Genomic DNA, 54,491 nt, shown 5'->3' with positions numbered 1-54,491 from the left:
CGTACGACAGCGTCGACTCGAAGAACGTGCTCGCACCCGGCGTGATCGCTGTTCCGAGGTAGATGATCGAAACCCCAAGCCCGATGAGGACGCCGCCGATGGCGTACTGGCCGATCCCGCGGGGGAACAGCCCCGCGAGCGACGCCTGTCCGATGACCGTCAGGACGTCGAACTGTTCGATCATCGATCAGTCGCTCGTCAGCACGTCCTGGCTCGCCGCACAGTTGTTCGGGCCCAGTTCGAGCGCGAACGCCTCCTCGTCGGTCGGCTCGCGTTCGCCGAGGTTGGTCGCGACGATTGCCTCGTAGTTGCTCGGTCGTGGCGGCATATCCGACTGGACGAGATCGACGAACGCCGCACGATCCATTCCGAGTGCGTCCATCCGGGATTCGAGGTCGCCGAGTCGAGCCGTGTACGTGCCGTCGTCGGCCTCGGCGTTCCCGCTGAAGTGGCCTGGAGCGACGATGGTCTCGTCGGGAAGCTCCAGCACACGCTCGTGCAACGTCTCGTGGAGCTGTTCTGCGGCGTCGGCTGTGCCTTCGGCTCCCGCTTCGAGATCGGGACGAGCGACGCTTTCGATGAACAGACCGTCGCCGGCGAACAGGGCGTTCCCGACCCGGTAGGCGGTCATTCCCGACGTGTGCCCGGGCGTGTGAAACGCCTCGATATCGGTCTCGCCGACGGCGATCGTCTCGCCGTCCTCGATCGTCGAATAGGCAGTGTCGTCGTCGACACCACGCTCGGCGGCGGATGCAGGAAGGAACGCCTCCGCGTCGGTTCCTGCGGCGACGCGTCGGGCTCCACTGATGTGGTCGGCGTGGATGTGGGTGTCGAGCGCGGCCGTGATCTCCGCACCCAGCGTGCGCGCGTCCTGGTGATAGGTGTCGGCGAACGGTCGGAGTGGATCGACGACCGCGGCCTCGTCGCCGCTAACGACGAGATACGAGAGGCAGCCGCTGGAGGCGCGCTGGTACTGGACGATTGTGGCGTCGGCATCGATGGCGAGTTCATGGGATTCGTAGAGCTCCGCCCAGCCGTTCATGCCGCGTGCGAGATGACGCACCTCGTAGCCGCGTTCGGCCAGCAGACCGGCGACGTACTCGCTCGAATCACCCTTCGCGCAGAGAACCGTCACGTCCCGGTCGTCAGGGATCGCATCAAAGACCTCCTCGTCGACATCGCCGAGCAGGAATTCGAAGTACGGCACGTTCCGGACGGTAACGTTCGGTTCGTCGATGTGCCACTCCTCGAACGCCTCACTCGAACACGTGTCGAGCAGGAACACGCCCTCGCTGTCGTCGATGCGCTCTTTCAGTTCGTTCGGCTCGATCGATTCGACATCGACAGCCGGGTCGGGAAACGCTTCGTCACTCATCGTACCCCAACTACCCGTTCGGCCCAAATAAGCCTTCGTATAGAATAGTGAATTCTATACAATATAGGCTGGTCGAAGATGGGTCGTACGGACTCCAAAGACGCTTCGATGCAGTATCCGGAGGTCTTCGAGAGAGGGGTGTTCGGTAGATTCACAAGACTTTTGCAATACCCGGGTTGTATTGTTCGATAGAGGCAAGACAAAACATGAGCGACGAACACGATACTGCCGAGACGCTCGACGTCAAAGGTGAGAACTGCCCCATGCCGGTCATCGAGACCAAGCAGGCGGTCGACGAGTTGGAGAGCGAGGAGGTGCTCGAAGTGCTCGCGACCGATGCTGGGAGCACGAGCGACATCAAGGGATGGGCCGGCTCGACCACGGGCGTCGAACTGGTCGATCAGACCGACGACGGGGACGTGTACAAACACTACGTCCGGAAGACCGCATGATGACCACCGACGAGATCGGGGCACGCGCGTCGGCCAATCGATCGGCCGAGAGGCGACGATGAGCACGGAGACCCGATCCACCGCTGGCGAGTCGATCGAGGACGTTGCAAGCCTCGAAGCTCGCATCGAGGAGCTCGAAGCCGAACTTGCCGAGATGCGCGCCGACGAGAACGACCAGCAGATGGTCATCATCGCCACGAAAGGCACTCTCGACATGGCGTACCCACCGTTGATCCTCGCCTCGACGGCCGCGGCCTTCGGCTGGGACGTGACGGTTTTTCACACGTTCTGGGGCCTCGAAATCCTCCACGAGGAGCATTCCGGGGAGCTTCAGTTGAGCTCGGTCGGCAATCCGAACATGCCGATCCCGAACGTGATCGGTGCGCTGCCCGGCATGGATCGTGCGATTTCGAAGATGATGGAGCGACGCATCGCCGACAACGACGTCGCGACCGTCGAGGAACTCGTCGAGACTGCCCTCGACAGCGGCGTCGAGTTGCAGGCCTGCCAGATGACGATCGATCTGCTGGACTACGATGAAGCCGACTTCTACGACGGCATCGAGACGGGTGTTGGCGCGGCGAGCGCCTTCCAGCGTATGACCGACGCCGACATCCAACTTCTCGTCTGAGTCGGTCCGCCCCTACACACCGGATCTCACGAACCGAAAACGATTTTCACGACAGACACAATACTCTACACGATGACGCTCCCCATCGACCCGACCCAGCTGGACGAAGACGATATCGGTGTGAAACGAACGACCCTAGAGATGAGCCACGAGGAGGCGATCGAGCACGTCAGAGCGGTGTTCACCGACGCTGGGTTCGGCATCCCCGTCGAGTTCTCGCCGTCGGATCTCCTCAACGAGAAGGTCGACGCCGACCGTGATCCCTACTACGTGCTGGGTGCGTGCAACCCCGCGATCGCCGACCGCGCGCTCGATGCCACCGATAAGCGAATGGGTGGCCTCTTCCCCTGCAACGTCGTCGTCTGGGAGGAGGAACCCGGCGTGCAGACCGTCTACCACGTTTCGATCATGCGGATCGCCCGACTCGTCGGAGTAGCACCGGACGACGACGCGATGGCCGACATCATCGAGGACACCGGCGAGCTCGCCGACGAGGCGTTCGAGGCGCTCTGATGGGGTACCACACCTTCGACGCCGCACGAGCCGACAAGCTGGAGGAGACGGCGTGGCGCTACCGGTTTCTCTCGGCCGAGGAGCTGCTGTGGGCGCTTTCGCCGTCGCCGGAGCATGCTGTCGCCGACCTCGGCAGCGGGACGGGGTTTTACACAGACGACGTCGCGCCGCATGCAAGCGAGGTCTACGCGGTCGATGTCCAGGAGGCGATGCACGAGTACTACCGCGAGAAGGGCGTGCCGGCGAACGTCGAACTCGTGACGACGGACATCGAGGAGCTCCCGTTCGAGAACGGGAGTCTCGACGCCGCGTTCTCGACGATGACCTATCACGAGTTCGCGAGCGACGACGCGTTCGCGGCAATTCACCGGGTGCTCGGGCCCACAGGACGACTCGCCATCGTCGATTGGACTGCCACAGGCACCGGCGAGAACGGCCCACCGCTCGACGAACGGTACACCGTCGGTGCAGCCGCGGATTCGCTCCGTGACCACGGGTTCGCGATCGAGCACGAGATCAGTCGTCCGGAGACGTTTCTGCTGGTCGCGACGATCGAGTAGCCACCCGTCGGCGTTCACCCGCCGCCATGCTCGGGTCGTCCAGTTGATTCCACTCAGCACGATGGGCACGATCGCTCCGAGCCGGATCGGGCCGATACGCCCCCGAGAGACCACCGGAAAACAACGTTACGTAGCGAACACCGAACCCGAATCGCAGCCTGTGCCGTCTGTCGGATGATTCGTGGGTCCAGCGGCTGTGTGCAAGAATGTTTATCTGTCCCAATACCGTACAGACAAGTAGGACGATGTTCGAGACGATCACTGCCAGAGAACTCGCTGACACACAGGATGCAGGTGTGGACGATTTCACACTCATCGACACGCGTCCGGCGGACAGCTACGAGTCGTGGCGTGTGCCGGGTGCGGTGAACGTCCCGTTCGGGCCGACGGAGACGCTGGGGGTGGACCAGCGCGAGACGATCGCGTCGTTGGCGGACGGTAAGCGGATCGTCACGATCTGCGGGAAGGGTGCGACGTCGACGATCCTTGCCGCCGAACTCGACGCCAACGAGTTCGACGACGTTGCGGTCGTGACAGGGGGAATGCGCGAGTGGAACTCGCTGTACGAGACCGTCCGCGTGGACACCACGAGCGACGATCTCGTGATCGTGCAGTTCCAGCGTCGGGCGAAGGGCTGTCTCTCCTATCTCGTCGGCTCGAAACGCGCGGGCGAGGCGGTCGTCGTCGACCCCACGCGACACACCGACCAGTACGTGACCACCGCCGCCGAGCACGGGATGGCGATCACCCACGTTCTCGATACCCACGTCCACGCCGACCATCTCTCCGGCGGGCGGACGCTCGCGACACGACTCGGTGTCCCCTATCGTCTCGGCGAACGCGCGGCCGAGCGCGACCTCGATTACGAGTTCGAACCGCTGGCCGACGGTGCGACGATCACGGTCGGCGATACTGGGATCGAGACCCTCGGCGCGCCCGGTCACACCACCGAGATGGTCGCGTATCGTGTCGGCGACGACGCCGTGCTCACCGGGGATAGCCTGTTTCTCGATTCGATCGGTCGCACGGAGCTCGAGTTCGGCGACGAGGGGGCCGAGGACGGTGCGGAGATGCAGTACGAGACGCTTCACGACACGCTGCTCGAACTCCCCACAGAACTCACCGTCCTACCGGGCCACGTCACCGTGAACAGCGACGGTACCTACGAGAACGGAACCCCAGGGAAACTCGTCGGACGTTCCCTCGACGAGGTGCGGGATCGACTCGACCTCGTCGACCTCGACCGGGCGGCGTTCGTCGAACAGATGGTCGAGAACGTCCCCGAGAAGCCCGACAACTACGAGACGGTGATCGCGATCAATCGTGGTGTCGAGAGCGTCGAGAGTGCGCGTGCGGCGACGATGCTCGAAACGGGCGCGAACAACTGCGCGGCCTGAAGGGGACGTCTCATGTCGCCCGCCGGCGTCTGTACGCGACGTAGGAGTAGATGGTGACGTACACGACGGCGGCCACGATCGGGATGAGGAAGAACACGAAACCGGCTTCGGGAAAGACGAGTCCGCCGAGCGCGAGCACGCCCGCGATTTTTAGCGCGAGCGCGGCGCGGTGGTTGGTCTGTTCCCACACCTCGTCATCGTCGAGCGTCCACGGGGTGCGGACGCCAGCGATCCAGTTCGGTTCGGCACGCTCGACGAGGAGTCCGCTCGCGTAGAGCACCGCGGCAAGACCCGGCGCGAGCGCCGCACCGATGGGTGGCTGGACGCCGAGGTTCCAAAGCAGCGTGAGCCCGTGGACGTAACCAAGAAACCACATCATGCCGGCGGCGAACCACTCGTACGCGCCCCGGAACGACTCGATGTTCTGGTCGTCAGGATCGAGACGCGGCGCGACCAGCAAGACCGCGTAGACGCCGATGCTGAACACCGGGAGGAAGAACGCACCCACAAGCCGCGACATCGTGCCGTCGACCTCGCCGCTCGCGCCCCAGTGGGTCGCCATCCTGGCCGGGAGCTCCGGGTAGACGGCGGCGCTCGCGAGGCCAGCGAGCACGATCGCCGCGACACCGACGGCCCGAGGGCGGCGGTATCTCATATCCGGATGTACGAATCACGCTGGCATAAGTTTTCAGTCGGCCACGATCGCCGATTCGATGGTGACGCCGACGGGCGTGAGTCGTCGAGAGTCCCATGTGCCGAGCGGGCGATCACCCGTCGAACATCCCGGTCGAGAGGTAGCGCTCGCCGCTGTCGGGGAAGACGGTGACGACCAGCGGGCAGTCGTCGTACTCGGTACCGACTGCCTCGCCGCTTCCGTCGGCCCGGAGCTCCGTCGGGGCGGGCGGACAGTCGAGTTCGGGTTCGGCGAGTCGCTTGGCGACCCGACGGGCGGCGAGGTTCGCCGCGCCGCTCGACTGGCCGACCATGATTCCTTCCTCGCGCGCGAGCCGGCGACACTCGGCTTCCGCGGCCTCGATCCCGACGGTCTCGACGGTGTCGATGGAATCGATATCGAGGATGTCGCTCACGAACCCGGGGCCCATCCCCTCGAACTCGTCCGCGCCCGCCTCGCCGGTCGAGAGCACGGCGTTCGTCTCGGGTTCGACCGCGACGACGTTCATCTCGGGGTACTCCTCGCCGAGCCGGCCGGCGATCCCGGTGAGCGTCCCACCGGTACCGACCGCGGCGACGAGCGCATCGACGGTTCGATCGCCGACCTGATCAAGAATCTCCGTGGCGGTGGTCTCGTAGTGCATGCGGACGTTCGCCGGGTTTTCGAACTGGCGGAGTTGGACCATCCCTTCGCTTTCGAGGTCGTCGGCCCGCTCCTTCGCGCGCTCGATCTCGCCGTCGACGAGTTCGAGGTTCGCACCGTACGCCGCCATGACCTGGCGGCGTTCTGCCGATTTCGAGGCGGGCATCACGACCGTGAGATCGTACCCCTTCGCCGCCGCGACCACCGCGAGACCGATGCCGGTGTTGCCGCTCGTCGGCTCGACGATGCGATCGCCCGGCTTCAGCATGCCCTCGCGTTCGGCGGCCTCGACCATCGCCTTCGCGGGGCGGTCCTTCGCCGACCCGCCGGGGTTCTTCGACTCGATCTTCGCGGCCACGGTCGCGCCCTCTGGCGAACCGACCTGCACGAGGGGCGATCCGATGGCGTCGAGGATGCTGTCGTCCATTGTGCGTCAGTACGGAACGCGGCCCTAAACCGATGACGGGATTGGTGATTCGTGCGCGAGGTGATTCATCGACATCGTGTGGAGGATGCGGGAAGCCTAAGCACGCCGGTAACGAACACCGTCCATGAGCCTCGAAACGATGTCGCCGAACCCGGTCTGGAACCCCGCGGGCTACGAGGATGCGATCGACGCCGTCGCCGAACACGCAGACGAACTCACCGTCCGAGTCTGGGCCGGTGACTGGTGCAAAGACTGTCGGGCCGTTCTCCCGGACTTCGCGGCGGCGCTCGACGAAGCCGACGTCCCCGAGGAACGGATCGAGGAGTACGCGCTCGATCAGGACAAGCAAGGCGAACTGGTCGCCGAATACGACATCGAATACATCCCCACGATCGTCATCGAGCGCGACGGCGAGGAGGTCGCACGGTTCGTCGAGGACGAACCCGAACCCCCGATCGTCCACCTCGCCGAGCAGCTCGACGCGCCCGAGCCGACGAACTAACGCGAACGGTCGTCCGCTGGAGTCGATTCTGGATCCGCATCCGTGTCGGACGCGAGTCGCTCCACCCACGACAGCGCGTCCTCGATGTCAGTCTGCGGCGGCGAGCAGGTGAACGATCGACAGACGTACGCCGTGGGCTCACCATCGCGCTGGTCTCGATCGGCCCAGATCGCCGGCGGCTCGTCGAGTCCGAGCCGGTCACACCACGTGGCGAGTTCCTCGTCGGAAGGTGGTCGCCGCGCGAGCAGCCGGCGGGGCAGATAGCTTCGACCGATCCGCTCGCGCCACGCGTCGGGGAGCGCGTCGGCTACGACTGTGCATTCGAGGGACCCGGTAGCGTGGCGATCGGCCGCGAGCGCGAGCGACGCACGCCGGAGCGGGCTCGATTCGACGGTTTCGGCGTGGGTTTCGAGAGTCGCCGTGGCGATCGACTCGAAGCGATCGTCATCGGCGAAGTGATCCAGCGCGAGCAGCACGTCGACCGCCACCCCGGTGCTGGAGGGCGTCGACTGGTCGTCGAGCTCCTGGGGTCGCGCGACGAGCGTCTCCCCTGTCTGTGGGGTGAAATAGAGCGTCTCCTCCTCTGAGTCCCAGAACTCCGCCTCGATCTCGCGCGCGAGATCGAGCGCGAACGCGAGGTGGTCGACATCGCCGGTGGCCTCGTAGCAGTTGAGCGCGCCGCGCGCAAGGAACGCGTAGTCTTCGAGGTAGCCCTCGATCTTCACCTCTCCGTCCTTGTATCGCCGGGAAAGCCGCTTTTCCTCGTCGTCCCATAGGTGTTCGCGAACGAAGTCGAGCGCCGCGACGGCGGTGTCGGCGAAGCGCGCATCGAGCGTGAGCCCGGCTTCGGCGAACGCCGAAATCGTTAGGCCGTTCCATCCAGCCAGAATTTTCTCGTCGCGTGCCGGGCGTGCGCGCTCGGATCGTGCCGCGAAGACCGCCTCGCGGGCGCGTTCGAGCTCCGCCTCGACCTCTTCGACGGTGGTGTCGTGCTCGTCGGCCAAGCCTTCGATTTCGGCGCTCTCCGTCAGCACCGTCCTCCCGTCCTCGAAGTTCCCCGCCTCGGTGACGCCGTAGCGCTCGCAGAACAGATCGGCAGCGAACTCGTCGCCGACCGCGTTGTGAACCTCATCGGGCGTCCAGACGTAGAACGCCCCTTCCTCGCGTTTGCCGGACTCGTCCTCGCTCTGAGCGTCGAGCGTGCTGAAGAAGCCGCCGTCGGGGTGACGGAGTTCGCGTTCGACGAATCCTAACGTTTCGCGCGCGACCTCGGCGTAGCGCTCAGCGCCCGTCCGGCGATAGCCCGCGAGATACGCCCGCGTGAGCTCGGCGTTGTCGTAGAGCATCTTCTCGAAGTGGGGCACCGTCCACTCGCGGTCGGTGGTGTAGCGGTGGAAGCCGCCGCCGACGTGATCCCGGAGCCCACCATCGGCCATCGCGTCGAGCGCCTCGCGGGCGACCTCGTCGAAGACCTCTCTCCCGGTTCGCTCGGCGGCGCGCATGAGAAGATGGAGCCGACCCGTCTGCGGGAACTTCTGGCCGCGACCGAACCCCCCATACTCGCGATCGGCGCTCTCGACCGCCTGCTGGGCGGCGGTTTCGAGCAAGTCGGTTCCTGGTGGGTCGCCTGGCTGCTCGGGCGTCGCCTCCAACTCGCCGGCCATCGCGCCCGCCCACTGGTCGGCGCGACCCTCGATGTCCTCGCGGTCGTTCTCCCACGACTCCGCGATGGAGTCGAGCAGGTCGAGAAAGCCAGGCTGGCCCCGCTTCGCCTCGCGGGGGAAGTACGTCCCGACGTAGAACGGGCGGCCGTCGGGCGTGAGCCACACCGACAGCGGCCACCCACCCTGGCCCGAGACCATCCCGCAGATCGTCTGATAGAGCCGGTCGAGGTCCGGGCGCTCCTCGCGGTCGACCTTGATCGGGACGAACTCGTCGTTGAGCCGCTCGGCCACCGCTTCGTCCTCGAAGCTCTCCTCTTCCATGACGTGACACCAGTGACACGCCGAGTAGCCGATCGAGAGGAAGATCGGGACGTCGCGCTCACGGGCTGCCGCCAGCGCGTCGTCGTCCCACGGCTGCCAGTTCACGGGGTTGTCGGCGTGCTGGCGGAGATACGGACTCCCTTCTTCGTCGAGCCGATTTCGTTCGATGGCGCTCATGGCTCGGTGTACGCTCCCGTCACGGGTAAACGCTGGCTCGTCGTTCGCGGCGGCGTCAGCCGGCAGCAGCTTCTTTGCGGGTGCGGCCCGAGGATCGAGGATGGTCGACCACATCAGTCGCGAGCAGGCGGAGGCGTGGCTCGACGAGAAGGTCGTTCAGGGGATCGAGCACGAGACCACAGACGGGACCGAGTTCAACCTCCGACTCCAGCTCTCGCGACTCCCGCTCCACGTCATCAAGGAGGAGACGTGGGGCCCGCTGCGAGTCGTCGGGGAGTGTACGTTCGACACCGAGCGCGTCGCGGCGCTGGTCGAGGACGACGAGGACCGCCAGAAACTACTCACCCGACTGGGCCCCATCCTCGCGACCGCACCGGGGTTTTACACCTTCCTCGACGCGGACGGCGACCCGTGTGAGTTCCCCGCGGTCCACTCGATCTTGCTCGAACACCGGATCTACCCGGACGGCGCGAGCCAGCAGGCGGTGATGGACTCGGTGATGGCGACCGCGGCCACGATGCGGTCGATCCAGAACACCGCCGCCGCGCTGCAGAACCAGGCCGTCTGGAACACGGGTACCGAGGAGACCGAGCAGTAGCGGACCGACTCGGCGGTATCGGTGGCGTCCAGCGGTGCTCGGCGCATTCGGTTCGCGAGCGGTCGGCCGACGACGGGAGCGTGGTGCCTCAGACGCCGAGTTCGAGGGAGAGCGTCTCGATGTGGACGATCTCGTCGTCCTGAAGCATCTCGACGATCGTCTGGTGGCCGGTCGGTTCCGATTCGAGCCCGACGATCGTGACGCGGTAGCCGGCGTCGAGCGCGCCCTCGAAGAACGCGAACGCGGTCGGCGCATCCAGGTTGTGGAGGTCGACCGTCACCGTCCCGTCGTCGAGGTCGTCGCGGGCGGCGGTCAGCTCGTCGGCGGCGTCTTCGAGCTCCCGGTCGTCCATATCGATGGTCACATCTGCCATATCGAGGTTGTCTCGGCGGGTGATTATAAACGACGGGGGAACGGTTCAGTTGATCTCGTTGTGCATCGCGTCGATGACGTCGTCGAGGTCGGGTTCGCCGCCGCCCGGCTGCCGGCCGTAGGAGAACTCGCCCTCGCCGTCGATGGATTCGCCCTGCGTCCAGCGCTGTTCGGGGTCCGGCCGTTCGTCCCTGTAGGTGGACATGAACTCGTAGTTGTGGTCCTGGTTTTCCTTTTCCTGTGGGAAGCTGTTGGGCACCGGGACGTGCTCGTCCATGGTTTCGAGCGCGGCGTGCCACTGGTTCTGGTGCATCGTGTCCCGGGCGATCAGATACGAGAGCATGTCCTCCATCCCGGGATCGTCGGTGATCTCGTAGAGGCGGGTGGCGAGCAACCTGCCTGTCGACTCGGCCATCACGTTCGCGTACATGTCGGCAGCGAGGTTGCCGGAAGCGACGACGCAGCCACCGTTGAACGGCGTCCCGTTCGAATCGACCGGCATCGCGTGGAGACCGGCCGAGAGCGCCTGACGCGGCTGGCCGCTGTCCAGCATCTCCGCGATGACGGCGTCCTCGCGCGCGGCCTCACGCTGCTCGTCGGAGGCTCCCTGGAGGTTCTTCGCGACCGCGGTCGCGAGCATCTCGATGTGGCCGAGTTCCTCGGTCGCGGTCTCCATCAGCAGCCGGCGGTACTCGCTCTTCTCGGCGGGCACCGCGAACGCCTGGAACATGTACTGGAGCGCGACGCGCATCTCGCCCTCGGCCCCGCCGATGGCCTGCTGGAGCAGCTTGGCGAAGCGTGGATCCGGGCTCTCGACCTCGACTTCGTACTGGAGTTCGTCGTCGTGGTAGAACATTCGTTTCTCCACTACAACCGATACAGGACGAGTGATTAGCCGTACTGCCTGCCAGTGACTGGTGTTGATTCGAAGAGCGTGTGGTCGAGTCCGCGAAGGATCGTTGCACCGACGACGTGGCAGTAGCGACGCCAGCGATGGAGGTCGTGAACGACATCCCGAGAGAACGATCGCCGAGAGGAAGAACCCGGATCGTGGGTATCGCTCCTGTCTACGAGCGCGAACCGACCCATGCGCCGAGCGCGAGACCATAGACGACGTGGCCGGCGTGAAAGACCGCCCTCTCGTCGGTACTGAGGTCCATGTCGAGCAGGCAATCGAGAACGACGCGCTCACCGAACACCGAGAGGAGTATCGCATAGATCACTCCGGCGACGAGTCCGACGGTTTCGGGTTCGTCGGTGTCGTCGACGATCGACTCGAACGCGAGGCCGAAACCGACCCCGCCACCGATCCCGTACAGAACGTGGAGTGCCAACGACGTCACGGGGTACTCCTCGGGGTCGCCCCCACGATACCGGCTCACGAACACGGCAGTCGGCGGAAGGGCCCGGGCGGTCGGTTCGCGGAAAGCAGTCATCACGAAGGTCGCGAAGACGCCACCCACAGCCCCGGTACGGAGTGGATGACGCTTCCCTTCGGCGTCTTGGGTACCGAGGAGTCCGTCTCGCCAGTTCGTCGGAACGATCCCACAGTTCATGCCAGGAGGACACAGCCAGCGTACATAGGACTGCTGCCGGCGATACACCGGTGTCGACGCAGCGCGGCCCACCGAGCACCCGTAGTCGCTGCCGTTTCGTGCTGACGAAGTGACCATCCGGTTCGCAACCCGGGAACGAAACGAGCAGTCGAGTGCCGGCTAAGCACCTTCATCGCTGTCGCACGTGTTCCACCGTATGCGTCTCGTCAGGCTACTCGTCACCGAGGAGAATCGCGACGACGTTCTCGACGTGCTTCGGGGGAAGGAGATCGATTTCGTCGTCACGGCGGGAAGCGAGGAATCGCCCGGATCGTCGCTGGTCGAGTTTCCGGTGCCGACCGACGGGCTCGGCGATGTCCTCGATGCCACCCGGGGGGTCGGGCTCGACGACGACTACCTCGTCGTTCTCACTGCCGAAAATGCGTCCACACCACACACCGAGAAGCTACAGGATCGGTACGCCACCGACTACGACCCGCTCCGGCTGCCGGAGCTGCGTTCGAAGGCGCGCGGTCTCAGTCTGGACTGGCTGTCGTATGCCGCCATGATCTTCCTGAGCGCGATCATCGCCGCCGCCGGCTTGCTGATCGATTCGCCCGCGATCGTGGTCGGCGCGATGGTGATCGCCCCGCTCGTGGGTCCCGTCCTCACCACGACCGTCGGAGCCGTCACGGGCGATCGGGCGATGCTCGTGGATAGCGTCCGGATCCAGGCGCTCGGGCTCGTGGCCGGAGTCGTCGGTGCAGTGGTGTTCAGCTTCAGCGTCAAGATCGCCGGTCTCGTCCCCTCGATGCTCGATATCGCCACGATCGAGTTGATCGCGCTCCGGATGGCACCGAGCGCGTTCGCGGTGATCGTCGGGTTCGCTGCCGGCGCGGCCGCCGCGTTCGGGCTGACGACGAAGGGAACGGGATCGTTGATCGGCGTGATGATTGCTGCGGCGTTGATTCCTGCCGCGGCCACCGTCGGCATCGCCCTTGCGTGGGGTGAGTATCTGATCGCGCTCGGGAGTGCACTGTTGTTGGTGAGTACGATGGCCGCGATCAACCTCGCGATGTACGGCGTGCTCTGGGGGCTCTACCGCAACACCGACTCCAGTCCAGCCTTGCTCACCGACCGCACACCGACACGGGCCGCGTTCGCGACGGCGGCCCTCATCGTCATCGCCGTCGGCATCGCCGGGGTCGCGGCCGCACAGCAGGCCACGTTCCAGCGGGCGGTTACCGAAGACGTGGAGGACGTTCTCGACGAGCCGGCCTACGCGGAACTCGGTGTCGTTTCGATACGGACCCAGCACGGTGGCACTGCCCCGCTTTCGACGCCCGAAGCGGTCACCGTCATCCTCAGTGCGCCGAACTCGTCGTATCCTGGCCTCTCGGGACGACTCGAACGGCGAATCGAAGCGACGACCGGCAACGACGTTCGCGTCGACGTTCGATTCGTGACGTTCCAGCGGTCGAACGCCTCACAAATGCCATCACCGAGTCCCACCGCAGTCGACGGCGAACACTCGTCCCCTCGATCGACGAACCGGTGATCGCTCACGATTCGATCGTCTCCACGATCCCCCTCGCTTGCTCCTTTGCTTTGTCCTCACCGACGTGTTCTTCGATCAACACTGCCTCTACCTGCCAGTCGTCGCTTTCTTCCACTCGTCCGGTACGTACCTCGGCCCCATCCGATACCGACTGGGCTGCGTTCGCCGCCCAGTCCGGCGTCCGGATCTCGTCGAACCGGTCCGGGTCCCTGAACCGGACGTGGATGTAGTCGTCCGCGGTCTCGACGGCTCGATCCCAGGTATCTCAGTCATGATCGGATCACTCGCCGTTCGAAAGCGCGCTTTCGTGTGAGACCAAAACAGCGATGGTCGTTGCGGGCGTAACGACACGTCATCCCTCGCTAAACGTGCTGCCTGCGCTCGCCAGTGCGTTACTTCGATCCGAATGCCGTTCGACGACGCTCCGCTCGAAACGGTCCAACGACCGTTCGACGCCGAGGACGGGCGAGCGGTTGGAGCGATAGCAACCAGAAGGACAACGCTTAGGTCGCCCGGGTCGGCGTATCGCGCATGAGCGAGACGGTTCTCGTCGTCGGTGGCGGCGGGCGCGAGCACGCCATCGCGCGCGCACTCGCCGACACCGAGGCGACGCTGTACGCCTGTGCAACGAACCGAAATCCGGGCATCGCGGGCCTCGCCGCGGGGTTCGCAACGCTCGACACCACCACCCCGCAGGCTGTCGTCGCCTACGCCGAGGAGGTCGGGGCGACGCTCGCAGTCGTCGGGCCCGAAACGCCGCTCGAAGCCGGTGTCGCCGACGCACTCGCCGACGCCGGCGTCTTCCCGTTCGGGCCGCACGCCGATGCGGCGCGGATCGAGACCGACAAGGCCTACCAGCGGCGGTTCATGCGCGAGCACGACGTTCCCGGCTGTCCCACGTTCGAGACGTTCGACGACATGGAGCGTGCGTGTGCGTACATCGACGACCACGACGGCGATCTCGTGGTGAAGCCCGCCGGACTCACCGGCGGGAAGGGCGTCCGCGTCATCGGTGACCAGGTAACCCCCGAGGAAGCCAAGGAGTACCTCCGCGATTCGGCGTACGACCGGGTGGTGCTCGAAGAGCGCCTCGTCGGCGAGGAATTCACCGTGCAGGCGCTGGTGGCGAACGGCGACGTGCGCACGACTCCGGCGGTCCAGGACCACAAGCGCGCCTACGAGGGCGACGAAGGCCCCAATACAGGAGGAATGGGGAGTTACTCCGACAGCGGGCTTGAGCTTCCGTTCATGATCGACGAGGACTACCGCGCGGCCGTCGGGATCGTCGAGGAGACGGTCGCGGCGCTCGACGACTATACGGGAGTGCTCTACGGCCAGTTCATGCTGACCGCCGATGGCCCGAAGGTCGTCGAGTTCAACGCGCGCTTCGGCGATCCCGAGGCGATGAACACGCTGCCGGTGCTCGACACCGACCTGCTCTCGGTTCTCACCGCGGCGCGGGACGGCGACTCGCTGCCGGATCTCGATTTCGCGCCGCGGGCCACGGTCTGTAAGTACGCGGTTCCCGAGGGCTATCCCACCGATCCGGACGCAGGGGCGAAGATCCAGGTCGACGAGGGCGTCGTCGAGACGATCAACCAGCGGTTCGCGGCCGGTGCCGACGCCGGCGGCTCGGCGGCCGCGGACGGTGGGACCTCGCCGCGGGTCGAACTCTACTACGCAAGCGTCGACGAGCGCGACGACGGGATCTACACCACCACGTCGCGGGCGTTCGCGGTGGTCGGGGTCGCCGACACCATCGAAACCGCCGAGGCGATCGTCGACGAGACGCTGACCGAGGCCGGCACCGAGGGACTCCGGGTCCGCCACGACATCGGCACGGCGGCGCTCGTCGAGTCTCGCGTCGAGCACATGGACGAACTGCGAGCCGAGTAGGTTCGTCCCATCGAGTGCGTGGCGGTCTGCGGATTCAAGTCATCAGGGGGCGAACGGTTCGTCGTGACCGACGACACCGACTCCCGCCGGGATCGCACCACTGTGCATCCGACGCCCGGTCCCCGAAACTCCCTCCAGCACTGGCCCGAGGCGCACTCGACGTGGCGGATCGTCGTGAACTACCTGTTCGTTCTCGTCGCGCGGCTCGCGCCGTTCCTCCGGGTGAAAAACTGGGCGCTCCGGCGGATCGGCGTCACGGTCGGCGAGGGGGTCTCGTGGGCGCTCGAAGCCACGCCCGACGTGTTCTGGCCCGAACTCATCACGATCGAGGATCACGCCATCGTGGGCTACGACGCCACCCTGCTCTGTCACGAGTACCTCCAGGACGAGTACCGCACCGGCGAGGTGGTCGTCGGCGAGCGCGCGATGATCGGCGCTGGCGCGATCGTTCTGCCCGGCGTCGAGATCGGTGCCGAGGCACGGGTGGCTGCGAACTCGCTCGTCGCCGAGGACGTCCCACCGGAGGCGACGGTCGCTGGCGTGCCGGCGACGGAGGTGTGAGGGCGGCTGCAGTGGCGGTGTGGGGCGGTGCGGAGCGGCAGCGGGCCTGGTGGATGAAGGGCGAGGTGCGCGAGCGACCGAAGGGAGCGAGCAGCGAACGCCGGAGCACGCTTCACGCGCTCCGAACTCCCGTTCGCTTCGCTCACGGGAGCGAAGTGAGCGCGCGCCGAGGGCTTCGGCGGTGCGGTGGCGGTCCTCGGTGGATCAAGGGCGAGCGACCGGAGGGAGCGAGGGCTTCGGCGGTCACGGTGCAGATGGCAGTATCGTCCGCGCGAGCGCAGCGAGCGCGGTTTACCGCGAACGAGCGCCCGCAGGGCGCGAGTGAGTGGGTGTTTTTAGTCCAGGTTTTTACGAGGAGAGGTCCCCACAGCGAGTCGGCGAAGCCGACGAGCGAGGAGATCCGACGAAGTAAAAAAGTGGTTTAGCGTACTCGGACGACGCCCGCCCGGAAGACACGGTGATTCGGGATGATGAACTCCTCGCCGTCGCTCTCGACGCGGGTGACGAACAGTTCGACCTCCTGGACCACACCGTGCATGCCGTCGACGCGGACCTCGTCGCCGATGGCGTACGGTTGAGTGAAGAGAAGGTAGGTTCCTGCCGCACCCGCCGCGAGGAGGTCCTTACCGGCGAGCCCCCCGAGGAAGACGACGCCGAAGACGTACGCCGCGAGCAGCACGATCAGCGCGTCATCGGCGACACCGATCTGGCCGAGCGCGATCAGCCCCGCGATGTAGATCACGCTGTACTTCACGAGGCCGGGCACCACGCCGAGCGCGCCCGTCGAGGTGAACTTGTAGCCGCTCAGGCGCTCGGCGACCCGGAGTTCCGCCCGGTCGGCGAGGACCAGTCCGACGATCACGATGAGCGTGGCGATGAACAGGTCCGGCAGGAAGTCGATGAAGTCGATCAGGTAGCTCTGGATGTCGAACAGCGCGGCGACGCCGAGGGCGATCACCGCGGCGAGGACGAACACGAAGAGACCGAGGAGCCACGAGAGCAGGGCGACGGTCGAGGTGCCGAGCCGCCTCGCGGCACGCTCGAAGGCGGTCCCTTCCACCACGTCCGCGACACCGGCGGCGACGAGCAGCCGGTTCGTCGATCGGGCGACGAGGTAAGCCACGAGACCGCCGACCACGAGGATGACCGCGAGGAGCACCACATCGAGATTGCGGGTGAGGAGGTCCTGCACCACGGACTGGGCCAGCAGCGCCATCAGTACTCCTCCGGATCGAGCTCGAGGATCAGCTCGCCGCCCTTGAACGCGCGCACCAGGCGATCGCTCTCGCTCAACACGACCGCGGTCGCATTGGTGTCCCGCGTGATCGATCCTGCCGCCATGTGGCGGGTCCCGAGCCCCTTCGGGATGTCGACGCCCTCGGCGCTCGGTTCGAGATAGCGGTACGCCGAGACGATCTTCCCGCCGTCGCTGATGACGAACGCGCCGTCGAGCCGCGAGAACTCCTTCAGCATCACGTTCACGATCGGATCACCGACGTGGACGTGGCTCTTCTCGAAGGGGTTGTACGACAGCGGCCGGGACTTGTTCATCACCTTGCCGGCGTCGCCGATGACGAACAGCGCCCCGACCGGTTTGCCCTTCTGACCCTTCTGCCCGAGTTCGACTGCAACATCCAGCACATCCCGGATGACTTCGGGATCGCCGCGGGAGTTGGTGAACAGATCGTAGACGCCCGACTGGTCGAGATCGCCCGCCCGCGCTCGACTCACGCTGTCGATCACGTCGTCGAACAGCTTGGTCGCACACGCCACCTCGTCGCCCTCGTCGATGTGGCCCTCGTCGAGCGCGCCCTCGATCCCGAACCGGATGCGCTCGGAGAGATCGGCGAACTCCAAGGGAAGTTCGACGTACCGCTCCGCGCCGACCCCGTTGTCCGGCGCGACCACGACCGTCGAGACGTTCTCGACCGCCTGACACCGCTCGTAGTACGAGGCACTCGGCGAGAACAGGAGCACAGTTTCGACCTCGTCGACGATCTCGCCGAGGAGGTCGCGTACAGTCGGCATTACCCGATACGGGCTTCCGGGGCCGCAAAAAGGTTTGTGACACGGCTATCCCGGCAGTGTCGGTCAAAGTAGTGGACAATCACCGTCCAGCGAACGGCGTCCTGCATAGCCGGCACGCTGATGCTTCGCCTCCACATAGCAACGTGGAGGGGTGTGGAAGGGCTGCCATCCTTATATGACTGTACCCCGAAAAGCAGGTATGGCACAGGCCGTCGCCCGTATCGTGGAAACGCCAGACGTGCTCGGCGGAAAGCCACGAATCGACGGCACACGGATCGGCGTGTACTTCGTCCACGAGCAGATCGACGGTCGCGGCGTCGACCCGAAGACACTCGCCGCCGAACACGATCTCGATGTTGCCGACGTGTATCGGGCGCTGACGTACTACTACGACCACCCCGAACGCATGGCGGCCATCCAGTCACGCCGCGAGCAACGGCTGAAGGCGGGCGAAGCGGACCCACGGGCCGCAACCGGACCGGACGACCTCGGTGACACGGACTCGGGGTAGACACAGTTGCGATTCCTTCTCGACGAAGACACGGAATCGGCACTCGCACGCCATCTCTCGAAGAGCACCCATGACGTCAAGCGCGTCGTCGACGTTCTTGGATCCGGCACCTCTGATCACAAGGTGATGGCCCACGCACGCTCGACGGATCGAATCATCGTTACGCACGACGACGATTTCGCCGATACCGCTCGAAGCGACGAGCACCGAGGCGTTTTCTACTGTCCGAATCAACGCCTGCCGCCGTTCGAGATCTACCGAATCATCACCGCAGTGATCGAGGCGTACCCGGACCGAGAGGCCCTTCCGCCAGTCGTCTTTCTCACTCAGGAGTGGTTGTGAGCCGTGTGTGTCGAGAATCCACGTAGGAGCGCGATTCGAACCACGGTCGGACGTGCTTGGCTCGCTGCGCTCGCCTGCGCGCGACCTCCCTGCCTCGAATCACGCTCCTGCTCGTTCGTTCCGTTCGCTCGCTGCGCTCGCTTACTCCACTCACTGCGCGGGACCGGATTCGAACCGGCGGACCTCTACAGGACAGCGTCCTAAGCGCTGCGCCGTTGGCCTGGCTTGGCTACCCGCGCGCAGTACCGCCTTCCCGGGAGCGCAAAAAGAACCTGTCGTTTACTCGCCCGTCAGCCGGTTCTTGATCGCGTCGGCCACGCCATCGCCGTGTTCGGCGTCGTCGAGGACGGCGAGTTCGTCGCCAGTGTGGATCGTCCCGTCCTCGACGACGCTCGCACAGATCCCGCCGCGCTTGTTCTTGAGCGCGCGCGAGACACCTTCCTCGTCGGCGACCTGCTCGACGTGGGCGCACGGCGGGCGCGGGCGCGTCCCTTCGAACGTCACGTCGCCGACGGTGAACTGGCGGTTGAGGAGGTCGTGGACCGAGACCCCGCTGGTGACGACGTTCCGGCGGTGTCGCCCGTCGGTGAGGTCGATGTCGAACTCGTCCTTGATCTCTCGAATGGCCTCGCTCTCGATGAAGGTGACCTCGCACTCGTCCATCCCCGAGTAGTAGCCTGTGCCCTTCATATACCGATCGCCGCGCAGCCCCTGGCGCGCGACGGCCTCAATCTCCGTGATTTCCTGCATCGGCTCCGATCCCTCGGGCGTGGTGTAGATCGTCTCGACGGTCGCTTGCATGGCGGACGAAGGAGAGCGGTCCGGATAGACCTTCGCTTCACGAACGTTTAGGGTCCGTCGGCCCCGACGCCTGGCATGTACCGGGCGCGCGATCGGGTCGAAAACGAGGGGTGGCTCGACGACCTCGACGCCGCTGCCGACGCGCTCGACCTCGGCGCGGCCGCCCGCGAGCGCGCGACCGACCTGTTCCTCTCGACGGTCCCCGACGGCGAGCGCTCGAAACCGGCGGCGCTCGCGGCCAGCCTCTACGCCGGCGGGCTGATCGCGGGCGACCGACGATCCCAGCGCGTGGTCGCGGAGGCGGTCGGCGTCTCCCGGCTCACGATCCAGGGACGCTGGCGACCGCTGCTCGACGAGGCGGGCCTCGATCCGCCCACGTGGTAGCTCCGGCGACCCGCCGGCTCACTCGGGTCGCGGACGCCCCTCGTGCTCGGGCGTGAGGTTTCCGTACTGATCGATCTCGCCGCGGACGATCCGCGTGCTCGAGATGATGTCGCCGTCCTCGGCGCGGGCGTGATCGACCACCTCGATGTCGAGCGGGTCGAGCCCGTTCTCGCGGCGGATCTCGTTCACCCGCTCGCCGCCCGCCTCGGTTTCGGGCGAAACCACCAGCACGTCGAACCCCTCCTCGACCGCGATACCGGTCGGTTCGTCGAGACGGCGGATCTCGTATTCACGGTCGTGGCGCTCGGCGATTTCGGCGAGTTCGTCGTCGAGGTCCGCCTGGCGCTCCGCGAACGAGCGGACGTACCGCTCCTCGTGTCTGGTCTCGGCGGCGAGATCGTCGCTGGTCAGCCCGACGGTGACGTCGCCGCGCTCGAACGCGTGCTCGAACAGCCGGCGGTGGCCGTCGTGGACCGGGTCGAACGTCCCGCCGAGCGCGACATCCATACCCGGCGGAGGCGTGCCCACGATTTAGTGGCTTCGACTCCACGATCGATCGGGCAGGACGCTGCTCGCCGGCTGTCTGCGTGCAAACTGACGTCAACGAGCGTCGTCCCCACCGAGGGCCGGCCGCAACCGCCGTCGACCGACGTTCGTCACTCCCCGGAGCCGTCGGCCATCCCGTCGCTGTCCGACGATTCGTCGTCCGTCGTCCCGTCACTCTCGCTGGCGTCCTCGACGGTGATCGTCACGGGATCGCTCCGGGGGGTTCGGCGGGTCGGCTCGGAGCGCTCGTCCGGGAGCCGATCGAGGCCGAGCCTGGCGTCGAACTCGTCGCGGACGCGATCGACCATCACGCGGACGAGCTCGCTCGGCGGGATCGCGGTGTACTCGAACTCGTCGTCCTCGTGGTCCGTGGTGCGAGTGTGTCTGTCGACGACACCTTCGTCGCGAAGCTCGGCGAGCATCTCGCGGACCGAATCGGGGTACAGTCCGGTCCCCGCTGCGACCTCCTCGGCGGTCGCTGACCGGCGACGCCGGACCGCGACGTACACCCGCGCGGCCCGGTCGGTGTCGAGCGCCGCCGAGAGCAGCTCCACGATCCCCTCGTCGAACTCCTCGGTGCCCTCGCTGCGCGAGTCGCTCGCCGGGCTCGCCCCGTCAGTCACGGCAGTGCCCGACCGCTGGCGGTCGAGCTCCGCGCGCACGTCGGCGGGTTCGATCTCGTCGTCCGCCGTCTCGTTCTCGCCGCCCGTGTCTTCGTCGATGGGCGTGTCGTCGGCGGTCATAACTGTGGTAACCAGCCGCTCACGGGATAAAAAGTCTTCCTCGCCTACAGCAGGAGCGACGCACACAGGGCGTCGAGCCCGCCCTCGCGGCGGTGGCGTCGCTGCGCCGTCGCACCGCTCTCGGCGCGGAGGAGACGCTGGAGGCCCTCGACGCCGAGCCGGTCGATCTCGCGCTCGACGAGGGCTTCGAGACCGATCGTGTCCGTGCCGTCGCGGTCGACGAACGTCGCGTCGTGGCCGTCCCGCAGCGCGCGCCACTTGTTCTCGTCGAGGAGTTCGCGACGGAGCCCGCCGTTCCCGACTGCGTTTGCGCCTTCTCCACTCGATCGGTACGTTGCCCACGGGTCCGGATCGTCCTCGTAGCGTTCGGCGAGATCGAGCACGAGCGCGTGGGCGTACTTCACGAACGCCATCACGCGCTCGGAGTTCGACTGTGCGTCGGGCGCGCGAAGTTCGACGGTGCCGTGACCGGTGTGCGGTCGGACGTCGTACCAGAGCTCGCCGCGGTCGGCGATCGAACCCTTCTCGACCATCAGCCGCTCGAAGCGCGCGTACTCCTCGAAGCTCGCGAACGCGGTCGGCATCCCGGTGTTGGGAAGTCCCTCGAAGATCTTCGCACGCGCCGACGCGAGGCCGGTGTCGTACCCCTCCCAGTACGGGGAGTTGGCCGACAGCGCGAGCATGATCGGCATGAACCATCGAAGCTCGTTCGCGATCCACGTCGCCTTCTCGGCGTCGTCGACCCCGATGTGGACGTGGACTCCGGCGGTGGTGTTGCGGTGCTGTGGGTATCGGATCCGATCGAGCTGCGAGCGATAGCGTGGTTTCTCGGCGTGTTCGAGCTCGCGCCACCGCGCGGCGGGATGGAGCCCCGCCGCCGCGATGGCGTAGCCGTGTTGCCTGGCGTGCTCGACGAGCGCCTCCCGAACGGCGACGACCTGCTCGCGCGCCTCGTCGAGCCCCTCGCAGATCGGTGTCTGGGTCTCGATGATGAACTTGAACAGCTCGTGATCCAGTCGGTCGTCGAGGATCGCGGGCGGCTCGCTCCCGTAGACGAGTTCGTCGGTGCCCGACGTGGGGCGGCCCGCGTCGTCGACGACGTAAAACTCCTCCTCGACGCCAAGCGTCCCCATCCGAGTGAAGTTCTCGGCCGAACCCACGTCCATCTCGCGCGAGATACCGGGCCGCCGGATTAAAACTGCAGGATTTCGGCGTGTTTTCCCGTCACTGGTGTCGGATGCGTGTCTCGTAACTACGCTAAACAGGTGCGATCACCGAACAGTACCATACCCCCTCCACCGAAGCCATCAACACGCCCATAAATATCCGCGAAAACGAGGTGTAACATGGGACTTGTTGCCGAGTACGAGATTATCTGTGAGGTTCTGCCGCTCGTTGAAGTCGCAGCCGCTGTGACGGAGGCGACGCTGGAGGTCGAACTCCAGTACAACCACGGTGATCTTCCCCTGTTCATCGTCCACGCGACTGGCGGGACGGACGCATTGGTGGAGCGCGCCTTCGAGTCGACGGCGTTCGTTGCGGCGTACACGCTGGTCGGACGAGCAGGCGAGACGCGCCAGTATCAGGTTCAGCCGGCGGTCGGGGAGCAAGCTCGACTCGGCGAACACATCGAAAACCTCTCGGAACTTCGGGCGCTCGCCACTACCGACTCCATCATCGAACGGATCCGTGTCACGCCAACCGGCTGGGTCCAGACCGGCTGGTTCGCCGACAGGGCTGTCTTGGACGAGTTTCGCACGTTCTGGCAGCGAAACGGTGATTTCATCCTGCGGCGACTCACTCGCGATGGCGAAGCCGAAGCACCAGGCGACGGACTCACCGACCACCAGCGTGAGGCGCTCCGGATCGCCTACGAGATGGGTCACTTCGAAATTCCGCGGGCGGCGTCGCTCGACGACGTCGCCACCGAATTCGACATCACCGCGTCGTCGCTCTCCGAGCGCCTCCGACGAGCACAGACCCACCTTATCGAAACGACCGTTGCCTCGACGTGGCCACCGCTGCCTGACTGAGAGTGCTCCTCTTTCGACAGGTAGTATATAAACTGCCGCACTGATGAGGGACAGACAGAGCCGAGTTGCTCTCGGACCAGTGAGTACACCGATGCAGACAGTCACAGCGGCCGACGGGATCAGCATTGCATACGAACAACACGGAGAGGGGCCACCGCTGATTCTTCTCCACGGCGGGTCCACCCCTCACTACTGGGAGCCGATCGCTCCTCGGTTTTCCGACGACTACACGGTTATCGTCCCACACCGACGGGGATATGGGGACAGTGGTGACAATGACCACTACGACCTCGATCGGGAGGTCGAAGACGTTCGTGCAGTCATCGATGCAGTTGGCGGGGAACCGGTTCTGTTCGGGCACTCCTTCGGTGGCCTCCTGACGATCGAGGCTGCTCGTGTCGCGCCCGTCGAGAAGATCGTCGCCTACGAACCGGCAGTCCTCGTCGGTGAGTACAGAGAGCAAGCCAGTCTTGCAGCCCAGATGCAGGCACGTCTCGACGAAGGAGAGCAACGGTCGGCAGTGAAGCACTACATCCGCGAGGTCATGCATGGCGGCGAAATAGACGACCTCGATGGATGGCTCGCCGAGTGGCCGCCTTGGCCCGACTTCGCCAGCTTGGCGGAAAATCTCGTCCGGATGAACCGTGCCGTTGAGCAGTACCGACTACCCGACACGCTCGATATCGACGCGCCCGCACTCTTGCTGACTGGAACTGAAGGACCGTCTCATCTCCGAGAGAGCGTCCGTGCGGTCGACGAGGCCCTCCCGAACAGCCGTCTCGTCGAGTTCGACGGCTTCGGCCATAGCGGGCCAACGGAAGCACCCGATCGCATCACGGCCGAAGTACGAGCCTTCATCGAGGGGGAGGGGGCACCGAACCGGACGGCTTGACGACTCCCCACTCACGGATTCCGTCACAGCACGGTGCTCGAAGCGGTTCACAGCACCGTCGGATGTTCGAGAAGACCGGATCGACGTCGAACGGATAGCACCCGAACGTGTCGATTCAACTGTAAAACGTTCGATTACGGGCCGTGGCTACGACGTGACGACTTCGATCTCGTGGCCGTCGTGGTCCTTCGTGAACGCGTACTGGTGATCGCAGGACTCCGGATCGCGGTAGTCCTCGGCGTCGCGGGTCATCAGCGTCTCCCACGCGTCATCGAGGTCGTCGGCGCGAACCGCGACGTGGCCCCACGCGTCGCCCATCTCGTAGGAGCGCCCGTCGTAGTTGTAGGTGAGTTCGACGCTCATCGCCTCGTCGGCCGCGCCCTCCGGTTCGACGAAGTAGTTCGCGAAGTCGTCGGACTCCCATCGACCCCCCGGAAGCTCGTCGTACTCGAACTTCCGCGTCCAGAAGCCGAGACTCCGGTCGGCGTCCTCGACGCGCATCATGGTGTGATCGAGGCTCCAGCGCGCGCCGTGATCGCGCTGGACGATCTCGATCTCGTGGCCGTCGGGGTCCGTCACGAACGCGTAGCGCCCGCCGCAGGACTCGGGATCGCGGTAGTCCTCGACACCCTCGTCCATCAGTTCGTCGTAGGCCGATTCGAGCTCTCCCTCTGGCACGCGGACCGCGATGTGGCCCCACGCGTCGCCCATCTCGTAGCTCCGGCCGTCGTGGTTGTACGTGAGTTCGAGCAGCGCGCCCTCGTCGCCGACTCCCTCCGGGCCCATGAACACGTTCGTGAACGTGTCGGCTTCCATTCGACCGTGTTCGACGTAGTCGAGGTGGTCGCTGTACCATTCGGTCGTCTCCTCCAGGTCTTCGACCCGGATCATCGTGTGGTCGAGGATTGCGTCCATGTCCGCTCCACTCGGGCCGCGGGCAAAAGATTACGGGAACCGGTCCGATCGCTGGACGAGCGGCCAGTAGCACCACCACGCGATCGCGAGCGCGAGCACCGGGCCGAGCGGGAGCGCGATCCGACCGATCCCCCGCGACAGTCCGATCGCGACCCCGGCGTGGCTCAGCCCAGTGAGGACGATCAGGCCACCGGTCACGCGGAGGTCCTCGCGCCAGACGACGCCACCGAGAGCGCTGGCGAGCGCCGCGAGATAGCACCCGACGCTCACCGGCCAGGCCTGGAGGTACTCCGGCAGCGCCGCGAACCCCTGCGCGAACCGGAGATAGTCGTCGAGCGGCGTGAGGTGGAGCGGGTTCGCGTTGACCAGACCGAACGGGAAGAGCAGAGTGACATCACCCTCGACGACGACGGTCCACGGCACGAGCGCGAGCGCGAGAAGAACGAGCAGCCGACGACGCGGGGCGGACGGGGCAGGCGAGACGAGCGAGGCGGCCACGCCGGCCATCACCGGCGCGCGACGATCCGAAGCACGTCCTCGTCTTTGAGTTCGTGGTCTTTGCCCACCTGCTGGTCGTCGTGTTTCGCGCTCGGGCCCGACACGCGGCCGAACCGGAACCGGTCTTCGAGCTCGCCGCCGAGCTTCTCGCAGGCGTCCCCCACCGTCTGGCCCGCGCGGAGCATCAGCGGCTCCTCGTAGTCGGTGCCGCGGCCGGGCTTGTCCATGTAGATCCGGATGAGATCGAGTTCCCGCCAGATCCGTTCACGGAGTGTGTCGAGACCCTTCTCGGCCTCGGCGCTGATGAAGATCGCGTCGTCGGGGTCGATGTCGTGGTCGCGGAGATCGCTATTGACGGTTTCGAGGTAGTCGGGCTCGATCAGGTCGGCCTTGTTGACCGCGACGAGCGAGGGGAGATACACGCGGTTGTCGAGCACGCCGTCGAGCAGCCGATCGATGTCGACCGCCTCGCTCACCGCGACGTCGGCGTTGACGTAGTCGCGCTCGCGGAGCACCTCCCGGACGGTGTTCTCGTCGAGTTCGACCTCGGGAGCCATGGTGACGTCGATCCCACCCTTCCCCTTCCGAGTGATCCGGACCTTCGGGGGACGGGTGTCGAGCCGAATCTTGTTCTGGTAGAGCTCCTCGCTGAGTTTGGCGTACGCCTCGATCTCGAACACCGAGAGCACGAACACCACGAGGTCAGCAGTACGAATCACCGAGAGCACTTCCTGGCCGCCGCCCCGACCGCCGGCCGCGCCCGCGATCAGACCCGGCACGTCGAGGAGCTGGATGTTTGCGCCCTTGTGCTGGAGCATGCCGGGGTTCACGTCGAGGGTCGTGAACTCGTAGGCCCCGACCTCGCTCTCGGCGTTCGTGAGCGCGTTCAGGAGGGTCGACTTGCCGGCGCTCGGCATCCCGACGAGCGCCACGGTCGCGTCGCCGGTCTGTTCGACCGAGTAGCCCTGGCCGCCGCCCGCCGAACTCTGGTTCTCGAGCTTCTCCTTTTTCTCGGCGAGCTTCGATTTCAACCGGCCGATGTGGGCCTCGGTCGACTTGTTGTACGGGGTCTCCGCGATCTCCTCGCGGAGCTCCTCGATCTCCCCTTCGAGTCCCATCGCGTAGTCATGGCCGGCGGGCGTCGAAAAATCCTCCGTTCGCGTCGCCCCTCAGAGGGGTTCGTTCTCGGTCGTTTCGGCGACGGCGTTCGCGATCCGCTTGCGCTCCCCGTCCGAGCTTCGCCAGCGACGGACCAGCTGCCGACCGAGCTCGACGAGCTCGGCGTTCTCCGTCGGTGCCTCGCCCGCGGTGAGATCGTAGAGCGCGTCGTCGGTCGCCTCCCGCACGTACTTCCAGTCGTCGCCACGGAGGGCGTACTTCGGATCCCAGTTGCGCGAACGAACGTAAGGACTGGGATCGAGCGTGCCGGTCTCGCGCGGATCCGCTCCGCTCGCGAGATCGGTGAGGAGGTCGGGCAGTCGCCGGAGCGAAACGGGGTGTTCGACCGTTCCAGTTGGTCCGTTCGCCACCACGAACGGGACGTGGAGCACCTCCTCGTGGAGATTGGTTCCGTGGCCGTAACTCCCGTGGTCGCCGAACTCCTCGCCGTGGTCGGCGTGGATGGCGAGCAGCGTGTCATCGTCGAGGTCGTCGTGGAGCCGCCGGAGGAACGCGTCGGTGTAGCGGATGCAGTCGTCGTAGGCCACAGAGAGCGTGTCGTGGACGAACGGCGCGACGGGCTCGTACTTGCCCGAGAGCAGCCAGGCGTTCGCGGCGAGATTCCCGAGTTTCGACCCGGAGCGGTACTCGCTCGGCGGGAGATACGGCATGTGCGGGTCGACGAGGAAGATCCAGAGGAAGGAGGGCTCCGACGCCTGGCGCTGCCACGCGAGGATGTCGTCGTAGAAGGCCTCCCACTGCATGAACATGTTCTGGCCCTCGCGCCAGTTGGCGACGTTCTGGACCATCGTCGCGACGGTCGAGTTCGACCCCTCGTCGGTGTCGTCGAACACCGAGCTCGAGCTGTCGGTGTCCATGAAGTCCTCGAAGTGATCGAACCCCTGGTCGAACTCGAAGAAGCGCGAGGTCCACGGGTTCGCGGTGAACCCGCCGGTCTCGTAGCCCATTTCGGCGAAGCGCTCGGCGATCGTCTCGCGCCCGCGCAGGTGCTTGCGGATGCGTTCCTTGCTCATCCCCCGAGCGGGGTCGCCCTCGCGGCTGATGGAGAACTCGCCGGTGGTGCTCGGCACCATCGAGTTGAACGTCGTCGGGCCCGGCGCGATCGCCTGCTCGAAGGCGAGTCCGTCCTCGGCGAGCCGGTCGAGCGTCGGGGTCGTGTCCCGATCGCCGTCGATGAACCCACAGCGATCCGCACGGAGGCTGTCGATCGTCACGAGCACCGTGTTCCGTGTCTCGTCCATCGTCTCGCAACCACCCCGTCGCGACGTAATAGGCTATCGATGAGGGTGTCATCGAGGCGCTCTCACCCCACGGTACGGTGCCCGACGAACAGCCAGTATCGGTGATGGCGTGCTACGCTACCGAGACTGTGAAAACCTCGTTTGAATCGGGGTATCTTGGGTCGTATTCCACCAGAATCCACCGAGTCCAAAAGCTGCGAAGACGGCTGCAGTAAGGGCGAGCAAGGGATTTTCCTGAGAAACATTCACGAGTATCAAGACCCCGAAAACCAGACCGAAACCCAGGAGGAGCCATCGGCTTTCCATAATTGGCAGCAGGGAAGTGCTGTTCAAAAACGTTCTGTCGATGGCTGATTCACATAGCTACGTATCGCCCGTTTCACCGACGTGTGGATGGAACCGATCCATGAGAAGGGTTCGATGACACCAGTTATCGATCAGTGGGGTCCGAGACACGGATGCCGGTGGGCTGGCAGCCGTTCCCCCGAGACTACTCGTCGAGGTAGCCCAGCGATCGCAGCCGGTCGCGCACCTCGTCCTCGTCGACCGCCTCGTCGAGGTCGTCGTCGGCCTCGACGCTCGCGAGGACCTCTTCGAGTACGAACGTGACGTACGCACTCGTCGAGTCGAAGTCCGTGCGCTCGACCCGCCGCTCGATCCGCGAGAGCACTCGCTCGGGGAGTTCGACGGCGGCGTGGTCGCCGTCGCTCGTGGAGGCGGTCACGAGCCGCTCCCCGTGGGTTCCGTCCTCGTTTCCGGTCCCGGGTGCGTCCTCGCGTTCGGTGTCCGCGTGTCGGTCGCGATCACGTTCGCCCGCTTTCGCCCCCGACGCTAAACACTATCGACTGGTGTTTCGGGAGACGCAGCGGGCCGGCGGACGGTGTCCATTCCGTGGCGACCGTCGAGGTCGACTCATCCGACCGATCACAGATCGCTGTCGCGCAGGATCTCGTGTCGGTCGTCGTCGTCGGGGATGAAGCGACGGATGAGCGGGATCTCGACACCGAGCCGGTTCTCGACCCCCTCGACGGGGACGATGTCCTCGGACTGGAGACCCCCGCTCACCGCGACGACGGCCACGGTCGAAAGCGCCGCCGCGAGCCCGAACACCGCGAGCCCGATCGGCCCCAGCGTGACGGCGCGCGTGAGGAGGGCCGTGGGCGGGACGAGGACGAGCGGCAGGACGAAGTAGGCCCTGACGTTCCACCGCGAGAACGGCGTAATCGAGCGCGTGTACCACAGGGCCGCGAACGCGAGCACGTTGAGCGCCGCGAACGACAGCGCCGAGGCCAGCGCCGCACCGGTGACGCCGTAGCCCGGGATCGGCCCGAGCCCGCGGATCAACACGACGTTCAGGACGACGTTCGCGACGGCCGCAGTGACGTTGATCCCGAGGATGAGGCGGGTGTAGCCGAACGCCGAGAGGGCGTCCTGACAGTTGCCGACCGCCCCGCTCGTGTAGAACCCGAGCGCGAGGATCGCGAGCGCGGGGCCCGCTGCGGCGAAATCCTCGTTGAAAACGAACGAGACGACGTCCGTCGCGAAGAAGACGACGGTGAGCACCACCGGGAATCCGAGAGTGTAGATCCACTTCGTGATCAGCTTGTGGATCCGCTCGATCTCGTCGTGCTCGCCCTCGCTGTCGAGGCGGGAGATCAGCGGGAGGTAGATGAACCCGAACGAGGAGAGCAGGACGGGGACGCCGGCCGCGATCGGGTACGCGGCGTTGTAGATGCCGACCGCCCCGGTCGGGGTGAACGCGGCGAGCATCAGCGTGTCGATCTGGGAGAGCACCACCGTCACCACCGAGGAGATCACGAGCGGGAGCGAGAAGGAGAGCATCGGCCGCGTATGGAGTCGGAACTCCCCTCGGATCGGGAGCAACCGATCGAGGAAGTAGAAGCCAGCGACGACCGAGAGTGCCGCCAACACGAAGTACGCATAGCCAGCCGCAATGACGCCGACCCCGGCAAGCAACAACACGACGAGCAGGACGATCCGGAACCCGTTGTAGAGCAGGTCCTGGACGTAGACACGGTAGATGGTGTTCTCGAACCCCTGGATCGCGCGGATCGCGATCTGCTGGACCGCGACCAGCGGGATCGAGCACACGAACGCGACGAGCAGCGCCTGCGGGATGTCGCCGCTCTCGTTCAGGAGGACATCGGCCACCCAATCGCCGTAGAACAGCAGGATCGCGCTGATGGCGATCCCCCCGATTCCCGCAACGAGCAGGCCGGTGAGCCACGCCCCGCGGACGTCGCGATCGTCGTCGAACCGCGACATGAACCGCGGCACGCCCTGATCGAAGCCGACGAGCGCGACCGTCTTCCCGAGGGTCATGAGCGAGATACCGATGCTCACCGCACCGAGAGCCTCCTGGCCGAGTGTGTTCCCGATGATGACGCGCTCGATCAGCTTCGAGAACGAGCCGAGCGAGCCCACGAACAGCATGAGGCTCGCGCTGGAGGCGATCCGCGAGAGGTTGCTCTCCGCCGACGCCTCCCGATCGTCGTCGACAGCCATCGATCTATTCTGTTTCGCTTCGATCGTCACGCGTGTATAAGAATTGGTTTCCGGGCCGGCCGGCGGGCGAAAGACAATCCTTAACCTCGCGGCGGCGATCCTGCCGGTATGGCTGGAACCATCGAAGTCCTCGTTCCCGGCGGGGAGGCCGATCCGGGACCGCCGCTCGGCCCGGAGCTCGGGCCGACGCCGGTGGACGTGCAGGCAGTCGTGGGCGAGATCAACGATCGAACCGAGGCGTTCGACGGCACCGAAGTCCCCGTCACCGTCGAGTACGAGGACGACGGCGCGTTCGAGATCGAGGTGGGCGTCCCGCCGACGGCGGCGCTCGTGAAGGACGAGGCCGGCTTCGAGACCGGCTCCGGCGAACCCCAGAAGGACTTCGTCGCCGACCTCTCGGTCGACCAGGTGAGACAGATCGCCGAACAGAAGCAGTCCGACCTGCTGGCATACGACACCGCGAACGCCGCGAAAGAAGTCGCCGGCACCTGCGTCAGCCTCGGCGTCACCATCGAGGGCGAGGACGCACGCACCTTCGACGACCGGGTCGACGACGGCGAGTACGACGAGACGCTCGCGCAGTCGTAGACCGCAGAACACCTTTTGCCGTGGGAGGCGGGTCGGGTGGTCCGTCGTTGCGAGTCCCGGCAGTAGATTTAGGGATCACTCCGGAGTCGTGGTCGGTGTCATGTCCGAGGAGTACGAAACCGAACGGTCGCTCGATCGCGACGAGATCGCCGACGTCTTCGAGAGCTTCGCGGGCGAACTCCGCGGCGACGGCGAGGTGACGCTCGCGGTCGGCGGCGAGCACGTCCGGATCAACCCGCCCGAAACCTGCGAGTTCGAAGTGGAAGTCGAGGAGGAGTCCTCGCGGTTCGGGGCAGCAGAGCGCAGCATCGGGTTCGAGATCGAGTGGAACAGACAGGACGCCGAGCGCAACCTCGTCGACTGACCGGGAGCGCCCGCGGCGGCTTCGACGGGTTTAAGGAGCGCATCGGCCTCCACTCAACCGAGGCAGGCAGCGCCTGTTTCACGCCGTAGCAGCCACGAAGGCGTACTACGGAGGTGGATAATGGCAGATCAGGACATAGAGGAGGCCGTGACGCGCGCGCTTGACGAGGCCCCACCGCGGAACTTCAGTGAGACGGTGGACCTCGCGGTCAACCTGCGCGATCTCGACCTCAACGACCCATCGAACCGCGTCGACGAGAGTATCGTTCTTCCGGAGGGAACCGGCCAAGAGACACGGATCGTGGTCTTCGCCGAGGGCGAGACCGCCCTTCGGGCTCAGGAGGTCGCCGACGAGGTGCTCGACGGCGACGCCCTCGAAGAGCTCGGCGACGATGACGACGAGGCGAAGGATCTCGCCGGCGAGACCGACTTCTTCATCGCCGAAGCGAGCATGATGCAGGACATCGGTCGCTACCTCGGGACCGTTCTCGGTCCTCGAGGGAAGATGCCGACCCCGCTCCAGCCCGACGACGACGTCGTCGAGACGATCGAGCGGATGAAAAACACCGTGCAGCTCCGGAGCCGCGACCGGCGAACCTTCCACACCCGAGTCGGTGCCGACGACATGTCCGCCGCGGAGATCGGGGACAACATCGACGTCATCGTCCGGCGACTGGAGGCCGACCTCGAAAAGGGACCCCTCAACATCGATACGGTGTACGTCAAGACGACGATGGGGCCCTCCGTGGAGGTGGCCTAAATGTCCGCCGAGAGCGAGGCGAGCGACCGGCAGACCGAGGCGATCCCGGAGTGGAAGCGCGAGGAGGTCGCCGAACTCGCCGACCTGATCGAGAGCTACGAGAGCGTCGGCGTCGTCTCGATCGGCGGGATCCCGAGCCGCCAGCTTCAGGCGATGCGCCGGGAGCTCCACGGCGACGCCGAGCTTCGGGTCTCCCGGAACACCCTGCTCGTGCGTGCGCTCGAGGCGGCCGGCGAGGGCGTCGCGGATCTCACGAGCGAGGTCGAGGGCCAGGTCGGGCTGATCGGGACGGACGAGAACCCGTTCGGGCTCTACCGCCAGCTGGAGGCGTCGAAGACGCCCGCCCCGATCAACGCGGGCGAGGTCGCCTCGGACTCGATCACGATCCCCGAGAGCGACACCGGCGTCGATCCCGGTCCGTTCGTCGGGGAGCTCCAGCAGGTCGGCGCGGCCGCCCGGATCATGGACGGTTCGATCCACGTCACCGAGGACTCGACAGTTCTAGAGGAGGGCGAGGAGGTCTCCGCCCAGCTCGCGAACGTCCTCGGCGAACTCGGGATCGAACCCAAAGAAGTCGGACTCGACCTCAAGACCGTCTACGCCGACGGCATCCTGTTCGAGCCCGACGAGCTCGCGATCGACGTCGACGAGTACCGTGCGGACGTCGAGGCGGCGGCCGCGGCGGGGCGGAATCTCTCGATCAACGCGGTCTATCCGACCGATCGCACGGCCGGCGCGCTGCTCGGCCAGGCGAGCACCGAGGCGCGGAGCCTCGGGGTCCACGCCGCGATCGAGAGCCCCGACATCGCCGACGAGCTCGTGAGCAAGGCGGACGCGCAGGTCCGTGCGCTCGCAGCCCGGATCGACGACGAGGAGGCCCTGCCCGAGGAGCTCCGCGGCGTCGAGGAAGCGGCTGACGCAGGCGCGGATGCGGACGAAGACGAATCGAGCGACGACGAGGCCGAGGCGGAGACCGAACCCGACGCCGACGCGGACGACGAGTCCGACGACGATGACGACGGCGACGCGGGCGAAGGTCTCGGCGAGATGTTCGGCTGATTCGATCACGAAATCAACACCCAACACCACAACAATGGAATACGTTTACGCAGCACTCATCCTGAACGAGACGGACGAAGAGATCAACGAAGAGAACCTGACCGACGTGCTCGAGGCGGCCGGTGCGGACGTCGAGGACTCGCGCGTGAAGGCGCTCGTCGCGGCGCTCGAAGACGTCGACATCGAGGAAGCAGTCGATCAGGCCGCCGCGGTGCCGGCGGGCGGCGCTGGCGGTGCGGGCGGCGCAGCAGCCGGCGGGGCCGGCGGCGAGACCGAGACCGACGAGACCGAGGAAGCCGACGAGGAGGAAGCGGCCGAGGAAGCCGAAGCGGACGACGACGAGGACGACGACGCTGGCGGCGAAGGTCTCGGCGAACTCTTCGGCTGAACGACAGTCAGTTCGACCCACGCTTTTCTTTCACCGACCCCGATAGCCGTGCGAGCGTTTACATACCGGGACGCAGCCACCGCGAGGTGAATGGGTCCGTTCGGTGGGAGCGTCGTGATTGCCCCTGAAGCCGCGCTGCCGGCGCTCGGGTTCGTCCTCGGCGGGATCGCGCTCGGGACGGTGAGCGGTCTGGTGCCCGGACTCCACGCCAACAACTTCGCGCTGCTGCTGGCGGCGGCCGCGCCGGGGGTTCCGGGGCCAGCGCTCTACGTCGGCGCGGCGATGCTCGCGGCCGGCGTCACGCACACGTTTCTCGACGTGGTGCCGGCGCTCGCGCTCGGGGTGCCCGACGCCGCGATGGCAGCCTCGGCGCTGCCGGGCCACCGGCTCGTGATCGAAGGCCGTGGTCGGGAAGCGCTCCGGCTGTCGGCGCTCGGGAGCGGGCTCGCGGTCGCGTTCGCGGTGCCGCTCGCGATCCCGATGACGCGGGTGATGGTGGCGGTGTACCCGACGGTGCGGGCACACCTCCCGCTCGCCCTGGGCGGCGTCGCGCTTTTTCTGGTGATCACCGAGCGATCGAACATCTCGCGGATCGGGGGTGCGCTCGCCTTCCTCCTGAGCGCGGGGCTCGGGTGGCTCACGCTCGACGTCGAGCCGAGCGCGCCGCTCGCCGCCGGCGGGATGTTGATGCCGCTGTTCGCGGGCCTGTTCGGTGCGCCCGTCCTGATCGAGGCGCTCGACGGTGCGGGGGTGCCCGAACAGGCCGATGCCACCGTCACGACCCCCCGGCGGACCATCGGGGTGACGGCACTCGTCGGAACGGCTTCGGGTGCGATCGTCGGGTATCTCCCGGGGTGTCGGCCGCGGTCGCGGCGACGGTGACACTGCCAGCAGTGCCGGAAGACGACGGTGCGCGCGGCTTTCTGATCGCCACGAGCGGTGTCAACACCTCAAACACGATTTTCGCGCTGTTCGCGCTCGTCGCGCTCGGATCGCCCCGCACAGGTGTACTGGTCGCGCTCGATTCGACGGGCGTGCCGCTCGATCTGCCGCTGTTGCTTTCGGCCGTCGCGCTCGCGGCCGGTGTCGGGTTCGTGCTGGTGCCGTGGGTCGGCGACCGGTATCTCCGGACGGTCGGACGGGTCGAGTACACCCATCTCTCGGTCGGCGTGCTCTGTCTCCTGCTCGGGCTCGCGTACCTGTTCGCCGGGCCGATCGGCGTGGGTGCGTTCTGTGCGAGCGCGCTGATCGGCCTGGTTCCTGCGAAGTTCCGTGCGCGCCGCGTCCACCTGATGGGGGTGTTGATGGGACCGCTGATCCTCGGCATCTGACAGTCACGACGAGTTTCGGGGCGCTGGGTAGCGACTGTGCGACGGCCGGAGCCGGATGGTGCGGTAGCGATACTGTGCGTTGCGGGCGGTGCGGAGGCGGGAGGAAGCCACGCGGCCGCGTTCATCGCGGCCGCACGGGGAGGGACGGGGGCTTCAGCGCGTGCCGGGCGTCCGCGAGCAACGCGAGCGGACGAAACGGGCGAACGGCGCAGCCGTGAGCCGGGCGACGCGCCCGGCGCGCGCAATCGCGGTGCTGTGCTGCCTGGTGGTGCTGAAAAATCCCCGATTTTTCGCATGCCAAAAACGCCGTGGAGCGGCGTTTTTGAGCGACATGAAAAGGGCGAGGCGCGCCGCCAAGGCGCGCCGAGGGCTTTCAGGGGAACGTACCGCCCTCTTCGTGGGCGTCGAGGATGCGCCGGATGGCGACGACGTAGGCCGCCATCCGGAACGTCGGTAGATCGCGCTCCTCGAACGTTGCGACGAGTCCGTCGAAGGCGTTCACGATCACCGTTTCGAGCTCGTCGTTGACGCGCTCCTCGGACCAGTAGAACCGACGGCGATTTTGCACCCACTCGAAGTACGAGACCGTGACACCGCCGGCGTTGGCGAGCACGTCGGGGAGGACGTAGACGTCGCGGTCGGCCAGAACGTCGTCGGCCTCGGGCGTCAGCGGCCCGTTCGCGGCCTCGACGATCACGTCGGCCGCGACGTCTTGCGCGATGTCGGCGTCGATGGCGTTTTCGAGCGCCGCCGGGATCAGGAGATCGACATCGAGGGTGAGCAGCTCCTCGTTCGAGAGCTCCTCGTCGGCGTCGGCGTAGTCGACGACGCTGCCGGTCTCGTTTTTGTGGTCCTTGACGGCCGCGGCGTCGAGGCCATCGTCGTCGTACACTGCGCCGCTCGAATCCGAGACCGCGACCACCGTCGCACCGCGCTCGTCGAGGAGGCGGGCCGCGATCGCGCCAGCGTTGCCGTAGCCCTGCACGGCGACCGTCGCATCCGCGACATCGGTACCCAGATAGTCGAACGCCTCGCGCGCGGTGAGCATCACCGAGCGGCCCGTGGCCTCGACCCGGCCCTCGCTGCCGCCCGACGCGATCGCCTTGCCGGTGACGGTGCCCGGTGCAGTCGTGTTTTCGAGGGTCTCGTAGGTGTCCTTGATCCAGTTCATCTCGCGCTGGCCGGTGTTGACGTCGGGCGCGGGGATGTCCCGATCCGGACCGATCAGCGGCCGGAGCTCGGTCGCGAACGCGCGGGTGATCCGTTCGAGTTCGGCTGTGGAGTACTCCTTGGGATCGATGATGATGCCGCCCTTGCCGCCGCCGTAGGGAATGTCGACGACTGCGCACTTGTACGCCATCCAGCCCGAGAGCGCCTTGACCTCGTCGCGGGAGACGTTCGGGTGATATCGGATCCCGCCCTTGTAGGGGCCGCGATCGCCGTTGAACTGCGAGCGGAAGGCCTTGAAGCTCGCCAATGACCCGTCGTCGGCCTCGATCGAGAGGGTGGTTTCGAGCACGCGCTCGGGGTGTTTGAGCCGTTCGAGCTGATCGTCGGACATGTCGAGGTAGGCTGCGGCGTCGTCGACCTGTTCCTGGAGGCTCTCGAACGGATTCACCTGCTCGGACATACCCGTACCTCGCCGAGCCGCCTGTTAAGCGTGTCGAGACACATACCACACGAATAATATTGAGGTGTATACGGTAATCAGCGACCGGCGGCGTTCGCTCGTTCGATCACTCGTTCGGCCTGGGCGATCAGCGGCGCGTCGATCATCTCGCCGTCGACCCGGAACACGCCCCGGCCGTCGGCGTCGGCCTCGGCTCGCGCGTCGAGTACGCGCTCGGCCCACGCGACGCGCTCCGGACTCGGGGTGTAGGCGTCGTTGATCGGGTCGACCTGGGCGGGATGGATCGCCATCTTGCCGTCGTAGCCGAGTTCGGCGGCGAACTCGGTCTCAGTCCGGAGTCGCTCCCTGTTCTCGATGTCGGTGAAGACCGTATCGATAGCGTCGACGCCGGCTGCGCTCGCCGCGAGAACGGCGTGTTCGCGGGCATAGAGCACTTCCGTTCCCTCCTCGGTTCGGCTCGCCCCGACGTCGGCCGCGAGGTCCTCAGCGCCGAAACACACCGCGGTCGTGGGCTCGGCGGCGGCGATCCCCTCGGCGTGGAGCACACCCCGAGCGGTCTCGACCAGTGCGAACACCGGGAGATCGTGCTCGCGCTCGGTGGCCTGGTTGGCGAGCCGGCGAACGTCCTCGCTCGTTTCGACCTTCGGCAGCATGAGCGCATCGAGACGGAGTTCGTCGGGCGTGTCGTCGAGGAGGACGTCGAGATCGGCGGCCGCGTCGTCGGCCGTGACCCGAACGCAGACCTCACAGTCGGGATCGAGCCCGGAGGTGAGCACGTCAGCGACCGCCGTGCGGGCCTCGGCTTTCCGGGCGGGCGCGACCGCGTCCTCGAGGTCGAACACCACGACATCCGCGCCAGTCTCGGGAGCCTTTCGGCACATCTCGGGTCGATCACCGGGCGTGAACAGCACGCTTCTGCGGACCATGAGCGTACTCCGGCGGCCGGTGGTTTCAAGATGGTGTCCGACACGCCGTCATCGCGACACCGATCACTCGCTCACCGGTGGCTTTTCGGTTCGAGCGCGCGAAGGAACCGTATGGTCGGCCGCTACTACGAGGACTACGACGAGGGCGAGACCATCGAGCACGAGAAACGCCGGACGGTGAGCGAGAGCGACAACCAGCGCTTCTGTGACATGACGATGAACCAGCAGCCGCTCCACCTCGACGGCGAGTTCGCCGAGGAGAGCCAGTTCGGCGAGCGACTCGTCAACGGGCTCTACACCATGAGCCTCGCGGTCGGCCTCACGATCCCGGACACGTCGGATGGAACCATCGTCGCCAACCTCTCGTACGACGACGTCGAACATCCCTCCCCGGTCTTTCACGGCGACACGATCCGCGCGCGTTCGACCGTCGTCGAGAAGCGCGAGACCAGCGACGGCGAGCGCGGCGTCGTCACCATACACGTCGAGGCGTTCAACCAAGACGACGATCTCGTCTGTGAGTTCGACAGGACGACGCTCTCGCTGAAGCGCGAGCACGTCGAGTGAGCTCTCTATCGGGGGAGAACGTCGACCGCTCGTCGACGTCCGGGACCGGGTCGGGATCGTCGGGAGTGCGTGGCGCGTGCGCCACCACAAGGAATTTATTACGCTGGTGTGTCCTCCAGACCAACCTCCGAAACCACCGACGGCACGTCTTCGAGGACCGCCGGATGTCCGGACCGGTCGCACCGCCGTCGCTGGAGGGACCAACCCAACCATGACACGAACGAACGAGAGACGTCGGAGCCTGCTTCTCGCTGGCGTGATGGTGCTGGCGGCCGCCGTCGGTGCGGTCGGCGCGGCCGGGACGGTCGGTGCACAGGACGGCGGCAACGAGACCGGCAACGCGAGCGTGGAGAACTTCTACGACCCGCCGGCGGACGATCCGCTGAACGCACGCTTTCGGGACTGCTGTGCCAACACCGTCGACTCGACCGACGGCGGCGTACTCAATTTGAACATCGTCTACGGTCCGGCGGACGGAGAGACGTACGACGTCGAGATCGCCGCGTCGGGGCTCAGCGACGATCGGGTCGACAAGATCACCTTCGGCAACGACACGAGCCTGCCGCCGACCGATCTCGATCGGACCGACATCGTCGGCATGAACTTCACCGGCGTCGAGGCCGGCGAGTACGACTTCACCGTGAGCGTCGTCGGCGAGGACGCGACGACCACGGTCCCGCTCGAAGTCACCGGCGAACCGTCGGCCGAGGAGCCCTCGAACGAATCCGCGGCAAACGAGACGGCCGAGGGAGCCACGACGGCCAACGAGACGACGACCAACGAGACGACGACCAACGAGACGGCGAACGGGACCACGTCGGAGCCGTCGGCCAACGAGACCGAAATGGGAGCCGAGAACGGCACGGCGATGGCGAACGGGACGGCCAACGAGACGACCATGGGCAACGGGCCGATGACGAACGCGACGGACGAGAACGTCTCGATCGTGGTGGAGCCGAGCGCGGCGAACGCGAGCGCGAACCACACGGTCTCGGCGGTCGTGATGGGTGAGAACGCCACCGGGAACCTGACCGAGGTCACAGTCAATTACGGCGAGTCCAACGCGAGCTTCGGGCTGGTGTTGAGCTCGCTGTTCTCGGTGACCGCCGGCGACACGGACGCCACCGCGAACGCGACCGCGGCGACGTACGGGCCGAACGGCCAGAACCTCACGATCGGGTTCGACGAGTCGATCGAGGTCAGCGAGGGTGACCAGATCATGATGACCTACGGCGGCGTGACGAACCCGCCGGAAGCCGGCAACTACACCGTGGGCGTCGCGGTCAACAACGGCTCCTTCGCGAACACCACCCTCGACGTCGCCGAGGCCAACGAGTCGATGATGACCACGACCGGGACGAGCGAAACGGAGACCACCGGAACCGAGACGACCGAGGGCGACACGACGGAGACGACCGGGATGAACGGTACGACGCAGGGAACGGACGAGACGACAGAAGGCGGGGCCACCACCGCCGGCAACGACGGAACCACCGGCGGTGACGGCGGGGAGACCGCCACGGACGGTGGTGGCGGCGAGCAGACGACCGAGGCCGGCGGGCCGGGCTTCACGCTGATCGCCGGCGTGGTGGCGCTGCTCGCGGCCGCACTCGTCGCTGCACGGCGCGACTGAACGCGGTGTAGCGAGCGTTTCGGGTGGATTTTTCGGCGTTCCGTGATCGGTTCTCCGAGCCGATCGCTCGACCGGACCGACGAGCGAACGCCCTCAGTGACGTCGCCTCCGTTCGTCTCGTCCTGCCGTACATAATACCAAAAGGATTTTACGAGGGCGGTGTATCGCAGATACCGAAGTCACTCATGGGTGGTGGCGGCCTCCATCGCCGGGATCGGTCCGGGCGACCCGGCACAGAACGTCCATCGCCTCCATGAAACGGTGATCCATCGAACTATGACACGAACGCACGATACACGTCGGAGCCTGTTCCTCGCCGGGCTGGTAGTGCTGGCAGCCGCAGTTGGCACTGTCGCCGCGGTCGGAACGGTCGGCGCACAGGACGGTGGCAACGAGACTGGAAACGAGACGACGATGATGAACGGGACCATGGGCAACGAGACGACCATGGCGGGGACGACCATGGACAACGGGACGATGACGAACGCGACGGACGAGAACGTCTCGATCGTGGCGGAGCCGAGCGCGGCGAACGCGAGCGCGAACCACACGGTCTCGGCGGTCGTGATGGGTGAGAACGCCACCGGGAACCTGACCGAGGTCACAGTCAATTACGGCGAGTCCAACGCGAGCTTCGGGCTGGTGTTGAGCTCGCTGTTCTCGGTGACCGCCGGCGACACGGACGCCACCGCGAACGCGACCGCGGCGACGTACGGGCCGAACGGCCAGAACCTCACGATCGGGTTCGACGAGTCGATCGAGGTCAGCGAGGGTGACCAGATCATGATGACCTACGGCGGCGTGACGAACCCGCCGGAAGCCGGCAACTACACCGTGGGCGTCGCGGTCAACAACGGCTCTTTCGCGAACACCACCCTCGACGTCGCCGAGGCCAACGAGTCGATGATGACCACGACCGGGACCGAGATGACGACCACCGGCATGGAAGGCAACATGACGACCACCGGCATGGAAGGCAACATGACGACCACCGGCATGGAGACGACCGAAGGCAGCACGGAGACCGCTACTGAAGGCGGCGGCGATACTGCCACTGACGGCGGCGGTGGCGGCGAAGAGACGACGACCAGCAGCGGTAACGGGCCGGGCTTCACGCTGATCGCCGGCGTGGTGGCGCTGCTCGCGGCCGCACTCGTCGCTGCACGGCGCGAATAACCCCTCTCGACGATCCTTCTCGCGGCTTTTTTGACGGCGTGAGCCGATCGACAGTCGACAGCGGAGCGAACGAGCCTTGCAGTGCTCCCCCTCGAGAACCAGCGACGCCGTTTCGAAGTCGAGCCCGTCCCCTCCGATCGCCGAGGTCCCGTGGTCAGGCCTCGTCGTCCGTGGCGAAGACCTCGTCGTGGAGCCGACCGGTGACGACGTCCATGAGCGATTCGAGGTTCACCGTGTCGGCACGGTTGTACGACACCAGGGTCGAGAGCGCGCGATCGTCGCCGCGTTCGTACTGGTGCCACAGCCGGACCGCGTCCCGCCCCGAGAGCTCCGGCCGATCGCGCTCGATCCCGACCGCGCGTTCGATTGGTTTCAGCCCACCGGTGAGCCCGAGCTGGCGGCACGGGTACATGAGATCGATGTGTGGGCGGTCGATGTCGAGGTCGAACGAACGTTCGAGGAAGGGGACGTCGAAGCGCTTGCCGTTGAACGTCACCAGGAGGCTAGCGTCGGCGAGCTGTTCTTCGACCGCTGTCCGGGTGAGATCCTCTCCGCGGACGAGCGTGGTCGTCTCGCCGGCACGGTGAAAGCTCACGGTCGTCACGTCGCTGTGACGTGCGTCGAGGCCCGTGGTCTCGATGTCGAAAAAACAGGTCGCGTTCCGGAAGTTCTCGTAGAGTCGCCACCGACTCGACGAGGGGAAGGCGTCGTCGAAGAAGGCGGCGTCGCCCGCGTCGAGGCGGTCGCGCGCGGTCGCGATGAACTCGCGGATGCGGCGCTCGGTCGTCGCGCCGACGCTCGAACCGTCGAACGCGTCCCAGTGGGTGATGCCCTCCGCCCAGAGCCGGCGTTCGGTCGCCTCCCCGACGCCGTGGACGGGGATGAAGCTGTTCTCGATGCGCACACTTCTCGAACGTGCGGTGTCGACCTAAACGCTTCTCTCGACGCCCGCGAGGGGCCAGTTCTCGTCTTCGATGAGCGCGGTCAGAGGACGGTCCCGTGTTTCTTGTCGGGCACCGACTTCTCGACGTCCTCGTAGAACGCGAAGCGTGCGCCGAGCTCCTCGCGGAGGTCGCTCGGCGGCACGATCTCGTCGATCACCACCTCGTTCGCCATCCGGTGGACGTCGATGTCCTCGCGGTACTCCTCGCGGAGTTCGGCCTCGCGCTCGGCGCGCTCGTCGTCATCCTCGATGTCGTCGAGCCGGTTGCGGTAGACCGCGTTGATCGCTGCCTCGGGGCCCATGATGGCGATCTCCCCGGATGGAAGGCCGAGCGTCGCTTCGGGGTCGTACGCCGGCCCGCTCATCGCGTAGATCCCCGCGCCGTAGGCCTTCCGCAGTACCACACACTGCTTCGGGACCGTGGCCGACGACGTGGCGTAGATCATCTTCTTGCCCTGTTCGAGGATGCCGTCCTTCTCGACCTGCGAGCCCGCCATGAACCCTGGCGTGTCACAGAGATAGAGTAGCGGGACGTTGTAGGCGTCACAGGTCCAGACGAACTCCGCGGCCTTCTCGGCGGCGTCGGGGAAGATCGCGCCCGCGCGGTGGGCGGGCTGGTTCGCCACCACACCCACGGGCCGGCCGTCGATCCGGCAGAACGCGGTCACGATCTCCGGGCCGTACTGCTCGCGGAGTTCGAGCACCGAGCCCTGATCGGCGACGCGGTCGATCACGTCGTGAACGTCGTACCCTTTGTTCGGTCGTTCGGGGATCACCGAATCGATCCCGTCGGGCGATCGTGCGGGCGGAGCACTATCGGCGCGAGGCGGTTTCTCGTCCGAGTTGTCCGGCAGGTAGGTGACGAGTTGGGCGACGAGCTCGCGGGCGTGCTCCTCGTCCTCGGCCACGAGATCGGCGCTGCCCGATTCGGCAGCGTGGACTTGTGCGCCACCGAGATCTTCCATGCTGATCTCCTCGCCGGTCACCATCTCGACCATCCGGGGGGAGGCGATGGCCATCGCGCTCATCCCTTCGACCATCACCGTGAAATCCGCAAAGACCGGTGTGTAGGCCGCCCCGGCGATGCAGGGGCCGTAGAGCACGCAGATCTGCGGGACGCGCCCCGAGAGCATCGAGTGGTTGTAGTAGTACTTCCCGATGCCCTCGCGGTTGGCGAAGAAGCCGGTCTGCTGGTCGATCCGACCCCCAGAGGAGTCCATCAAGTAGAGTACCGGACGGCCGGTCTTGAGCGCGCGCTGTTGCATCCGGAGGAACTTCTCGACGCCCTTCCCGGCCATCGAGCCGGCCTTCACGGTGAAGTCGTTCGCCATCGCGTGGAGCGTTCGGCCCTCGAACTCCGCCGCGCCGGTCAGGAGACCGTCGCCGGGCAGTCGGGTGTTCGGGTCCGGATCCTCGACTTCGGGGCTGTCGGGATGCCAGTCGTCGAAGCCCGCGAACCGGCCGTCCTCGAAGGTGAACCCGCCCTCGCCGAACCAGAGATCGAGTCGGTCGCGGACGAACAGCTTGCCCTGGTCGGCGAGCCGTTCTTTGTATTTCTCCGGCCCGCCGCGCTCGATGTCCGCGATCTCCTCGCGCAGGCGCTCCTCGCGCTCGGTCGGGCCGTGGTCGGCCGACTCGGCTGCCCCACCGGATTCACGCGACCGCGGCTCGGACTCGGATGACTCGGGTTCGGGCGGCTCGACGGTCGTCGTGGCATCGTCGGCATCGCCGACGTAGACCGTGACGCTCTCGCCGACGTGTTCGGCCAGCGCACTCCCGACGGCGCGTGCCTCCTCGTCGCTCGCGTCCCCGCCGATGCGGATGTCCATGTTCTTCGATGCGCAAGAATTGCGGAAAGGGTTTTCCATGCAGTTCCGCGCTGGATGGACGCGAAAGCGTCGGCACTTTGGCTGATGTCGCCGGTGTCAGTAGTATCGGAGACCGCTGCGGTGCCGACACAAACGAGAACCGCAGACCACACGCCTCCCCAGCCGACTCCTTCGCTCACTCCCGCTGGTCGTTCGCTCAGTCATCCCTCGCGCGAGTCGTGCGTTCGGTGGCACTCGCTACGCTCGCGCCACCCGCGCACTCCCGCGCGCCACTCCACCGCCACGCCGTCGGCAGTCGCGTCCGGCGATGGGCGTCCGAGCCACTCGAACCGCCTCAGCCCGAGACCGACTCCGCGAGCGCGACCGTCTCGTCGGTCGTCCCCTCGCTCACGACGGCGTGAGTGATGTCGCCGTCCGTCCAGACGACGATCGTTCGGCCCTGAAGCGTGGTCGCGGTGGCGTCGTCGCCGTTCACCGAGACGGCGGTCCCGTTCAGTTCGTCGTAGGGGAGGCTCTCGGCATCGGTCGTGAGGAGCGTGGCGTTCGATGCCCCGTTCTCGTACTGCTGGGCGACGGTCGTTCCGCCACCGGCGTTCGTGACGACCGCTCCTTCGAACGCGAACCCGTCGGCGTCGAGCGTCGCGAGGTCGCGGTCGGTCGCGTCCTGCGTTGCCCCGAACTCGTCGTAGGTCGTCGATCCGACCGCGCTGTCACGGGCTGTCGGCGGCGCGAACGTGCTCTCGTCGATGCTGACGTTGAACCGCTGGTCGTCGTAGCGCACGACGGTCGCGTTCGTGCCGTCGCTCACGCGCTGTTTGAGCACGCGATCGTCCTCGGTCGCGACCCAGACCGTCCCCTCGACGTCAATGCTCTCGTTTTCGTGTGCCATCTCGACGACGTGGGCCTCGGTCCCGTCGAGCGTCTCGGTCCCGGTCAGGGTCGCGCTGAGGTTCGTCTCGGACCAGTTCGCGGGCATCGATCGCTCCGCGTCCGCCCACTCAGTCGTCAGCGACTCGCAGTCGATGGCGGAGACGTTCGCCTGCACTGCCGAGACGTTCACACCGTCCGGAACGTCGGTCCGGTCCGTCAGTTCGAACCCGCTCGCCTCGTCCCGAACGGCCTCGCAGAGTTCGTTCGCGTCCCACGACGACGCGCTCTCGACGTTCCACGTCCGCTGGACGCCGACCTCGGGGGCCGAGACCCACGCGACGCTTTCGTTCGTTCCTGCGGTCATCGTCGTGTCGTTGTACGTCGCGCTCACGCGTGCGCCCTCCTCGGCGAGCGCGTACTCGACGGTCGCCGATCGTTCGTCCGTCGCGTTCGAGACGGTGACGTCGGCGCTACCGGTCAGAGTTTCGGCGTTCCGATACTGGTCGTGAGCGTTTTCGAGAACCGTTTCCCCGGACGGTCCATCGGGAGTCGACTGGGCGAACGCCACGCCGCCGACGGCCCCCACGACGAGCACCAGCGCGAGGGCGACGGCGGGCGAGACGCGCCCGCGATCCCCGCGACTGTCCTCTTGGTCAGCCATCGAACGGTGTTGGAACTTGTGGGCTAAATACTCACGGTCAGTCGTCCCGACGGATCGGCGTGAAAGAATCTTGCACCGCCGCAGCGGCGCGAATCCCGGAAATCTTCATGGTTCTGAGTCCCGTAGCGATTCTCAGTGAGCCAGTCTGCCTCTACGACGACATCGGCCGAGGACACGCCTGTCGTTCGTCTCGAAGACGTCCGGAAGACCTACGATCTCGGCGGCACCGTCGAGGCGCTCGCTGGCGTCTCGCTGACGCTCGAGGAGGGATCGTACACCGCCGTCATGGGCCCGAGCGGGTCGGGCAAGAGCACCCTGCTGAACCTCGTGGGCGCGCTCGACACCCCCGACGAGGGGCACGTCACGGTCGCGGGCCACGACGTCGATACCGACTCCGAGGACGACCGTGCCGCGATCCGCGGAACCGAGATCGGGTTCGTCTTTCAAACGTTTAACCTGATGCCCCGATCGAACGCCGTCGAGAACGTCACGCTGCCGCTGGTGTTCGACGACTGGTCGCGTGATCGACGGCGCGAGCGCGCACAGGACGTACTGAAACGGGTCGGCCTCGGCGACCGACTCGACCACCGGCCCAACGAACTCTCGGGGGGCCAACGCCAGCGCGTCGCGATCGCGCGGGCGCTCGCGTCCGATCCGACCGTCCTGCTCGCCGACGAACCCACGGGCAACATCGACACCGAGACCGGCGGCGACATCATGGCGCTGCTCGGCGAGGTGAACGCTCGCGGCAACACTATCTTACTCGTGACCCACGAGCGCCGGATCGCCGAGCACGCCGATCGGATCGTCCACATCCGCGACGGCGTGATCGAATCGATCGAGTCGCTCGACGACGAGCACGATCCCACTGATCGAGGCAGCGACGGCCCCGACGATCCCGATGGCGATCCCAGGGAGGACCCCGGCGAACGCAGCGACGACGGGTCGGCGCGCGATCGGTCCGCGGAGCGCGAGTCGGCGAACGGCTCGGCCGGGCGGGGCAAGTAACGATGGATCTTCGGGAGACCCTACGGATCGCGGGCCGATCCATCCGGTCACACAAGCTCCGGTCGGTGCTGACGGTGATCGGCGTCGTGATCGGGATCGCATCGGTGGTCACGTTCGCCACGTTCGGGGCGAGCGTCGAGGCCGACATCGTCGGCGACATCGGGAGTACGACCGCGAGCAACGTCTACGTCCTGCCCACGCCGGGCGGTGAGGACGGCGGCGGTGGCCCCGGACCGGGGATCGGCGGGCTCGCACAGCCGGTGTTCACGACCGGCGACGTCGAGGGGTTGCGCGAGATCGAGGGCGTCCGCGAGGCGCTGCCCCGGGGCAACGTCCGGATAAACGCGCTCAGTCACGCGAACGACACCGTTTCGCGGAACCAGATCACCGCGACCACGCCCGCCGCCTTTCCGGCGGACGCGATCGTCGCGGGCCGGGCGTTCGATTCCGGCGAGCAGGAGGTGGTCGTGAACCGGGCCGCCACACGAGCCTTCGAGGCGAACCTCTCGGTCGGCGACAGCCTCTCGATCACCCGCGTGAACGGCGAGCCGACCAGCGTCGAGGTCGTCGGGGTCGCGAACCGGACGAAAGGCCAGTTCTCGTTCGCCTCCTTCGGCGGCCAGCCCCGGTTTTACGTGCCGATCGAGCCGTTCTACCAGCGGACGGTCGAGAGCCCCTCGCTCGGGGTGAGCCAGAACGCCTACCCGCAGGTGACGGTCGTCGCGGATCCGGCACGGATCAACACGGTCAAGAGCGACGTCCAGGCGTTCCTCGGGGATTCGGACGCCGCCGAGCTGAAACCCGAGTCGGTCGAGCTGTCGGCCCAGACCAGCGGTGACTTCGTCGAGGACATCCAGGAGATCATCAATCAGGTCACGCGGTTCGTCACCGGGATCGCGGTGATCGCACTCATCGTGGGCGCGATCGGGATCGCGAACATCATGCTGGTGAGCGTCACCGAACGCACCCGGGAGATCGGGATCATGAAGGCCGTCGGCGCGCGCAACCGCGACGTGATGGGGCTGTTCCTCGCCGAGGCCACGGTGCTCGGTGGGGCCGGGGCGGTCGTCGGCCTTCCCCTGGGTCTCGCGGTGGCCTACGGTGCGACGGCGTACGCCGAAGTGGCGTTCACACCGGCGTACGTCTGGTTCGCCATCGCGGTCGGCGTCGGGGTGCTGGTCGGCGTCGTCGCCGGCCTCTACCCCGCGTGGCGCGCGGCTCGCGTCGATCCCATCGACGCACTCCGGTACGAGTGAGGCCCTGTACGATCGCCGTTTCGACCGCGCAACGTTGATGCGTGTCGTGAACGATTCCTTCGAGAGTGTACCGATGACCGACCGGAAGAACGCCATCAGACGGGCGTACGACGCGATCGCCGACGACTATCTCGACGAGCGCTCGGCCGAACCACCGGCGACGCCGCTTCTCGATGACTTCGCCGACCGACTCCCCGCGGGTGCGCGGGTGCTCGACGCCGGCTGCGGTGCGGGCACGCCGATCGCGGCGCGCCTGGCGTCGTCACTCGCGGTTGTCGGCGTCGACTTCTCGATCGAGCAGGTCCGCCGCGCCCGCGAGAACGTCCCCGAGGCGCGCTTCGCGCAGGGCGACATGACCCACCTCTCGTTCGCCGCCGACTCGTTCGACGCGATCTGTGCCCTCTACTCGCTGATCCACGTGCCGATGGACGATCATCCTCGGGTCGTGAGGGAGTTCCACCGCGTGCTGCGGCCAGGCGGCCTCGTGCTGCTCTCGATCGGCAGCGAGGAGTGGGACGGCAGCAATCCCGACTGGCTCGACACCGGCGTCGAGATGCACTGGAGCTTCCCCGACCCGGAGACGAGCATCGATCATCTCACCGGCGCGGGGTTCGAGATCCTCGAACGCCACACTGTGGAGGACGAACTTGGCGGTGCGTTTCCGATTCTCCTCGCGAAGAACCCCGATCCGTAGTCGGAGCGATCGAGAACCACTTCGAATCGACCGTCCGATTCGCTGGAGAGCGATCGGGAGCGATCATCCGTCGTTCGGCGACTCGCCGTCCCGTTGGAGCCGTTTTCGAATCGCCCGGACGCCGGTCGCGAGAACGGCGACGGCACCGATGAGCGCGGTACCGATCGCCATAATCCACGGCCCTCGCGGTTCCCACGCATCGTCGTCATCGGCATCCGAACGATCGGTCATCTCACTCGCCGCCGTCGATCGTGGTTTCCAGACGATCGATCAGGTCGGCGTTGCCGAGATGGACCGGCACCCGATCGTGGAGACCGTCGGGCTCGACGTCGAGCAGCGAGCGCTCGCCGTCCGAGGATTTCCCGCCCGCCGACTCGACGATGTACGCCATCGGGTTGCCCTCGAACTGGAGCCGGAGTTTGCCCTCGGGGGCGGATTCGAGCGCCGGGTAGGCGAACACGCCGCCGTAGGTCATGACTTGATTCACGTCGCCGATCATCGCGCCGCCGTAGCGGAGCTTCAGCGAGGTGTCCGACTCGATCCCCCGTGCGTACTCGGTGAACCCCTCAGTCCAGTCGGGCACTCGACCGCCGAACCCGTACACCGTCGGGTCGCCCGGCAGAGTGATGTTCTCACGGACAGTGTGACGGTCTCCGTCATCAACGACGTATTCGGTAGCCTGCCCATCGACGGCGGCCACCATCGTCGTGATCGGACCGAGGAGGACGTAGATGGCGGCGACGAGGTCCTGGCCCTGCGCCGGGAGCGGGGCGTCGTACACCGCGACGATCGTGCCCATCGCGTTGTTCGGCTTGAGATTCGAGGAGCCGTCGAGCGGATCGACCGCGACCGACAGCTCGCCGCTGCTGTCGCCGTCACCGCCGTCCGCCGTTTCGTCGTCGGCCCCGACGACCGCCTCGCGCTCCTCGCTCGCGTAGCTGTCGACGCCGTCGATCGCGAGCAGTCGTTCTTCGAGGAGCCGATCGGCGTGAACGTCCGCCGCGAGCTGATCTTCGCCGCTGGGGTTCTCGCCCTCGACGTACTCGCGTCGGCCGACGAGCCCCTCGCGGATCTCGGGGGCCGTCCCGGCGACGGCGTCGAGGATCGCCTCGATCGTCGATGCGTGACTCATCGGCTCAGGAGAGCGCGGCGTCGACCGACGCTTCCTCGAAAATAACCTCTTCGAGTGCGTCGAGGAGCTCGGTCGGGTTCTCGCGCTGCCAGATGTTCCGGCCGACCGCGAGGCCCGCGCCGCCGGCGTCGATCACGGCCTTCACGTTCTGGAGGAACGCCTCGTCCGAGACTTTCGATCCGCCGGACATGATGACGCTGGTGCCGTTCGGTCCGCCCGCCGCCCGCACGGCGTGTTCCATCGCGTCGCGGCTGCCGGGGTACTTGACCTTCGCGACGTCGGCCCCGAGCTCGAGCGCCTGGCGTGCGGCGTAGGCGATGGTTCCGGCACTCGTGTCGTCTTTGAGTCCCTGTCCACGAGGGTACGACCACATCACGGAGGGCAGATCGTACTCGCGGGCGGCCTCGTGGGCGTCGCGGAACTCCTCGGCCATCTCGATCTCGTGGTTCGAGCCACCGTAGAGGGTGAAGCCGATCGCGTCCGCGCCCAGGTCGGCGGCGTACTCGACCGAGCAGTTCACCGCAGAGTCCGGTTCGCCCATCCAGAGGTTCGAGGTGCCATTGAGCTTCGCCACCAGCGCGACGTCGTCCTCGTAGGAGGGGTAGTACCCCTCGGCGATCCCCTTCTGGACCGCGATCGACGTGACCGCGTCGTGGGTCGCGACGTCGAACACCGTTTGAGGATCCATCCGCTCTTCGAGCCCTTCGAAATCGGTCGGGCCGTGTTCGAGGCCGTGATCGTAGGCGAGGATCAGGATCTTGCCGTCCCGCGCGATCGCCGAGTCGTCCAGTGCGAGCATGCGTGAACCCACCCGCGATAGCGACTAATAGTTTGTGTGGAACACGGGGACAGACGACGGTGCGCCCTCGCTGGAGTTTTTGGCGGTGGCGCGCGGGAGGACGCGGAGCGTCCGACTCGCGCGGAGGTCTGCACGAGCGAAGCGAGTGCAGGCTCGTCAGAGCTGTGCTCTGATGGTGGATGACTGAGCGAACGACCCACGGGAATGAGCGAAGGAGTCGGTTGGGGAGGGTGTGGCCTGTGGTCTCTCGTTTGCATCGTGATCGTCGACGAGACGGTACTATCGTCAAATCCTGTAGCGGGGTCGTATGTCCCTCGGATAAACAGTATCCTCCGTCCCTGGTTGTATCGTGAGGTGGTGGTTCGGCGAAAGTCCCTCGTCACACGGGGCTCGGTGGGGGTAACTGCTCGTCATCACCACCGACCGATCGTAGCACACCGGAGAACAAAAGTTCCCTGTCGTGTGGATCAATCCGGACCGTCTGGATCGATCGAGTACGGTTACGCGAACACTTGACCGAACAGCGCGCTCTCACCCCGATGGAGTCGTTCGAGAAACGCCGACTTGCTGATGCCGACCTCCGCCGCGACCTCCGCAGCGGTCGCTCCACGCGGCACGGCGAAGTAGTCCATCCCGACGGCCGTCCGGAGCGCCTCCTCCTGGCGTGGGGTGAGATCCCACTGCTGGACCACCGTGCTCTCCTCGTCCGCACCCAGCGGGTAGGTGCGTTCGAGCGTGACGCCGACGGTCTCGCCGGCCGTATCGAGCACTCCGCGGAGGACCTCTTGGCCCACCACCGCGCCAGTGAGGGTCGCGCTGCCGTCGCGGTACCGCAGGGATTCGACCATGAAGCCCGCGCTCACGAGGTCGTGGACCACACAGAGATGTTTCGAGAGACACCGTCCGTTCCGCCGACCATCGACCGACGAGACGTGGAGATATCGGATCCGGTCGTCGGCATCGAGCGTCGTCACGAACTCCTCCGAATCGGGGGCGGTGAACCGGAGGAGTGCGTAGCCGTCGGCCCGGAGCTGGGGCGGCCGCGCGTCGACGGTCACGCCCGCCGTGCGTGTGGCGTCGGCCAGCGGACAGTCGTCGTCTTTCACCCGGAATTCGACCACGAGACACTCGTCGATCATCGGTGGGGGTATGACGCAGCCACATATATACCCCGTTCATGAACGGGTCAAGGTCTATCCGGTCCCGCCTACAAGATGGTGACAGAACGATGGATCTCGACACCGTAAAGGAACGCGCTGGACCGCGGGAGTTCAGCCCGAAAGACGACATGCCCGAGGAGTACCGCAAGGCCGCGACCCGAATGATCCAGTTCCACGCGAACTCCGAGATCATGGGGGCGTACCTCGAACGGCCGTTCATCCGGGAGGCCCCGAGTCTGGAGCGCAAACTCGCGTACTCGGCGAAGGTTCAGGACGAGCTCGGCCACGGCCAGCTCCTCTACCGGGCGGCCGAGTCGCTCGGGATCAAAAGTAGGGATCAGATGCTCAACGAGCTCGCCAACGGCGAGGGGAAGTTCCTGAACTGCTTCCACTACCCGATGGACTCGTGGGTCGAGGTGCCGATGATCGCCTTCTTCGTCGACGGGGCCGCGATGCGCCGTCAGGCGACTCTCCGGCGATCGAGCTGGGAGCCCTACGCCCACGCGATGGACAAAGTCTGCTTCGAGGAGGGGTTCCACATCAAACACGGCGAGAGCATCCTCGCCGAGCTCGCGAGCGGGTCGCAGAAAGAACAGGAGATGGTTCAGGACGCCTTCGAGACATGGTGGCCCCGTATCATCCAGTTCTTCGGGCCGACCGACGACAAATCGACCCACCACGACTTCGCCGCCGAGGTCGGGCTGAAACAGATGAGCAACGACGGGCTCCGCCAGGCGTTCCTGAACTCCTACGTCCCGAAGGCGAAGGAGTACGGTCTCGAGATCCCGGACACGCCCACGATCGAGCACGACGAGGAGTCGAACACCTACGAGATCGCCGAGGACGAACTCGACTGGGACGAGTTCTTCACCGTGGCGAAGAACGAGCTCGACTCGGGCAAAGAGCAGATCAACGCCCGCAAGGAGGCCCAGGACGCCGTGGCGTGGGTCCGCGAGAGCCTCGACGAGTACGAAGCAGCCACCGGCGGCCACGCGCCGCAGGCGGCCGACTGATCATGATCTGGGAAGTCTTCCGCCAAGAGAAGCCGGGCGAGTATCACACCCACTGCGGGAACGTTCATGCACCGGACCGCGAGATGGCGCTCATGTTCGCCCAGATCCAGCACGCCAGGCGAAAGCCGACCCACAGCCTCTGGGTCGCGCCGAGCGAGGAGATCAGCGAGGTCGACGAGAGCGAGGCGGCGTTCGGCGGGACGACCAACAAGGCCTACCGGTGGGCGACGAGCTACAACATCGAGCCGGTCGCCGAGGAAGTCGCGGACTCCGAGAGCGAACAGGCCGAGGCCGAGCGCGCCCGGGGTGAGAACTGATGGCCGCCACCGCCGACCTCTCGGCCCCCGGAGAGCTCTCGGACCGTGAGCGCGAGGCGGTCGAGGCGCTGCTCTACCGCCTCGCCGACGACGAGTTCGTGATCGCGGACCGGTACACCGACTGGCAGGTCCACGCGCCCACGATCGAGTCCGACATCGCGATCGCGAACATCGCCCAGGACGAGCTGGGTCACGCCCGGCTGTGGTACGACCTCCTGGAGGACTTCGGCTACACCGAGTCCGACCTGATCTGGGAACGCGATCCGGACACCTTCCGGCACAGCACGCTCTGCGAACTCCCGTTCGCCGACGGCGACTGGGCCGACGCGATCGTCCGATCGTACCTCTACGACGAAGCCGAACACCTCCGCCTCGGCGCACTCGAAGGCTCGTCGTACCCCCGCATCCGTAACCGGATCGGGAAGGTCACGAGCGAGGAGGACTACCACCGCGAGCACGCGGAGAACTGGCTCCGCCGGCTCGCGGGCGGTGACGAGGGTCGTGAGCGCGTTCAGGACGCCGTCGATCGGCTGTTCCCATACGCGCTCGCGCTCTTCGAACCGAGCGTGGCGCGAAGCGCCACGGATACGTCGAGCGGGCAGAGCCCGCGAGACGCTGGCGAGGTCGAGGACGACATCGACGACCTCGGACTCCGGACGCGAACCCTCGAAGATATGCGGACGGAGTGGATCGAGACCGTCACCGACACGCTGACTGCGATCGGGATCGACGTCGAGCGCCCGCACGTCGAGGACGGCCGCGTCGCTGCCGAGGACCTGCCCGAACACGTCGGTCGCGACGGCGACCACACCGAGCACTGGCGCACACAGTTCGACGAGATCACGAACACCTACCGCGAGCTCGAACGCCACGACGCCACCCGGCTGATGGAGGACCCCGACGATGAGTAGCGAGATGGATTCCATCCCTGACCCGGACGCCGAATACTGCGCGTACACCGACTACACCGAGGGCGAGGACGTCGACGGGCTGCCGGCGACCGGCGAGGACACGGAGGGCACCGAGCGCGACGTGTGGGACGCGCTCTACGGCGTCCAGGATCCCGAGATGCCCATCAGCATCGTCGACCTCGGGCTGATCTACGGCGTCGCCGTCGACGGGGATCACGCCGCCATCGACATGACGCTGACCTACACCGGGTGTCCCGCCCGCGACATGCTCCGCGACGAGATTCGCGAGACCATCGCGGGCGTGTCGGGAATCGAGTCGGTCGACCTCCGCCTGGTCTGGAGTCCCGGCTGGTCGATCGAGCTGGTGACCGACCAGGGGAAGGAGGATCTCCGCGAGTTCGGACTGAGCATCTGACCATGCCACACAGAAGCCTCGATCCGAGCGTCGACACGACCGGCAAACACGACCGCGCCGAGTGTCCGTACTGCGGCTCGACCGAGACGGAGCGCGAGCACCCGAAAGGGCCGTCGCTCTGTCGCTCGATGCACTACTGTCACGACTGCGAACAGCCGTTCGAGAAGTTCGAATAGCCGTCGTTCGTCCGACCCGGCGGCAGCATACTGCCTATATCCGTCGACAGACTCCCGAGCGTCGATTCCTTCCGTGGCCCTCCCCGTTCGCCACCGGTCGCCTCAATCGTCGTCGGTATCGGTCTCGAACTGACTCCGTGCTAGCTGTTCATAATACTCTGCTCAACCTGTCGAGGGTCGCTGTATTATGCCCGGTCGTTTCCGTTACTGTGCTCGTTCGACTCAATCCCTATCTGGGCTGCTGGCGGCCGGATCAACGCCGTTCGATGAAGCGAGACGGTGAACGTCGGCCCGCTTCCGAGGGGAAACTCAACGACAACAATACCGAGAGATAGGCGTCGAAAATTACAAAACATGTGATAATAGAGGAGGGTAGTCTCATGTATTCTTGAG

Annotated in this window: 60 protein-coding genes, 1 tRNA gene and 1 pseudogene (1 of these 62 running past the window's edge); 32 read left to right on the top strand and 30 right to left on the bottom strand. The window is 66.3% G+C overall.

Features of this window, described 5'->3' with window-relative positions; genetic code table 11:
* Together TX76_RS12670 and TX76_RS12665 are read right to left on the bottom strand one after the other, a co-directional pair.
* On the bottom strand, positions 1–184 hold the 5' end (the start) of the coding sequence (locus tag TX76_RS12670; RefSeq protein WP_049902860.1) for a YeeE/YedE family protein. 329 nt of this gene lie to the left of the window's left edge; the window shows 184 of its 513 coding nt (coding positions 1–184); the start codon lies at positions 182–184; its stop codon lies off the left edge, out of view.
* Between the two features lie 3 nt (positions 185–187).
* Complete coding sequence (locus TX76_RS12665; RefSeq protein WP_049902859.1) at positions 188–1,375, bottom strand: MBL fold metallo-hydrolase; 1,188 nt, start codon at positions 1,373–1,375, stop codon at positions 188–190.
* Positions 1,376–1,581: 206 nt separating this feature from the next.
* Here TX76_RS12665 and TX76_RS12660 point away from each other — a divergent pair, with 206 nt between their 5' ends.
* From TX76_RS12660 to TX76_RS12640, 5 genes are all read left to right on the top strand, one after another.
* On the top strand, positions 1,582–1,827 hold the full coding sequence (locus TX76_RS12660; RefSeq protein WP_049902858.1) for a sulfurtransferase TusA family protein: 246 nt from the start codon (positions 1,582–1,584) through the stop codon (positions 1,825–1,827).
* A gap of 58 nt (positions 1,828–1,885) precedes the next feature.
* On the top strand, positions 1,886–2,458 hold the full coding sequence (locus tag TX76_RS12655; RefSeq protein ID WP_049902857.1) for a DsrE/DsrF/DrsH-like family protein: 573 nt from the start codon (positions 1,886–1,888) through the stop codon (positions 2,456–2,458).
* A 72-nt stretch (positions 2,459–2,530) separates the two neighbouring features.
* Complete coding sequence (locus TX76_RS12650) at positions 2,531–2,971, top strand: DUF302 domain-containing protein (protein WP_049902856.1); 441 nt, start codon at positions 2,531–2,533, stop codon at positions 2,969–2,971.
* A complete protein-coding gene (locus TX76_RS12645; protein ID WP_049902855.1) occupies positions 2,971–3,531 on the top strand; it encodes a class I SAM-dependent methyltransferase in 561 nt (186 codons plus the stop codon). The genes TX76_RS12650 and TX76_RS12645 overlap by 1 nt, the downstream gene beginning before the upstream one ends.
* A 245-nt stretch (positions 3,532–3,776) precedes the next feature.
* Positions 3,777–4,928 (top strand): MBL fold metallo-hydrolase, encoded by a 1,152-nt coding sequence (locus TX76_RS12640; RefSeq protein WP_049902854.1) that lies wholly within the window; start codon positions 3,777–3,779, stop codon positions 4,926–4,928.
* Between the two features lie 10 nt (positions 4,929–4,938).
* On the opposite strand, the gene TX76_RS12635 is transcribed toward TX76_RS12640, so the two are convergent.
* Positions 4,939–5,583, bottom strand: a complete 645-nt coding sequence (locus TX76_RS12635; protein WP_049902853.1) for an SdpI family protein — start codon at positions 5,581–5,583, stop codon at positions 4,939–4,941.
* Positions 5,584–5,695: 112 nt separating this feature from the next.
* Entirely contained in the window at positions 5,696–6,670 is a 975-nt protein-coding gene (locus TX76_RS12630; RefSeq protein WP_049902852.1) for a PLP-dependent cysteine synthase family protein, read from the bottom strand.
* A 124-nt stretch (positions 6,671–6,794) separates the two neighbouring features.
* Here TX76_RS12630 and TX76_RS12625 point away from each other — a divergent pair, with 124 nt between their 5' ends.
* Positions 6,795–7,172, top strand: a complete 378-nt coding sequence (locus TX76_RS12625; RefSeq protein WP_049902851.1) for a thioredoxin family protein — start codon at positions 6,795–6,797, stop codon at positions 7,170–7,172.
* Here the strand turns inward: TX76_RS12625 and TX76_RS12620 are convergent.
* Positions 7,169–9,334: a thioredoxin domain-containing protein gene (locus tag TX76_RS12620; RefSeq protein WP_049902850.1), complete on the bottom strand. Its 2,166-nt coding sequence runs from the start codon at positions 9,332–9,334 to the stop codon at positions 7,169–7,171. The genes TX76_RS12625 and TX76_RS12620 overlap by 4 nt on opposite strands.
* Before the next feature lie 100 nt (positions 9,335–9,434).
* Between TX76_RS12620 and TX76_RS12615 the strand changes: the two genes are divergently transcribed.
* Positions 9,435–9,932, top strand: a complete 498-nt coding sequence (locus TX76_RS12615; protein WP_049902849.1) for an excalibur calcium-binding domain-containing protein — start codon at positions 9,435–9,437, stop codon at positions 9,930–9,932.
* An 88-nt stretch (positions 9,933–10,020) separates the two neighbouring features.
* On the opposite strand, the gene TX76_RS12610 is transcribed toward TX76_RS12615, so the two are convergent.
* From TX76_RS12610 to TX76_RS12600, 3 genes are all read right to left on the bottom strand, one after another.
* Positions 10,021–10,305 carry a hypothetical protein gene (locus TX76_RS12610; protein WP_049902848.1) on the bottom strand — a complete coding sequence of 95 codons (285 nt, stop codon included), beginning with the start codon at positions 10,303–10,305 and terminating at the stop codon, positions 10,021–10,023.
* 45 nt (positions 10,306–10,350) lie between these two features.
* Complete coding sequence (locus TX76_RS12605) at positions 10,351–11,160, bottom strand: manganese catalase family protein (protein WP_049902847.1); 810 nt, start codon at positions 11,158–11,160, stop codon at positions 10,351–10,353.
* 211 nt (positions 11,161–11,371) lie between these two features.
* Positions 11,372–11,860 carry a hypothetical protein gene (locus TX76_RS12600; RefSeq protein WP_228842374.1) on the bottom strand — a complete coding sequence of 163 codons (489 nt, stop codon included), beginning with the start codon at positions 11,858–11,860 and terminating at the stop codon, positions 11,372–11,374.
* A gap of 196 nt (positions 11,861–12,056) precedes the next feature.
* Here TX76_RS12600 and TX76_RS12595 point away from each other — a divergent pair, with 196 nt between their 5' ends.
* Entirely contained in the window at positions 12,057–13,397 is a 1,341-nt protein-coding gene (locus TX76_RS12595) for a DUF389 domain-containing protein (RefSeq protein WP_079890831.1), read from the top strand.
* A gap of 4 nt (positions 13,398–13,401) precedes the next feature.
* Here TX76_RS12595 and TX76_RS18665 read toward each other — a convergent pair whose 3' ends face one another.
* On the bottom strand, positions 13,402–13,623 hold the full coding sequence (locus TX76_RS18665; RefSeq protein WP_049902846.1) for a hypothetical protein: 222 nt from the start codon (positions 13,621–13,623) through the stop codon (positions 13,402–13,404).
* 305 nt (positions 13,624–13,928) lie between these two features.
* Between TX76_RS18665 and purD the strand changes: the two genes are divergently transcribed.
* On the top strand, positions 13,929–15,293 hold the full coding sequence (gene purD / locus TX76_RS12585; RefSeq protein WP_049902845.1) for a phosphoribosylamine--glycine ligase: 1,365 nt from the start codon (positions 13,929–13,931) through the stop codon (positions 15,291–15,293).
* Positions 15,294–15,356: 63 nt separating this feature from the next.
* On the top strand, positions 15,357–15,854 hold the full coding sequence (locus TX76_RS12580; RefSeq protein ID WP_049902844.1) for an acyltransferase: 498 nt from the start codon (positions 15,357–15,359) through the stop codon (positions 15,852–15,854).
* Between the two features lie 421 nt (positions 15,855–16,275).
* Here TX76_RS12580 and TX76_RS12575 read toward each other — a convergent pair whose 3' ends face one another.
* Complete coding sequence (locus TX76_RS12575) at positions 16,276–17,070, bottom strand: mechanosensitive ion channel domain-containing protein (protein ID WP_049902843.1); 795 nt, start codon at positions 17,068–17,070, stop codon at positions 16,276–16,278.
* A complete protein-coding gene (gene dacZ / locus TX76_RS12570; RefSeq protein ID WP_049902842.1) occupies positions 17,070–17,882 on the bottom strand; it encodes a diadenylate cyclase DacZ in 813 nt (270 codons plus the stop codon). Before dacZ ends, TX76_RS12575 begins: the two co-directional genes overlap by 1 nt.
* A 199-nt stretch (positions 17,883–18,081) precedes the next feature.
* On the opposite strand from dacZ, the gene TX76_RS12565 reads away from it, so the two are divergent.
* Positions 18,082–18,393 carry a DUF433 domain-containing protein gene (locus TX76_RS12565; RefSeq protein WP_079890830.1) on the top strand — a complete coding sequence of 104 codons (312 nt, stop codon included), beginning with the start codon at positions 18,082–18,084 and terminating at the stop codon, positions 18,391–18,393.
* Positions 18,394–18,399: 6 nt separating this feature from the next.
* Positions 18,400–18,735 carry a DUF5615 family PIN-like protein gene (locus TX76_RS12560; RefSeq protein ID WP_049902841.1) on the top strand — a complete coding sequence of 112 codons (336 nt, stop codon included), beginning with the start codon at positions 18,400–18,402 and terminating at the stop codon, positions 18,733–18,735.
* Positions 18,736–18,889: 154 nt separating this feature from the next.
* On the opposite strand, the gene TX76_RS12555 is transcribed toward TX76_RS12560, so the two are convergent.
* A tRNA-Leu gene (locus tag TX76_RS12555) sits at positions 18,890–18,974 on the bottom strand.
* A gap of 40 nt (positions 18,975–19,014) precedes the next feature.
* Positions 19,015–19,536 (bottom strand): MOSC domain-containing protein, encoded by a 522-nt coding sequence (locus TX76_RS12550; protein ID WP_049902840.1) that lies wholly within the window; start codon positions 19,534–19,536, stop codon positions 19,015–19,017.
* Positions 19,537–19,611: 75 nt separating this feature from the next.
* On the opposite strand from TX76_RS12550, the gene TX76_RS12545 reads away from it, so the two are divergent.
* Complete coding sequence (locus tag TX76_RS12545; RefSeq protein ID WP_049902839.1) at positions 19,612–19,920, top strand: hypothetical protein; 309 nt, start codon at positions 19,612–19,614, stop codon at positions 19,918–19,920.
* 18 nt (positions 19,921–19,938) lie between these two features.
* Here the strand turns inward: TX76_RS12545 and TX76_RS12540 are convergent, their stop codons facing one another.
* The 3 genes from TX76_RS12540 to TX76_RS12530 all read right to left on the bottom strand — a co-directional run bounded on the left by TX76_RS12540 (position 19,939) and on the right by TX76_RS12530 (position 22,375).
* Complete coding sequence (locus TX76_RS12540) at positions 19,939–20,427, bottom strand: phosphopantetheine adenylyltransferase (RefSeq protein ID WP_049902838.1); 489 nt, start codon at positions 20,425–20,427, stop codon at positions 19,939–19,941.
* A gap of 149 nt (positions 20,428–20,576) precedes the next feature.
* Complete coding sequence (locus tag TX76_RS12535; protein WP_049902837.1) at positions 20,577–21,209, bottom strand: transcriptional regulator; 633 nt, start codon at positions 21,207–21,209, stop codon at positions 20,577–20,579.
* Positions 21,210–21,253: 44 nt separating this feature from the next.
* On the bottom strand, positions 21,254–22,375 hold the full coding sequence (locus TX76_RS12530) for a glutamate--cysteine ligase (RefSeq protein WP_049902836.1): 1,122 nt from the start codon (positions 22,373–22,375) through the stop codon (positions 21,254–21,256).
* Between the two features lie 180 nt (positions 22,376–22,555).
* On the opposite strand from TX76_RS12530, the gene TX76_RS12525 reads away from it, so the two are divergent.
* Both TX76_RS12525 and TX76_RS12520 read left to right on the top strand, forming a co-directional pair.
* Positions 22,556–23,242, top strand: a complete 687-nt coding sequence (locus TX76_RS12525) for a helix-turn-helix domain-containing protein (RefSeq protein WP_049902835.1) — start codon at positions 22,556–22,558, stop codon at positions 23,240–23,242.
* 91 nt (positions 23,243–23,333) lie between these two features.
* Positions 23,334–24,134: an alpha/beta fold hydrolase gene (locus tag TX76_RS12520; RefSeq protein ID WP_049902832.1), complete on the top strand. Its 801-nt coding sequence runs from the start codon at positions 23,334–23,336 to the stop codon at positions 24,132–24,134.
* Between the two features lie 147 nt (positions 24,135–24,281).
* Here TX76_RS12520 and TX76_RS12515 read toward each other — a convergent pair whose 3' ends face one another.
* The 6 genes from TX76_RS12515 to TX76_RS12490 form a co-directional block, all read right to left on the bottom strand.
* A complete protein-coding gene (locus tag TX76_RS12515) occupies positions 24,282–25,049 on the bottom strand; it encodes a VOC family protein (protein WP_049902831.1) in 768 nt (255 codons plus the stop codon).
* A 30-nt stretch (positions 25,050–25,079) separates the two neighbouring features.
* Positions 25,080–25,556: a TIGR04206 family protein gene (locus tag TX76_RS12510; protein ID WP_049902830.1), complete on the bottom strand. Its 477-nt coding sequence runs from the start codon at positions 25,554–25,556 to the stop codon at positions 25,080–25,082.
* On the bottom strand, positions 25,556–26,665 hold the full coding sequence (locus TX76_RS12505) for an OBG GTPase family GTP-binding protein (protein WP_049902829.1): 1,110 nt from the start codon (positions 26,663–26,665) through the stop codon (positions 25,556–25,558). Before TX76_RS12505 ends, TX76_RS12510 begins: the two co-directional genes overlap by 1 nt.
* Before the next feature lie 51 nt (positions 26,666–26,716).
* Positions 26,717–27,967: a sulfatase-like hydrolase/transferase gene (locus TX76_RS12500; RefSeq protein ID WP_049902828.1), complete on the bottom strand. Its 1,251-nt coding sequence runs from the start codon at positions 27,965–27,967 to the stop codon at positions 26,717–26,719.
* Between the two features lie 490 nt (positions 27,968–28,457).
* Positions 28,458–28,691 carry a hypothetical protein gene (locus TX76_RS12495; protein WP_049902827.1) on the bottom strand — a complete coding sequence of 78 codons (234 nt, stop codon included), beginning with the start codon at positions 28,689–28,691 and terminating at the stop codon, positions 28,458–28,460.
* A gap of 200 nt (positions 28,692–28,891) precedes the next feature.
* Positions 28,892–30,493, bottom strand: coding sequence for a flippase (locus TX76_RS12490; RefSeq protein ID WP_049902907.1), 1,602 nt, complete (start codon positions 30,491–30,493; stop codon positions 28,892–28,894).
* A 108-nt stretch (positions 30,494–30,601) separates the two neighbouring features.
* On the opposite strand from TX76_RS12490, the gene TX76_RS12485 reads away from it, so the two are divergent.
* From TX76_RS12485 to TX76_RS12460, 6 genes and pseudogenes are all read left to right on the top strand, one after another.
* Positions 30,602–31,081 carry a 50S ribosomal protein L11 gene (locus TX76_RS12485; protein ID WP_049902826.1) on the top strand — a complete coding sequence of 160 codons (480 nt, stop codon included), beginning with the start codon at positions 30,602–30,604 and terminating at the stop codon, positions 31,079–31,081.
* Between the two features lie 100 nt (positions 31,082–31,181).
* Positions 31,182–31,445, top strand: a complete 264-nt coding sequence (locus TX76_RS12480) for an amphi-Trp domain-containing protein (protein WP_049902825.1) — start codon at positions 31,182–31,184, stop codon at positions 31,443–31,445.
* Positions 31,446–31,565: 120 nt separating this feature from the next.
* Entirely contained in the window at positions 31,566–32,204 is a 639-nt protein-coding gene (locus tag TX76_RS12475; protein WP_049902824.1) for a 50S ribosomal protein L1, read from the top strand.
* Complete coding sequence (locus TX76_RS12470) at positions 32,205–33,263, top strand: 50S ribosomal protein L10 (RefSeq protein ID WP_049902823.1); 1,059 nt, start codon at positions 32,205–32,207, stop codon at positions 33,261–33,263. It begins immediately after the preceding gene.
* Positions 33,264–33,297: 34 nt separating this feature from the next.
* Positions 33,298–33,651, top strand: a complete 354-nt coding sequence (gene rpl12p, locus TX76_RS12465; protein WP_049902822.1) for a 50S ribosomal protein P1 — start codon at positions 33,298–33,300, stop codon at positions 33,649–33,651.
* Between the two features lie 90 nt (positions 33,652–33,741).
* Positions 33,742–34,982 (top strand): annotated as a pseudogene (locus TX76_RS12460) (tripartite tricarboxylate transporter permease).
* A 373-nt stretch (positions 34,983–35,355) separates the two neighbouring features.
* On the opposite strand, the gene TX76_RS12455 reads toward TX76_RS12460, so the two are convergent.
* Positions 35,356–36,612 carry a Glu/Leu/Phe/Val family dehydrogenase gene (locus tag TX76_RS12455; RefSeq protein WP_049902821.1) on the bottom strand — a complete coding sequence of 419 codons (1,257 nt, stop codon included), beginning with the start codon at positions 36,610–36,612 and terminating at the stop codon, positions 35,356–35,358.
* A 77-nt stretch (positions 36,613–36,689) separates the two neighbouring features.
* Positions 36,690–37,538: an HpcH/HpaI aldolase/citrate lyase family protein gene (locus TX76_RS12450; protein ID WP_049902820.1), complete on the bottom strand. Its 849-nt coding sequence runs from the start codon at positions 37,536–37,538 to the stop codon at positions 36,690–36,692.
* A 111-nt stretch (positions 37,539–37,649) separates the two neighbouring features.
* Between TX76_RS12450 and TX76_RS12445 the strand changes: the two genes are divergently transcribed.
* The 3 genes from TX76_RS12445 (at position 37,650) to TX76_RS12435 (ending at position 40,914) form a co-directional block, all read left to right on the top strand.
* The gene (locus TX76_RS12445; protein WP_049902819.1) at positions 37,650–38,105 is read left to right on the top strand and encodes a MaoC family dehydratase; all 456 of its coding nucleotides are present in this window, start codon (positions 37,650–37,652) and stop codon (positions 38,103–38,105) included.
* 211 nt (positions 38,106–38,316) lie between these two features.
* Positions 38,317–39,738 (top strand): PGF-CTERM sorting domain-containing protein, encoded by a 1,422-nt coding sequence (locus TX76_RS12440; RefSeq protein WP_079890828.1) that lies wholly within the window; start codon positions 38,317–38,319, stop codon positions 39,736–39,738.
* A gap of 276 nt (positions 39,739–40,014) precedes the next feature.
* Positions 40,015–40,914, top strand: coding sequence for a PGF-CTERM sorting domain-containing protein (locus TX76_RS12435; RefSeq protein ID WP_154019072.1), 900 nt, complete (start codon positions 40,015–40,017; stop codon positions 40,912–40,914).
* A 154-nt stretch (positions 40,915–41,068) separates the two neighbouring features.
* Here the strand turns inward: TX76_RS12435 and TX76_RS12430 are convergent, their stop codons facing one another.
* From TX76_RS12430 to TX76_RS12420, 3 genes are all read right to left on the bottom strand, one after another.
* Entirely contained in the window at positions 41,069–41,818 is a 750-nt protein-coding gene (locus tag TX76_RS12430; RefSeq protein ID WP_049902816.1) for a ribonuclease H-like domain-containing protein, read from the bottom strand.
* A gap of 80 nt (positions 41,819–41,898) precedes the next feature.
* Complete coding sequence (locus tag TX76_RS12425; protein WP_049902815.1) at positions 41,899–43,686, bottom strand: acyl-CoA carboxylase subunit beta; 1,788 nt, start codon at positions 43,684–43,686, stop codon at positions 41,899–41,901.
* A 334-nt stretch (positions 43,687–44,020) separates the two neighbouring features.
* Positions 44,021–45,217 (bottom strand): hypothetical protein, encoded by a 1,197-nt coding sequence (locus tag TX76_RS12420; RefSeq protein WP_049902814.1) that lies wholly within the window; start codon positions 45,215–45,217, stop codon positions 44,021–44,023.
* A gap of 135 nt (positions 45,218–45,352) precedes the next feature.
* Here TX76_RS12420 and TX76_RS12415 point away from each other — a divergent pair, with 135 nt between their 5' ends.
* The 3 genes from TX76_RS12415 to TX76_RS12405 are packed head-to-tail and all read left to right on the top strand — an operon-like array spanning position 45,353 to position 48,175.
* On the top strand, positions 45,353–46,225 hold the full coding sequence (locus TX76_RS12415; RefSeq protein ID WP_049902813.1) for an ABC transporter ATP-binding protein: 873 nt from the start codon (positions 45,353–45,355) through the stop codon (positions 46,223–46,225).
* Between the two features lie 2 nt (positions 46,226–46,227).
* Positions 46,228–47,481: an ABC transporter permease gene (locus TX76_RS12410; protein WP_049902812.1), complete on the top strand. Its 1,254-nt coding sequence runs from the start codon at positions 46,228–46,230 to the stop codon at positions 47,479–47,481.
* Positions 47,482–47,527: 46 nt separating this feature from the next.
* Positions 47,528–48,175 carry a class I SAM-dependent methyltransferase gene (locus tag TX76_RS12405; RefSeq protein ID WP_228842373.1) on the top strand — a complete coding sequence of 216 codons (648 nt, stop codon included), beginning with the start codon at positions 47,528–47,530 and terminating at the stop codon, positions 48,173–48,175.
* A gap of 232 nt (positions 48,176–48,407) precedes the next feature.
* Here TX76_RS12405 and TX76_RS12400 read toward each other — a convergent pair whose 3' ends face one another.
* The 3 genes from TX76_RS12400 to TX76_RS12390 all read right to left on the bottom strand — a co-directional run bounded on the left by TX76_RS12400 (position 48,408) and on the right by TX76_RS12390 (position 51,245).
* Positions 48,408–49,307: a class 1 fructose-bisphosphatase gene (locus TX76_RS12400; protein ID WP_049902811.1), complete on the bottom strand. Its 900-nt coding sequence runs from the start codon at positions 49,305–49,307 to the stop codon at positions 48,408–48,410.
* Between the two features lie 4 nt (positions 49,308–49,311).
* Positions 49,312–50,106: a class I fructose-bisphosphate aldolase gene (locus TX76_RS12395; RefSeq protein ID WP_049902810.1), complete on the bottom strand. Its 795-nt coding sequence runs from the start codon at positions 50,104–50,106 to the stop codon at positions 49,312–49,314.
* A gap of 500 nt (positions 50,107–50,606) precedes the next feature.
* The gene (locus tag TX76_RS12390) at positions 50,607–51,245 is read right to left on the bottom strand and encodes a helix-turn-helix domain-containing protein (RefSeq protein WP_049902809.1); all 639 of its coding nucleotides are present in this window, start codon (positions 51,243–51,245) and stop codon (positions 50,607–50,609) included.
* 89 nt (positions 51,246–51,334) lie between these two features.
* Between TX76_RS12390 and paaA the strand changes: the two genes are divergently transcribed.
* Genes paaA through paaE form a run of 5 tightly spaced genes read left to right on the top strand, consistent with a single transcriptional unit; the run spans position 51,335 to position 54,098 of the window.
* Positions 51,335–52,279, top strand: a complete 945-nt coding sequence (paaA, locus tag TX76_RS12385) for a 1,2-phenylacetyl-CoA epoxidase subunit PaaA (RefSeq protein ID WP_049902808.1) — start codon at positions 51,335–51,337, stop codon at positions 52,277–52,279.
* Positions 52,280–52,281: 2 nt separating this feature from the next.
* Entirely contained in the window at positions 52,282–52,596 is a 315-nt protein-coding gene (gene paaB, locus TX76_RS12380; protein ID WP_006077189.1) for a 1,2-phenylacetyl-CoA epoxidase subunit PaaB, read from the top strand.
* Positions 52,596–53,507 (top strand): 1,2-phenylacetyl-CoA epoxidase subunit PaaC, encoded by a 912-nt coding sequence (gene paaC / locus TX76_RS12375; RefSeq protein ID WP_049902807.1) that lies wholly within the window; start codon positions 52,596–52,598, stop codon positions 53,505–53,507. Before paaB ends, paaC begins: the two co-directional genes overlap by 1 nt.
* Positions 53,500–53,922 (top strand): 1,2-phenylacetyl-CoA epoxidase subunit PaaD, encoded by a 423-nt coding sequence (gene paaD, locus TX76_RS12370; protein ID WP_049902806.1) that lies wholly within the window; start codon positions 53,500–53,502, stop codon positions 53,920–53,922. The genes paaC and paaD overlap by 8 nt, the downstream gene beginning before the upstream one ends.
* Positions 53,923–53,924: 2 nt before the next feature.
* On the top strand, positions 53,925–54,098 hold the full coding sequence (paaE, locus tag TX76_RS18125) for a 1,2-phenylacetyl-CoA epoxidase subunit PaaE (RefSeq protein WP_195156053.1): 174 nt from the start codon (positions 53,925–53,927) through the stop codon (positions 54,096–54,098).
* Positions 54,099–54,491: the final 393 nt, after the last annotated feature.

Source organism: Halococcus agarilyticus, assembly GCF_000334895.1.
In the GTDB taxonomy this organism is placed as follows: Archaea; Halobacteriota; Halobacteria; order Halobacteriales; family Halococcaceae; genus Halococcus; species Halococcus agarilyticus.
The sequence above is the reverse complement of the archived record's forward strand: the minus strand, read 5'-3'. Positions and strand labels throughout refer to the sequence as shown.

Coding starts and splice junctions, on each gene's coding strand:
- TX76_RS12445 (WP_049902819.1), top strand. CDS start 37,650: ATGGTCGGCCGCTACTACGAGGACTACGACGAGGGCGAGACCATCGAG.
- TX76_RS12410 (WP_049902812.1), top strand. CDS start 46,228: ATGGATCTTCGGGAGACCCTACGGATCGCGGGCCGATCCATCCGGTCA.
- TX76_RS12475 (WP_049902824.1), top strand. CDS start 31,566: ATGGCAGATCAGGACATAGAGGAGGCCGTGACGCGCGCGCTTGACGAG.
- paaA (WP_049902808.1), top strand. CDS start 51,335: ATGGATCTCGACACCGTAAAGGAACGCGCTGGACCGCGGGAGTTCAGC.
- purD (WP_049902845.1), top strand. CDS start 13,929: ATGAGCGAGACGGTTCTCGTCGTCGGTGGCGGCGGGCGCGAGCACGCC.
- TX76_RS12435 (WP_154019072.1), top strand. CDS start 40,015: ATGACACGAACGCACGATACACGTCGGAGCCTGTTCCTCGCCGGGCTG.
- TX76_RS12450 (WP_049902820.1), bottom strand. CDS start 37,538: ATGGTCCGCAGAAGCGTGCTGTTCACGCCCGGTGATCGACCCGAGATG.
- TX76_RS12605 (WP_049902847.1), bottom strand. CDS start 11,160: ATGTTCTACCACGACGACGAACTCCAGTACGAAGTCGAGGTCGAGAGC.
- TX76_RS12390 (WP_049902809.1), bottom strand. CDS start 51,245: ATGATCGACGAGTGTCTCGTGGTCGAATTCCGGGTGAAAGACGACGAC.
- TX76_RS12395 (WP_049902810.1), bottom strand. CDS start 50,106: ATGCTCGCACTGGACGACTCGGCGATCGCGCGGGACGGCAAGATCCTG.
- TX76_RS12645 (WP_049902855.1), top strand. CDS start 2,971: ATGGGGTACCACACCTTCGACGCCGCACGAGCCGACAAGCTGGAGGAG.
- TX76_RS12635 (WP_049902853.1), bottom strand. CDS start 5,583: ATGAGATACCGCCGCCCTCGGGCCGTCGGTGTCGCGGCGATCGTGCTC.
- TX76_RS12535 (WP_049902837.1), bottom strand. CDS start 21,209: ATGACCGCCGACGACACGCCCATCGACGAAGACACGGGCGGCGAGAAC.
- TX76_RS12615 (WP_049902849.1), top strand. CDS start 9,435: ATGGTCGACCACATCAGTCGCGAGCAGGCGGAGGCGTGGCTCGACGAG.
- TX76_RS12520 (WP_049902832.1), top strand. CDS start 23,334: ATGCAGACAGTCACAGCGGCCGACGGGATCAGCATTGCATACGAACAA.
- TX76_RS12470 (WP_049902823.1), top strand. CDS start 32,205: ATGTCCGCCGAGAGCGAGGCGAGCGACCGGCAGACCGAGGCGATCCCG.
- paaD (WP_049902806.1), top strand. CDS start 53,500: ATGAGTAGCGAGATGGATTCCATCCCTGACCCGGACGCCGAATACTGC.
- TX76_RS12600 (WP_228842374.1), bottom strand. CDS start 11,860: ATGAACTGTGGGATCGTTCCGACGAACTGGCGAGACGGACTCCTCGGT.
- TX76_RS12510 (WP_049902830.1), bottom strand. CDS start 25,556: ATGGCCGGCGTGGCCGCCTCGCTCGTCTCGCCTGCCCCGTCCGCCCCG.
- TX76_RS12455 (WP_049902821.1), bottom strand. CDS start 36,612: ATGTCCGAGCAGGTGAATCCGTTCGAGAGCCTCCAGGAACAGGTCGAC.
- TX76_RS12630 (WP_049902852.1), bottom strand. CDS start 6,670: ATGGACGACAGCATCCTCGACGCCATCGGATCGCCCCTCGTGCAGGTC.
- TX76_RS12650 (WP_049902856.1), top strand. CDS start 2,531: ATGACGCTCCCCATCGACCCGACCCAGCTGGACGAAGACGATATCGGT.
- TX76_RS12480 (WP_049902825.1), top strand. CDS start 31,182: ATGTCCGAGGAGTACGAAACCGAACGGTCGCTCGATCGCGACGAGATC.
- TX76_RS12425 (WP_049902815.1), bottom strand. CDS start 43,686: ATGGACATCCGCATCGGCGGGGACGCGAGCGACGAGGAGGCACGCGCC.
- paaE (WP_195156053.1), top strand. CDS start 53,925: ATGCCACACAGAAGCCTCGATCCGAGCGTCGACACGACCGGCAAACAC.
- TX76_RS12485 (WP_049902826.1), top strand. CDS start 30,602: ATGGCTGGAACCATCGAAGTCCTCGTTCCCGGCGGGGAGGCCGATCCG.
- TX76_RS12565 (WP_079890830.1), top strand. CDS start 18,082: ATGGCACAGGCCGTCGCCCGTATCGTGGAAACGCCAGACGTGCTCGGC.
- TX76_RS12595 (WP_079890831.1), top strand. CDS start 12,057: ATGCGTCTCGTCAGGCTACTCGTCACCGAGGAGAATCGCGACGACGTT.
- TX76_RS12620 (WP_049902850.1), bottom strand. CDS start 9,334: ATGAGCGCCATCGAACGAAATCGGCTCGACGAAGAAGGGAGTCCGTAT.
- TX76_RS12530 (WP_049902836.1), bottom strand. CDS start 22,375: ATGGACGTGGGTTCGGCCGAGAACTTCACTCGGATGGGGACGCTTGGC.
- TX76_RS12640 (WP_049902854.1), top strand. CDS start 3,777: ATGTTCGAGACGATCACTGCCAGAGAACTCGCTGACACACAGGATGCA.
- TX76_RS12625 (WP_049902851.1), top strand. CDS start 6,795: ATGAGCCTCGAAACGATGTCGCCGAACCCGGTCTGGAACCCCGCGGGC.
- paaC (WP_049902807.1), top strand. CDS start 52,596: ATGGCCGCCACCGCCGACCTCTCGGCCCCCGGAGAGCTCTCGGACCGT.
- TX76_RS12660 (WP_049902858.1), top strand. CDS start 1,582: ATGAGCGACGAACACGATACTGCCGAGACGCTCGACGTCAAAGGTGAG.
- TX76_RS12440 (WP_079890828.1), top strand. CDS start 38,317: ATGACACGAACGAACGAGAGACGTCGGAGCCTGCTTCTCGCTGGCGTG.
- TX76_RS12500 (WP_049902828.1), bottom strand. CDS start 27,967: ATGGACGAGACACGGAACACGGTGCTCGTGACGATCGACAGCCTCCGT.
- rpl12p (WP_049902822.1), top strand. CDS start 33,298: ATGGAATACGTTTACGCAGCACTCATCCTGAACGAGACGGACGAAGAG.
- TX76_RS12420 (WP_049902814.1), bottom strand. CDS start 45,217: ATGGCTGACCAAGAGGACAGTCGCGGGGATCGCGGGCGCGTCTCGCCC.
- TX76_RS12400 (WP_049902811.1), bottom strand. CDS start 49,307: ATGAGTCACGCATCGACGATCGAGGCGATCCTCGACGCCGTCGCCGGG.
- paaB (WP_006077189.1), top strand. CDS start 52,282: ATGATCTGGGAAGTCTTCCGCCAAGAGAAGCCGGGCGAGTATCACACC.
- TX76_RS12490 (WP_049902907.1), bottom strand. CDS start 30,493: ATGGCTGTCGACGACGATCGGGAGGCGTCGGCGGAGAGCAACCTCTCG.
- TX76_RS12665 (WP_049902859.1), bottom strand. CDS start 1,375: ATGAGTGACGAAGCGTTTCCCGACCCGGCTGTCGATGTCGAATCGATC.
- TX76_RS12525 (WP_049902835.1), top strand. CDS start 22,556: ATGGGACTTGTTGCCGAGTACGAGATTATCTGTGAGGTTCTGCCGCTC.
- dacZ (WP_049902842.1), bottom strand. CDS start 17,882: ATGCCGACTGTACGCGACCTCCTCGGCGAGATCGTCGACGAGGTCGAA.
- TX76_RS12655 (WP_049902857.1), top strand. CDS start 1,886: ATGAGCACGGAGACCCGATCCACCGCTGGCGAGTCGATCGAGGACGTT.
- TX76_RS12515 (WP_049902831.1), bottom strand. CDS start 25,049: ATGGACGCAATCCTCGACCACACGATGATCCGGGTCGAAGACCTGGAG.
- TX76_RS12575 (WP_049902843.1), bottom strand. CDS start 17,070: ATGGCGCTGCTGGCCCAGTCCGTGGTGCAGGACCTCCTCACCCGCAAT.
- TX76_RS12505 (WP_049902829.1), bottom strand. CDS start 26,665: ATGGGACTCGAAGGGGAGATCGAGGAGCTCCGCGAGGAGATCGCGGAG.
- TX76_RS12550 (WP_049902840.1), bottom strand. CDS start 19,536: ATGCAAGCGACCGTCGAGACGATCTACACCACGCCCGAGGGATCGGAG.
- TX76_RS12540 (WP_049902838.1), bottom strand. CDS start 20,427: ATGGATGTCGCGCTCGGCGGGACGTTCGACCCGGTCCACGACGGCCAC.
- TX76_RS12610 (WP_049902848.1), bottom strand. CDS start 10,305: ATGGCAGATGTGACCATCGATATGGACGACCGGGAGCTCGAAGACGCC.
- TX76_RS12545 (WP_049902839.1), top strand. CDS start 19,612: ATGTACCGGGCGCGCGATCGGGTCGAAAACGAGGGGTGGCTCGACGAC.